Source organism: Colwellia sp. KU-HH00111 (assembly GCF_040362745.1).
GTDB lineage: Bacteria > Pseudomonadota > Gammaproteobacteria > Enterobacterales > Alteromonadaceae > Colwellia.
Genome location: NZ_BAABWO010000009.1, coordinates 115,343 through 165,607 on the forward strand (window position 1 = coordinate 115,343; position 50,265 = coordinate 165,607).

Sequence of the window (50,265 nt, forward strand, 5' to 3'; positions counted from 1 at the left end):
GCACAACATTTCTCCAAAAAGAGTTAGAAATAAAATAAGCTTATTTAGTACATTCTACACTGCCAACTATTGAAACTAAAAGTGAAAATGAAATAAAACTTATACGTTTTCATTTTGTTTGGTATAACATGGGTATAACAACAATATAAGGATTTTACATGCGCACTGCGTTTTATATTTCTGATGGTACCGCGATTACTTCTGAAGTGTTTGGCCATGCTTTACTGTCACTATTTCCAACTGAATTTGAGCATGAAACTATTTCATTTGTCGAAACAATTGAAAAAGCACATGAAGCAAAAGAAAAAATCAATAAAGTATGTGCTCGCTCTAATGAGCCTGCATTGGTCTTTCATACCTTTGTTAACAACGACATTCGGGAAATAATTGATAGTTGTGACGGCGTTATTTATAACTTTCTAGAGCACTTTATTGCCCCTTTAGAAAATCAATTGAACATGAAAGCCAAGCCAACTGCGCATCGAACACATAGCATTCATGAAAACAGTTATGATTATCGAATTGATGCGGTAAATTATGCCCTTAATAATGATGACGGCTCTAATGTGACCAACTATGAAGACGCCGATGTAATATTGGTTGGTGTATCACGTTCAGGAAAAACGCCTAGTTCACTATACCTAGCTTTACAATATGGCATTAAAGCGGCTAATTACCCCTTTACTGATGATGATATGGACGAACTTCAAATTCCGGCTTTTTTAAAACCGCATAAGAAGAAGCTATTTGGTTTAACCATTGATGCACAAAGGTTAATGGATATTCGTGAAGGCAGAATGTCAAATTCTAAATACGCCTCGGCTCGTCAATGTCGCATGGAGGTACGTGAAGTAGAAAAACTTTACAAAAAAGAGCGAATTCCTTTCATCAATACCACTAAATTTTCAGTGGAAGAAATTACTGCAAAAATATTAAGTGAAACCGGACTGCAAAGATATAAGTACTAATCACGCTAAAACATAACAAGTTGACATTATTTATATCGTTAAAATAGTTCACATTCGCCATAAATTTAGCTATGTTAGCGCCCATAAATTATATAATGTGCGCTGATAATAGCTATTGATGCTCGCACCGTTTAAAAGCATACAAATTCCATGACCATTAAAACCGATGAATTACGCACAAGTTTGATAGAAAACTTAGTGTCGCCTGCGCAATTAGCAGAGCAAATCCCATTAAGCCAAAATACCGCTGACTTTATCATGCACAGCCGCCGAGAAATTGAAGCGATAATCAAGGGTGATGATAAACGCCTATTAGTGATTATAGGCCCCTGCTCTATTCATGATACCAGTGCTGCAATTGATTACGCAAAACGACTTAAAAAACTACGAGATAAATACGCCAATGAATTACTTATTGTAATGCGCGTTTATTTTGAAAAACCGCGTACTACTGTAGGCTGGAAAGGTTTAATTAGCGACCCTGATTTAGATAAATCATTTAAAGTGGCTAAAGGCTTGAATTTAGCGCGTCAATTATTGGTTGATATTAATGAAATGGGATTACCTGCTGGTACCGAATTTTTAGATATGGTTACCGGTCAGTATATTTCTGATTTAATCAGTTGGGGCGCTATCGGTGCAAGAACAACAGAAAGTCAGGTGCACCGAGAATTAGCATCGGCCCTTTCTTGCCCAGTAGGTTTTAAAAATGGTACTGATGGTAATGTAAAAATAGCGCTTGACGCTATTAAAGCGTCAAGCGTTCCACATGTATTATATTCTCCTGATAAAAGTGGTCAAATGTGTATTTACCGCACACATGGTAACCCATTTGCCCATGTAATTTTACGCGGTGGTAAAGTGCCTAACTATCATCACGATGATATTAAACATACTTGTGAACAGCTCAACCAAGCAGCCCTTAAACCTTGTATTATGGTTGATTGTAGTCATGGCAATAGTTACAAGGATCATAACAAACAAGTCGATGTTGCCCGCTCGCTTGCACAGCAAATAACACAAGGTGAACAAAGCATTTTTGGCGTGATGATCGAAAGCTTCATTGAAGCAGGTAATCAAGCAGTTAAAGCTGATACTCCCCTTGTATATGGTCAGAGTATTACCGATGCCTGTGTTGATTTAGACGTCAGTGAGGAAATGTTAGTGATATTGGCTGAGGCAGTGAAACAGCGTCTTTGACTTTCATGCTGCTGACAATCACGTTAAATAATGTGAAGCTATTAAAGAAAAAAGATAGCACAGACTATGTTATCTTTTTCTCAGTCTCGTCATACCATATATAGTATTACTAGCAATATTTACTCGCTATGCCTTAGCTTTAAGACGATAAGAGCTAAAAGTTGGTGCACATTATCGCATTTGTGCTAATAATCCATCGCTGGCATCTTCTACTAAATCCAAAACATAACGAAAGCCGTTGGCACCGCCATAATAGGGATCTGGCACTTCTGTTTCTTCATGATTTTTAGCAAAATCTAAAAACAACATAATTTTTCCTTGAAGATGGTCAGGGGCAAGGTTTTGTAGATCTTCAAGATTAGCATTATCCATCGCTAAAATAAGATCAAAGTCTTCAAAATCTTGTACTGTGACTTTACGCGCTTTAATACCATTAAAGGTGTAGCCCCGCTCTGCCCCCATTTTTTGGGCGCGATGATCAGGCTTTTCTCTAACATGTGCGCCCACTGTACCAGCAGAATCTATGTTCAATGATATGCCCTGGGCTTTAGCTTTGTGTCTAAACACAGCTTCAGCACTAGGTGACCGGCAAATATTACCCATACAAACAAATAAAACGCTGTTTACTTCCTTTAAATTCATATCGTTACCATAAGCGTAGAGTTAATAATAGTTACCAAACCATTTTGAGGTTTTTTTCACCAAAGGTAAAGGATAAATAGCATTTTGATTGACTATATCATGAGTCCCTCAGTCGTCATAAAGCCAACGGTATAATTTGACTGTTCTGCTTAAATAAAAAATGCCTGTTAGTGAAAGACTGACAGGCATTACATGTTACAACTTGGGTTTTATCGTTAGTGATGGTATTAGCTTTGTTTACTCATAATGTATTCATCAACCAATTGCGCTAAAACGTTCAAAGGCACAGGACCATTTTTTAGCACCACATCATGAAATTCGCGAATATCAAACGTAGCGCCTAACTCACTTCGTGCATGCTCACGCAGCTCAATTATTTTATTCATACCAATTTTATAAGCCGTTGCTTGTGATGGCATAACAATATGGCGTTCAACCATTTTTACCGCATCTGAAATTGCATTGGGGGTATTGTCGGCATAATAAGCTATCCCTTGTTCGCGCGTCCATTGTTTACTGTGAATGCCTGTATCTACAACTAAGCGACAAGCGCGCCACAACTCCATAGCTAGACGACCAAAATCTGAATATGGGTCTTGATATAAACCAATTTCTTTTGGAATGAATTCAGAATAAAGCCCCCAACCTTCGGTATGTGCGGTATAACCACCAAATTTGCGGAACATGGGCATATCAGTTAACTCTTGCTTGATCGCTATTTGCATATGGTGGCCTGGAATGCCCTCATGATAGGCTAACGCAGCCATTTGATAGGTAGGCATAGCCTCCATGTCGTACAAATTTGCATAATAAACCCCTGGTCGAGAGCCATCAGGTGCTGGGGCTTGGTAAAATGCCTTACCCGCAGATTTTTCGCGGAACGACTCTACTGCTTTTACTTTTAGCGCAGCCTTAGGTTTGGTTAAAAATAATGTATCTAGTCGCCCTTCCATATCGGTAATTAAAGCAACAGCTTCATCAAGGTAGCGCTGCTTTCCTTGGGCGGTATCACTATAGTAAAACTGTTTATCAGTGCGCATAAAGGTTAAAAAAGCCTTTAAATCGCCGTTAAAATTTACTTTTTCCATGATGTCACGCATTTCATTATGAATACGTGCAACTTCGTTTAACCCTAGGCTATGAATTTGATCAGCCGTTAGCTCAGTAGTCGTTGTGCGTTTTAGTGCATTGGTATAAAAAGCATCGCCATTAGGTAATTTCCATACACCGTCTCGGGTGTCAGCTTGCTGTTCAAGCTGATTTAAATAGCTGATAAGCGACTGATAACCCGGTTTTAGATGGTTAACCAGTGCCTTGCTAACCTCTTGTATTAAGGTGGTTTTTTCTGATGATGTGATCGCTAATTTATTGGCCTTTTTAGTGAAGTCAGACAACAAGGTACTGTCAGCACCTTGCTCAAACGGTGCTCCAACTAAGATATTTTTCGAATCACGAATCACATGTTCGAAGACAAATTTTGGTGCGATAATACCCTTTGCTTCACGTAATTTAAGTTGTTCAATTAATTGAACCATCAATTTTTCTGCGCCCTTAACCCGTGAGATATAATCCCGTGCTTCTTTTACATTGCTAATAGAGTGCTGGTTGATTAAAAATGCTGGTACTTGAGAGTGAACTCCACGCATTTGGTTAACAGGGTAATTATGAAAACGCCATTTATCATCAGCAATGCTGTTTTCAAGACGCTGAATTAATAGACGTAGGCTTAATTGTGTTTGAGTATCTAAGGTGTTTTTGTTAATACGCTGAAGTTGCGCTAAATTGGTTTTAGCTATTGCTAATTCTTTATCGAGGTTTGCTTGCGAATAATCATACCATTTGTCGTAATCTTTTTTTATGCCTAAATAGGTTTGTCTTACCGGGTTACGATCAACCCCTGCCATAAACATAGTATCAAACAATTGGTTTGCCTGAGCTGAAGCCAATTTGATTTGCTCAGCTTGTAATGTTTGTTGATTTTTACTTACGTCGGTTGAAATTGATTGCTTCGCACAACCTGCAATTAACGCTGATGTGACTGCTAGTACGAGTAAAGATTTTTTAAATGTCATGTCATTCTCTATTAACTAATGATAATTATCTAAGACATTCTCTACTATAGTGGTTTGTTTATACAATACATGCTCGGTAAAGCGCATAGTTTTCGAGATTAACAACTGTATTTTAACTTTTCTGTAAATACAGTTGATAAAAATGCTAGAGTTTAGCTTTGATGTTATGAACGGCCTCACTGCCATGATATTTATGGCAAGTAGTGCAACTTTGTGACACATTGGTGCTGTTATGACAATCACCGCATACGGCTTTAGCTAGTGGTTTAAAGTTTACCTTGTCTTCTTTCTTTTCTACTTGATGGCAAACAGCACACTCTTGGTCGCCCATAAGTTTAAAATGAGGTTGATGATTAAACTGAGTTAACACATTGTCAAAATCACCAATGTTTGCAGTCCATTGGATCTTTCGTTTATTGTTTTGATCTCGGCTAATGCTATGACATTTTAAACATCCCCCAGGCGATTTTTTATCTGATAACGCATAAAGCACTTTTTCTACGGCTAACGACATGCCCATCGGATGATTAACAGTAAAATCTAACCACGCTTTAACAAAACTATCATTATGTCCGGTTAGTTTGTAATACAGGGTATATTCGCTTCTATACCAACCTTCTATTCGTGGCATGTCATTGTCATCTTGCAGGAGTTGAATTTGTTGCTCTACCGTGGTTTGGGCGATATTGCCTAAATTATATTCCTCTATTTCATTTACTATATTGGGCAACCAAGCTTGTAAGGATATTTTTAATGAGTCAGCCGATAACATAGCGCTTAAATTGGCTCTTTCTTGAACAGACAAGGAGCGATTGAACACTTGTTCAAATTGTGTAGCCATACCTAGAACACCTTCTTTAAAGGCTAAATTATGGAGTAGGCGTTTAACAGACCATGCTAATTCAGCAACGACTGCTATCACTGTATCGTCTTCGTCTGATAAATCTAATAGATCAACATCGCTAAGCTGATCACTTATTTGTTGATAACGGGGATCTGACAATAACAGCAAATGCATAAAGGGGGTGAGCTCTGCTTCAGCGTATTCAGGCCAATAACCAATGTCAATATTCGCATCAAGCAAGGTTTCAATATCAAGCCCAGGCAGTGCAATAAATGCCACACTGTTTTTATCGCCATTACCTCCCTGGATTCGTTTGCTGTGACAATCGACACAGGTGGCGTCAAAACTTGCCAGCTTTACGTTTTCATTTTGTCGCATAATATGGCAATCATTACAGCTTTGCTTCGCATTTTTTTGATACTTATCATCGGTGAAATGTTTTACAAAGTGTTCACCATGACTGAATTTAAAGTTAGGCGTTTTTTGATAGGGGTAATGGGAGAATTCAGGATGCCCTTGTACAAACGTCTCAAACGGCGCATTGTGACAAGATTGGCAAAATTCATCTCCTGCTATTTTGACCGCTTGAGCTGTGCTCTCCTCTTTATGCTCTTTATGACAAGCGGTGCATGGCAGCTGTTTGTCTTTTTTATATGCATTCATATAGTTTGCAGCGTGTATTGTTAATGGCGCTTGTGTGCTTGCTACTGTGTCTTTATTATGTGCTGCTTTTTTAGTTGCTAAGTTATTCATAGTTGCTAAGTTATTCAATATTTTCGGCGAAAGTCCATGGGGATCAAATGCAGAATCACCAAACGCATGACACTTAATACACAGCTGGCTATTTCGAATCGGCGTGTCGCTATCAATAAGCGTAGAGACCATACTTTCAAAACCATTTTCCATACTCGCATGGCATTGACCGCAACTTTGTACGGTTGAATGCGCACTTGAAACTTTTCCAGGTGAGATAGCTTCATCACCAACAATGCCAGACATCATGAGTACTGCCACACCTAAGGTTAAGAGTATTACCGCTAAATAACACCTTTTAGCGTTAAATGACGGTTCTAGCACCTTACTGGTAAGGTTTTTGAGTTTTGTTTCTTGCATAATCTACAACGCTAACCCTGTAAAAGAAATGGCCAACAAGCTATGAACTAAAACTAAAATAATTAAACACCAGGCTATTTTCTGATGAAACAACCGCCAAAAATCATTCGCCTGCGCTAAAGTATATTGTTTATCTAAATTAAACTTGCGTTGTGCCAGTTCAGCAAGTTGCACAATAAATGTTTGCTCTGCTGTTGTTGCTTTATTGAGCGCCATTTCAATAAAAGTAAATGGATATAAATGGATTTGTGAAACCCCAAAGAGATGAGCTGACGAATTTGTTCTCGTCCAAAAGTAATCATGTAAGTGGTCAATATAGAGTTGTTCGATTAGCTCAGAGTGGGTCGACTTTATTGCTTTTAACAACACTGCTTCTGACTGTTTTCGTATAATTTCTCTTTGCTTCACAATATCATCACACACTTGCGATGCGGGTAAGTGGCTCAAACGTTTAGTTAACGTGGTCGCTATAAAAGCCCCAAAAATGCCACTAACCGCTAATAAAACAAACATCAGCGTAAGGAATAACTCAAGCTTACCATCAGGCCAGTTAAAGTCTGTATGAAGCAAAAAAAGAGCTATCGAAAGTAGCCCTATTTGGGTATGGATTACTCGGTTACTTTTAGCAAAGCGATCCCAATAAAAACAGATAAACACGCATAAGGTAAGAAAAATGCCTGAATAGAGACCCGCATGCTTTAATGCTACCTTAAAAGTCTGATCGACATTTACCAATAGCGTAAATATTATCATAGAGATCGCATAAGGATACAGTGCGCGTAATCGTGTCAATATATTCACTTTTCTATACGCTTATAGTTTTTTGCCTTGGGTAGCAAATCGTCAATGGCGGCGAGGTTTTTACCGTCATATTTCATCTCAATATGCTTACTAAGCTTAGCCACAGCATCAGCAGAACGCAATAAGTATGAAGCGTTGACACCTTCTATCGTTATTTGGTCTATTGCTTTTATTTCTATCGGCCCCCCCTTATTGACTATATTGCTTAATGCTTGTTTTACTTTCGCAATATGTTGCATCAGCAGATCTGTGTATAAGCCTTTTTCCGCACTGTTAGCTAACGCGCTTAAATATATTTCTAACGACACTGTTTTACTCAGGATATAATAAATCCGCTGTTTTTCGAGTGATGCCAACACATTTTCTTTACCATCACTGAACCATAAATTATGACGCATATCGCCTTGTGACCAAGCCACCATATCGAAATCTTTACTGACAAAAGGGTGTTGCTTGGAGTTAACAATTTTTTCATCATCGGTAATATGACAAGATAAACAACGCTTGGTCATGGCATACAAATGATTGCGACCAACAATATCGAACGCTTTCATTTTTTCTAGGCGTTGCTGACGATGCTCGTCTGTTTCCATTTTTTTAGTGATTTTTTTCCCACCATAATCACCATGGACAGGCCCCCATTCTTTTGCTTCACCATGACAAGACTCACACGACACTGCTTCAATCGTTTTTAATCTCGCTTTTGCTGGCTTAGCACCTGGTAAGGTTCTTTTTTTGCTTATATAGGCATTAGTGAAATGGCAACGTACGCAATTTTCTTCGCGCGTCACTCGTTTTGTGCCTAACAGTTTTTTTAGTGCTTTAGATTTTTTATGCCTGCTAATTTCTTTAAGGCCGGTAGCATGTTTGGTTTTTGCCCAGACCTCGTTTTCTTTCTCATGGCATTCGGCACAATTCTCAACCCCCAATATCTGATTAGGGTCCATAACCTTACCATCACTTTTAGCCGCCAATAACAAGGGTAAAAGCCCTAGTAGTAATAAACGACATAAAAATTTTGCACTCATAAATACTTCATCCTCTAGATATCAAGTGTTACTTCTTGACTGTTAGGTACAGCCACACAAGGCAGACATGTTCCTTTCACTTTCATGGTTTCTTCATTTGCTACAAGGTGCAAAACTTCACCACTCTTTATTTTTGTCCGACACATGCCACATTCACCTGACCGGCATGAGTTGCGAATAAATATACCGTTGAATTCAGCCAAACTCAGTATTGAAGTACCTTCATCACTGTCATGCCATTTCAAGCTTTTACCAGAACGTGCACAGCAAATGATTGAATTCTCGGTGGTTACACTCGTTTGTATCGTCTTGCGTAGCGTTCCTGCAGTTAAATGAACCACTTCAAAATGTATGTTTTCTTGGTTGACCTGCCAAAGCAGTAAGTTTTCTTGCATTTGCGCCATCATTTGTTTGGTGCCGCAAACAAAAAACTCTCCTTCATTAGAAGGCAAATATTGTTTCAATAATGCAAGGGTGATGCGGCCAGAATGGCTACTCAGTCGTGAATCTGTTGGTTGTTGTTCGTTTTCATCAAGCCACTTTGACGTTGCCGCGCTGTAACACATAACCACATGTAAGTTTTTATAGCGTTTACAGCTGTGTTGAAGGTGTTCAAACATGACTCTAGTGTGAGGCGTTTGTGTACTATAAAACAACCATATAGTCCGCTCACTATTCGCATTGATCACCGCATTAATCATACTAATAAATGGGGTAATCCCAATACCGCCGGCAATCAGCACCAAGGGGTGATGTTGATTGACATTCAAACAAAAGTGTCCTGATGGTGCGCTTAGCTTTAATTGTTGTCCAACTTCAACTTGATCAACAAGATAAGTTGACATTATGCCTGATGGTACATCAGGTTTTCGGCTCGGCGCTAACTGCTTTTTTACCGTAATACGATAATGTTCTAATTTTTCAGGTGAATCAGACAGCGAATAAGCTCTCGATATGGTCTGACATTGGCCTTCTATATCAGCTTGCACCATAACATGTTGTCCTGGGAAAAAACTGGCAAGTATCTGTTGGTCATTTGGTTGCAATAAAAAAGAATAGACTCCGTCAGACTCTTTGACTTTGCCAATTACTGTAAAGCTTTTAAACCCATCCCAGCGTGAGCCCGTTTTCGTGATGGCATACTTATCAATGAGTATCCCTCGGGCTAAACCAACCTTGTATAATAATTGGGTAATGTTAGCTTTTTTTTGCTCACTATTGAGGGTTTTAACGCGATGAAACAACCACATTTCTTTTATGGCAAGAAAGAGACCAAACGAAAAAAAAACGCCTCCTACACTAGCAAGCAAATACATAGTTATCATAAGGTTAGAACATAATCGAGAATTCGCTACGTAATCCGAGCACATTCCCAATGATTTGTTGATCAACCACATAGACATCCACAGAAACGAAAGAGCCTTGACCAACACTTTGGCTGAGCCTAGCTGCTAGTCCAATCGAGGTATTGCTTTTGTCTCCACCATGCTCCTCTTTCGCTGCCACTTCCATAACTAAACTTCTTGAATGACCATCAAAAAACATTTGGTAGCCAAGAGCTGCACCATACATATCATCCGCTTGGTTACTAATTGCGGGGCCAAATGAGGCTAATCTGTTGCCAGCAAACAACAAACCACCACGAGCTAGTGGCCCACCCGTACCTGCTGTACGAGAGATAGGCGCATAGTTATCCATACCAACAAAAGCACTTAGGTAAGCAATATTGTCAGTCTTTTTTGGTGCCCATGAAAAATTTGAAAACAATAAAGTACCTGATGATGCCCACATGGTTTCCTGATCAGCATCTGAATGCACAATACGCAATGTGGTATCAATATGGTGATCAAACAGTATAGTTGAACCAACAGCACTAATACCGACATTAAATTGATCACCACCATATTCTTCAATACTGTCTAAATAAATCAAATCAATATTAAACGTGGTATGCGCGTAATCAAACGAAGTGAGCAAACCAAATAGCTCAGCTTCTTTATCTTCTTGGTTATTACTTCTATGGATAGAACCCCAGCCATACAACAAAGAATATCTTGCGTATGAGGTACCCGGCAAAGGAATAGTATTACGGGTAATTGCAATAGAATCCATAATATCAGTAACTAAAAAACCATCTTGAACCAAGATAGGTTGCTTGCCTACAGCAATAGCATAATCGAGCGCTTTATTTCCAGCCATATCGAGTACTGGAAACATTTCACTTAATTCCCCTTCAAAGAAAAGCGTGACCATTTCCTTGTTTATATGATTATCAAATTCTTGTTCTGGCTGAAAGCTATACTTGGTAAATTCAGCACCTTGATGCAATGGAAAAATTCCTAAAGAAAATCGCTCTGTACCTGTCAGTCGAAAATCAAAATATACATCAAGCATGTTTGCCCATTCTGAGACACTATTTTCACTACCCTGCTTACGCATTTGTAGACCTGTTCTAAAATTGCCATAAAAAATTAGATTAGGTGAAATTACCATGCCGGTGGGTAATTCTAGCTCGTTGGCAAGTGGACCATCGGTATGATAACCCTGCCAAAGCTCAAGAATTGGGGCTGGTCTTTTAGGAATATTTTGTTCTAATGCTAATTTTTTATCTGAGTAACGAGAAATACTGCGCTCAGCTTGAGCGTTTATTTTTTCAGACGGCGCTTTTTCAGACACTTGTGCCGCGTTAGTTTCGCCGAGCGCATTGGTACAGACAACATTGGACAGTAAGGCGATGAAAATCGGAAAAAATAATTTGTTAGTCACGATTATTCTCCAAATTTTGCACCGTTATGGTTTTATTGGTTTCCCACAAAACAATGCTAGTATCAACAATTCTGTCTACTAATTCACGCAAACTTAGGTTGTAATCTAAACCTGCTAAATCAGCAATGCCCTTAAGAAAGTAGCCTGGCATAGGTTGTGATATCAACCTGATTTGTACATCGTAACCGCCACCTATAGTCAAATCACTTGGGTCTATATCATAATTTGCCCATCGATGACCACCCGGCTCAATACTATGTTTATCTATACGTTGCACATTGGGATGACTAGTGATGTTGGTCGGGTTAATTGGTGGTCTAACAAACGGGGTTGGCATTGCCGATACAGGAATGAAGTGCACCTGCTGGCGTTCACCTGCAATTGAATTTTTTATGATAAATTTACTTTGTAAGTTAAACAGTTGTTTATCATGAGTTAGCTCTCCATTTCTTACATAATTTGAGAATAAATCGCGTAAGTCACCATTGGGGTCGCGATCACCAGATAAAAATACTACATTGCCTTGTGGATCTTTCACGATAACTTCAAAAAACACCATGCGCTCATGAATAAACCCAGTAGGTACATTATGTCCATCAATTAGGTTTTTCAGCTTCAATTTAAATTGCAAGCCTTGCGCTAAAGAGGCTTCCTCGATGATAAGATCTTCAACGCCATAACCTGCTTTCATAATGGCATCACGCTGTTTTAAAGCCCAACTAAGTGAATTAAATTGTTCCTCTAAGATGGTACTGGCTTCATAACGTAAATCAACATCAGCCCAAAATTCTGGAAATTCATACTCGTCTTCCACATTATCTTCAAACTCATCTGTGCCCCAACCTGCTTTATAATCAAAAGCTAGCCACTGCCGGTAGTTTGCAAGCTTCACTGCATCTGGATTATGTGGAAAAATACCGGGATGGAGAACAGAGAAATCTGGGCCGCCCATATAATGATTAGATATGCGGCGGTGTTTGGTTTCATGTTCACCAATAACCGCAGCAGGTCCTTTATCAAAGCCTTTATTTTCCCCTGGTACCTTACCATTATGACAATCAGTACAACTGACCCCGTCTTTTGCCGATTGTGATGTTTTATATTCATCGTATGTTTCTTCGGTATGTAAGCCGGTAGGTAATCTCACAGAATGACAAATCCCACAAAACGCAGGATCTCTTTGGGTAAAAAATTCACCAATATCGTTATGTATTGCACGTCCTTTTTTGTCTGGTGTTGTGGTCAGTAAAAAGCGCGAATCTTCAAGCGTTTCTTTTTGAACTTCATTGCCGCTAGGGCCGAAAACAGGTGAAAAAATATCACCTTGTTGTACAACTAATTGCCCACCTTTACCATAACGTTTGTTTTGGCGATGACAGACAATGCAAGTAACCCCTTCACGAGTATGTTGCTCTCTATCCATATTCGATCGGTTGACAGGAATGCTTAACGCCGAACCAACCGGATCATGACACCTAGCACAAAATGCGCCAGCAGTTCCATTGGTTTCTTTAATAGTAGCAATATGTTGAGCAGTAAAAGCTGGACTTAATTGTGCGTAAGAATGGGGTGATAACGACCACTGACGAAACTGCAGTTCATGACAGGTTTTACATTCGAATGCGGAAGGGTATTTTTGTTCATTGAATAATGGTTCGTGGACATTACTGGGTTGATTGTTTGTTAAATCGTCGCTAGTGCTAACAGTTGCAGCAATTGCAGTAGAAAAACATACAGAAATTATGACGAGTAAGGCTGAAATAAAACTTAACTTAGTTGTTATTGTTATTGAACGGTGCATTTGTCTAAACCATTTAAAATTATTATGAGATTAACAGATTTAAGCTTAAATCACTGTTATAATTACAGTTTTACTCAAGCATTTTATGGTGATTTCCTGAAATAGAACGTATACCCACTGACGTAAACAATTAAACACTATATGAATACAACACTTGTACAAACAATAAGAGTTACTGACACCAAACCAACGTGATCTCAATCACATTATTGGATAGTATTTTTGATCTCAATCACAAAAAAGTAAAGTTTTTTCACACCCTACCCAATATGTTTCAATAACAAAATCTACATTTACTGCGTTAGATCAAGGTTTTTGTGTTGTTATGCTTTTTGTCCCTAATTCTTCAATATCATTACACTTGTTTAAATACAAAATTCAAAAATACCTAGTCACTATTCAACAAACAGTCAATTCGATAGTAGGATGAAGTTTTCTAAAGGCATTAGCTATATTTTGAATGACTAAGTGTTACTAATGGTTAAGTTAGAACCTTTAACGCCAGTGCTAGTTTAAAAGCTTGCAAGTCTGGGCGCTTAATTTGAATAATGAAATTCTTCATGTCATCTTAGTGCCAAGAAAAACGCTAAGCTTCTGTTGTTATCCAAATCAACCATATATTTGGGGTACTAATGTTTGGAATGAGTTTTAAGCTTAACTAACCAATTTACTCAACCAATGATTACAAGCACATGTTGTTATTTATAATTAGATCTAATAAATACCTAAAAACAGATCTAAGTTGCTAATCATAAAAATTTGACTAGAATAACGTATGGAACTAGTGTGAATATTGCTATTTAAAAACCCCATTGGATTATCAATTTACATGTTTAAATCTCTGATCAAAAAACTTTTCTCCAAAAGCACTAAACATCAACCTAATTACTTTTATTTTGAAGATGAAAGAAATGCAAATCAAGATTGTCAAGACGAAAATATTGCTAAAACTCAATACACAACGGCATCAGAAAAGTTGCAATTGACCTCAAGTGAAGAAATACACCAACAGGCATTTTACGACTTTTTATTTGGGTGCGCTTCAACTAACGAACAACAAGACGAGTTATCCGGTTATGTGTCAAAACAAATAGAACAATGTATCTTACAGCCAAAACTAATACTCGAATCCTTACCTTTGTTACCTGTTTCTTTGACCACGATTATTGAACAATTAAATGATAATGAATTCGATACTGACGTTTTAATATCGTTGATCCAAAAAGAGCCGCTCATCGCAGTAAAAGTAATAGAATTAGCAAACTCGTCCTATTACAACAAAAGTCATAAAGAAATAACAAATCTTAAATCAGCATTTTTGCTACTTGGGTCAAATGGTTTAATTGAGGGTATCATTAATGGGTTTATTGCTAAACTAACTCCTCAATCTCCCATATATTTCAAACAGTACGGTAACAAAATATGGCAACATTGTTTTACTACGGGGATGATTGCTAAACAATTAATAAATAACTCCCCCCACAAACAAGAATCTGCGCAAGGCTATTTAATAGGTTTACTTTGCAACATGGGCGATATGATAATTTATCAGCTTTTAATAGAAGCCTTTAATTATGTGCACCCTGACTGTCAACCTAGCTCGAAAGCTTTTAAAGCACTATTGTCTAAAAACTCTAAAAGAATGACGTACCACATTGCGAAATACTGGAACTTACCCCCTTCAATTTTGGATGCGCTGGCATTGCAGGCACAATTAACGCATTCTACAATGTTGCCTGCAATACATAGTAAACGACCTATTGCTTGTTATGTCTATGAAGCAAATATTATCAGTGAACTAGAGTTGAGGTTTGAACATCAAGAGATCAGTAGCGAAACCTTAGATGAAGTAAAGTCATCAATGGTTTTCAGTGATGAAGCTAAGCGTTATTTGGAAAATCTAAATAGCATGGCATGCTAATTATTATTAACCACTTGGATAGATATTATTTCATTTAACGCTAAAGAACTCATTTACCATTAGCATTTTTGCCTTTATATGACGACACCTCCGCCTGTTATTAATATTAGAGCTAAAGCCAATCAACACGCGGTTTTTTTAATACTACTCGCTGGCGTAATATTTCTTATCGCCTTCTTCCTCAGCCAATATTATTGGCGAAGCCACCGTCTGATTTTGATTTTTTTCTATCTATTAACTTTGGTGATATCATTTACTGGTATATTAAAGCGTTCAGAGCCAAGCGTTAGTATTGCGTTAACCCCACAACGTATTCAATACTACCACCGTCATGGCCATTGGACACTCGCATGGCAACAAATACAAAGCATTAATACGATTAAAGAAACTGTTGGTCTATCTACCATAGTTTTACCTTACGTAGGTATTAAACTCAAGAGTCTGGACATTTTAGCAGAGCAAATATCACCTCGTTTAGCTAATAGACTCATTCATGAACAGCGGCCTTTAATACGTTTTGCAGTAATGCAAAATTTACTATTATTAGAAGAGGTACAACTTAATTTTACGCCTTATAGCTTAGAATCTGGCAAAAAAATAAAAGGACCACTTGCCGCTTTTTTATATCACTGCCAAGTTCTGCAAAAGGGATTGGGCTATCACTTATATCTACCTGAAACGAGTACAGACCGAGAGTTGGAAGATTTTTGCCAACTGTTAAAACAGTGCCAGCGCTACGCTAAAAATTATCAATAACAACGGGGTTTAATCTATTTTGTGGTTAGGTAATTCATCTTTAATGCGTCAGTTGTTAACAAAGCTACTTGTTTTTTTTCTTCATCCGTTAACGCTTGATACCATCTAGGGTATGACCAACCATATCCCCATCTAAACGACGTAGGAAAATAAGGGCTTCCTCCCACACGAACCCCCGCTAACATCAGCTTTGCTATTTGCGGCTCGCCAACATTAGTAACACATTGCTGAAGTGCTTTATCCGCTATTAGCCTTTCATCATAGGTACCACCTTGCCAATAAGCGTAATCATGTGCGGTGCAACAAGATAACCAAAGCTCATTGTGTTCAAGCGTGCCATCAGGAAAAGAGCTACATCCATCAGAAGTAAAAGGCTTAATATTTTCAGCAATTACAAAAGTAGAAATAAAGAATGATAGAACAATAAATATACGCATAAGGTTAATTCACAGACTTAAAAGGTCCTAATAAGAAAGAAAACTAAGAAAACACCAATCTCATACGGTAAGGCACTAAAAACTCGCAAAGCTATTCTTCTAAAATAGCGTCGAAACCACCATATATTAGTCGTTTACCATCAAATGGCATCGGGTTTTGATCTGGGTGCATTCTTGGATCTGCCATAATGGCATCCCAGCCCGCGTCACGAACATCCTTTGACGGCCAGATAACGGTTGAAAAAACAACCGTTTCATCTTCACCACACTTCACAGCCATAGGAAATGATGTGACATCACCATCAGGGACACTTTCCCCCCAAGACTCAATGATTTTTAGGGCTCCATGCTCCTTAAAAACTACCGCTGATATTTTTGCATGCTCAATATACTTTTCTTTATTTACAGTTGGTACAGCGGCTACAAAGCCATCAATGTATGACATATGAATTCTCCTTAAATGCTACTCGTTTAAGTTCAAAACAGGCTTAAATAGATTTTAGGTCAACAACCATCGCTTTACCACCAAAGCCATGTTTATTGCATTTTGCTCTTACCACTACCTTAGATATATCTGCAGGAATTGAAATCTCACACTGGTTGCGGGTAAATGGTTGTTCGTTATCATGTGGATGACCAAGTTTTCGGTAACCTAGTTGCTTGCCTTCAAAATCTATAACTTCCCAGCCATCAGCGTAATGCTCCCAGCCTTGGTCATTATGTCGAACTGATGTGGCAAAACACCAACTACCATTGGTGTTTTTTGTTACTTGAACATTGGTTACCTGCGCAAATTGCAATGACTCAGAATAAGTGGTCACGTCAATTGTTGACGCACATAACGATGACGCGAACATCGATAGTATTAATAATTGTTTCATAATATTGTCCTGATGTTTTCATGGTGATAACTAAACCTATCAATCACACTTTAAGTTATACAGCCTCAAATAGTATCAAGAAACTACAAAAGACAAGGCTAAACAAAAACTGCATCAAACTAGCATTTATGCTAAATAAATAACCTATTCAAGACAATAGGTTATCGATTAGGACCATGTTTCTTTTTCATACTAACAACTTTTCTCGCGATGGCTAACAGCTCAGGTGAAATATCTTCTGCACCTGCTTTTATCAACTTACTGACATCTCCGGATGAAAATAAAGAACCACGTTCAGATTTTATCCCTAACGATCTCACAAAGTCTTTTGTTTTACCGGTACTTCCCGTATCTATAAATTTGAAGATAATTTGTTCATTTAAGCTTTGTGGCTCTTGTTTTAATGTGGATATTTCGTCAGAGAGTGCTATTATTTCTGCTTCTAATGCTGCAATTAATTCGGCAATGTTGGTATATGATTTCATTAAGTTTTTAGCTCTTATAAGGATAACTGATACGTGTAAAGTGGCTGCCATTGTAACGTTAAAAGCGATCAGTAAATAGTTTAGATTTTATTAAGTGAAGCTAAGTTGTATTAAAAATACGAATAGTTACTTATAAGGATTATTCATTGGTTTAATTAAATAACGCGATATAGCATGGATATATTATAAAAACACACATTAAACACAAAAAATATATGTTTTTAATTCAACTGCCTTAAGAGTCTGATATATGAAAATTGAATCAATCTTGGAGGAACGCGCTTCAGTTCGAGCGTTTCTTGATAAACCTGTATCCAAAGCATTGTTAACACGCATTTTTGAAAACGCTCAACTTTCCCCTTCCAATTGTAATGTCCAGCCATGGCAAGCATGCGTTGTTTCAGGTACAACTAAAGATAAATTAAAAGAAAAATTCATTGCCACCTTAATGAGTGGTACTAAACCAAATCCTGATTTTAATTGGTTAGCGCAATACAGCGGTATCCATCGTGATCGCCAGTTTGGCTCAGCAAATGCGCTATATAGTTCGGTAGGCATTGCCAGAGAAGATAAAAAAGCACGACAAATGGCCATGGTACGCAACTGGCAATTTTTTGATGCCCCACATGCGGTCTTTTTCACCATGGATAGGTACCTAGACATTATGGGTGCGGTAGATTTAGGGATTTATGCACAAACATTGTCATTAGTTCTGGCAGAGAATGGTTTGTCAAATTGTATGCAAGGGGCATTAGGACAATTTCCTGATCCCGTGAGAGAAGTATTAAATCTGCCAGAGGAACGCGGTATTTTATTTGGCATGTCATTTGGTTATGCCGATGACAGTGCTGCGGTAAATAAAACTCGAACAGATCGCGCATCGATTGAGGATGCGGTTAGTTTTTTTGATTAAGAACAAGATTAAACATTAACGCCCCAGTGGCACTATATTTACAGGAAAAAATTATGATCACAGTACACCATTTAAATAAGTCACGTTCAAAAAGAGTAATTTGGTTACTCGAAGAGTTATCCATGGCGTATACTCTCGTTACACACCAACGCGATCCTATCACCAATTTAGCCCCTGAAAGCTTACGATTAATTCATCCGTTAGCCAAAGCACCCATCATTGTTGATGGTGAAACCACCTTGTGTGAATCGGGCGCTATTTTGGAATATATTCTGAATAAAGCCCCCTCAAATCAGCTAAAACCCGCACCTAATACTACACAATATGTTCAGTATTTAGAGTGGTTACATTTTGCTGAAGGCTCTTTAGCTCTGCCAGTGATATCCACTTTATTAATGAGTATGGAAACCCGATCAGGAGACAAGCCGCTTGATGGTTATATTGCTAAAGAAATTGCGCTAGACTTTTCATATATAGACCAAACATTGGCCAAGCAACCCTACTTTGCTGGCGATGAATTTTCTGCAGCAGATATTATGATGACAATAACATTAGAAATAGCAAATAATTTAAAATTAATAGAGGCTTGTAGCAATATACAACGCTATCTTGAGAAAGTTCAACAGCGACCAGCCTATCAAGTGGCCAATAGCCATGGCTAATTAATTCAAAGATTTCCTTTGTACTGCTAATTATTAACTGGTATAACCAGTAAAGATTAAAGAAATGATCATCGTTAATGGTCATTTCAACTTAACATACATTAATAGAAACAGAGCTAAATACCCATGGAACTAATCACCGTAGACATCGACAATAACGTACATACAATTACTTTAAACAACGGCAAAGTGAATGCTATTTCTCATCAGGTTATCAATGAGATTAATCTAGCATTAGACCACGCAGAACAAGAAAAGGCAGTGGTTATTTTGACCGGACAAGCGGGCATATTCTCTGGTGGTTTTGATCTTAACACCATGAAAACCAGCTCTGAATCAGCTATAGGTCTGGTCACTGAAGGATCTAAATTAGCACGCAGAATGCTAGCTTTTCCTACGCCGATTGTTGGTCTTTGTACTGGACATGCCATTGCAAAAGGCGCCTTCTTATTGCTGTGTTGCGACTATCGAATTGGCAGTGCTGGTAGCTTCAAAATAGGACTAAACGAAGTACTTATCGGTATGACAATGCATAATGCTGGTATTGAAATAGCTCGTAATCGTATTCCTCGTAACTACTTAACCCGCTCAGTGATTAACGCGGAATTATTTAACCCTGAAACAGCCGTGTTAGCAGGTTTTCTCGATCAGGTTGTTGAAGAAGACAAACTTGTGAGTACCGCGCAAGCAGTCGCTAAGCAAATGCAATCACTCAATATGGCTGCTCATCATGGTACAAAATTAAAAGAGCGACAGCTGATACTTGCAGCTTTAGATGCAGCTATTGAGATTGACGCGCAAAGTGTATTGAAATTCTAGGATTTATATTATGAGTAACATAAGCAACTATAAAAGTTTAACGGTAGAAGTAAGCAATAAAATTGCCCATATCAAGCTTAATCGTCCTGATGCATTTAATTCAATGAATCTCGATTTTTGGCAAGAATTCCCAACTGTTATTCATGATATTAATAATGAGTCTGCCGCACGAGTTATCGTTATTTCTTCTACTGGCAAGCATTTTTGTGCAGGTATGGATTTATCGGTATTCACACAAAGTGAACAAGACACCACAATGGAACTTGGCCGTAAACATGAACAACTTCGTAGAACAGTACTGCGACTACAAGAGTGCTTCAACGTATTAGAAAAAGCTCGCATGCCCATATTAATGGCTATTCAAGGTGGTTGTATTGGTGGTGCAGTTGATTTAGTGAGTGCTGCTGATTGTCGCTATTGTACCAGTGATGCATTTTTTAGCATTGAAGAAACAAAACTGGCGATGACCGCAGACTTAGGTACCTTACAACGTTTGCCTAAATTAATTTCGATGGGTTTAGTAAAAGAATTAGCCTATACCGGTCGCAGAATGCCCGCGCAAGAGGCAAAAGATGCGGGTTTGGTCAATAGCGTTTATGACGTTCAAGAAAGCATGTTAACTGCCGTGATGGCTATTGCCACTGATATTGCTGCCCGTTCACCACTAGCGGTAACTGGTTGTAAGGAGATGATCAATTATGCTCGGGATCATAGCGTTGCTGATAGCTTGAATTATATGTCTGTTTGGCAAAGTGGTATGTTTCAGCCGCAAAACGATATGATGGAAACCTTTAAGGCTAAAGCAAAAAATCGTCCCCCTGAATTTGATGATTTAGCCCCAATTGACAATTCAAAGGTTTTATAATTAATCTCTATTGATAGGCAATAACGAAATGATAAAAAAAACAATAATTTCTATTAGCTTAGTGTTTAGTGTTCTTTTGTGCGCTGCTGGCTGGCATTTTTCATCAGTAATATTGCATTTAGGTATTAATGAGTGTGACCAAGAACATTATGTTTTTTGTGGTGATCCAAGCACACAAAATATTGAATTTGAGAATGTTAGCTTTACCAGTTCAGATGGCTTAACTCTGCCCGGTTGGTATATGGCATCGAGTGATACTCATTTGGCAACTAATGTCACAAATAATGTCTCAAATAATGATAAAGCTATTTTGCTTGTCCACGGACGCGGCGCAAATCGCACTGAAGGCATGCGCTATGCAAAACCATTATTAGCCGCTGGTTACCATGTGTTAGCTTTTGATATGCGTCACCCGCGTCAAGATCCAAACATCCTATCCACCATGAGTTTTCATGAGAGAAAAGATGTAACCGCCGCTTTAGATTTTTTAGAAAATAAAAAAAATATCAAGCAAATCGGGCTGATGGGTTTTTCAATGGGGGCTGCTACCGGCATTATTGTGATGGCAAAAGATCCACGCGTAAAAGTAGGTGTTTTCAGTGGAGGTTATGCCAATGGCATGGACGTATTAGCCGAGCAAGGTAAAAAATTGCACGGCCTACCACGTTACCCATTAATGCCCGTTGTTGAAAAACTATTTGAATGGCGTGGCGATGCCGATGCCGATGAAATAAACCCTGAGTCATACATTGGTCAAATATCTCCTCGCCCTATTTACATTATGCATGGCACCGCAGATCAAACCGTCGACTTTAGTCACGGACAACGTTTATTTGCCGCCGCTAACGAGCCTAAACAGTTCTGGCAAGCTGAAGGTGGCCGTCATACACGTTTATGGCAACACGACAAAGATAAAGCTGAGTCGAGTGTGGTTGAGTTTTTTAATCGTTATTTATAACAGTAATTGAAAGCAATACCAGTAAACATTTAACTAACTTACAGGTATTGCTGGATGTTTAGCGCTTAGTTAACTTATTTCTTTTATTGCACGCCCAATTCCATCTACCGTTAATGGGTACATTTTGTTGTTGAGCAACTGTTGAATAATTGAGATTGAATGATGATAAGGCCAATGACTTTCAGGTTGTGGGTTTAACCATGCAACCTTATTAAAATGGCTTAACAGACGATTCATATATTCAGCACCGGGCTTTTCATTCCAGTGCTCAACGCTACCACCGGGGGCAACAATTTCATAAGGTCCCATGGTCGCATCACCAACAAAAATGACTTTATAATCACTACCAAATGTTCTTATTATCTCTTCAAGATCTATAGTTTCGTGATAACGCCTGGTGTTATCTTGCCAAACTTTCTCATATAAACAATTGTGAAAATAAAAGAACTTTAAGTGTTTGAATTCAGTATGCGCTGCTGAAAACAACTCTTCGCAGGTATGAATGTAATCATCCATAGAGCCACCAATATCAAAAAACATCAACACTTTGACTGCATTGTGTCGCTCTGGCTCCATATGAACGTCGAGTAAGCCACCATTTTTTGCGGTAGAGCTAATAGTGTTCTGTATATCAAGTTTTTCGCTGGCTCCGGTACGGGCAAATTTTCGCAATTTTTTTAATGCTAACTTAATGTTACGAGTGCCTAATTCTCTGTCTTGATCAAAGTTTTTAAATTCCCTTTTATCCCACACTTTCACCGCACTTTTGTTGCGATTTTTATCTTGCCCTACCCTGATCCCTTCAGGGTTATAGCCGTAGGCACCAAAGGGGGATGTACCACCTGTACCAATCCACTTATTACCACCGGCATGACGTTTTTTTTGCTCTTCAAGGCGCTCTTTTAAGGTTTTCATTAATTGCTCAAGCCCACCTAACGACTTGAGTTGGTCTTTTTCTTCTTGAGATAAATGTTTCTCAAACTCCTTCCTTAACCAGTCTTCAGGTAAAATCTGATCAAATACATCAATACTTTCTATGCCTTTGAAATATTCTGCAAAAGCATTATCGTATTTATCATAGTGGATCTCATCTTTAACCATGACAATTTTGGCAAGGTTATAAAAGTCATCAACATTCGCAAAAACAACACCCGCTTTTAATAACGCAATTAAATCTAATAACTCTCGTAAACTGCAGGGAACTTTGTGCTTTTTTAACGTCAGGAAAAAATCAATAAACACTGTTACATCACCCGTTTCTACGGCTCATAAAAGCAAGCTTTTCAATTAAAGATACATCTTGCTCATTTTTTAACAACGCGCCAAACAAGGGAATAATGTCTGATTTCTTATCAAGTAAAACATCTTGAGCGATGTCGTCTGATATCAACAGCTTTAACCAATCAATTAATTCAGACGTAGATGGTTTTTTCTTGATACCGTTTATTTCTCGTAAATCAAAAAAAACTTCCAACGTTTGCTTAAGTAAATCTCGCTTAACATTGGGGTGATGCACATCAATTATTTGTGCCATTTCAACTTTGGTTGGAAATTTAATGTAATGGAAAAAACAACGTCTTAAAAAAGCATCAGGTAGTTCTTTTTCATTATTAGAGGTGATAATAATGATAGGTCTTTGCTTTGCTTTGATCACTTGTTGGGTTTCATAAACAAAAAACTCCATTTTGTCGAGTTCTTGCAGTAAATCATTTGGAAACTCGATATCAGCTTTATCTATTTCATCAATTAATAAAATGGGTCTTTGCTCTTCTTCAAACGCCTGCCATAGCTTACCTTTAACAATGTAATTTGAAATATCATGAACACGTTCGTCACCTAATTGACTATCGCGTAATCGTGATACAGCATCATATTCATACAAACCTTGTTGTGCTTTGGTGGTCGATTTTATGTGCCATTGAAACAATTTACAGTTTAGTGATTTAGCTAATTCTTCAGCTAATTGTGTTTTACCTGTGCCGGGCTCACCTTTAATCAATAATGGTTTTTCTAAGGCGATGGCGGCATTTACCGCTAAGGTAAGATCGCTCGAAGCGATATAATTATCTGTACTTTTAAACATGGTTTTCCTATTAATCTATTTCTTTAGCTGCTTATTTTATCATAAGCAGCTTTCTACTTTTTGGCTCAACAAACGTTTAATACGCTTCTACAATCTACTTGCTGGTCATTCGACTTCAAGACGAAAACTATTTTACGCTATTTGAATGAGAGAATGAATTAGAACAGATCTTCTAACCATTTTTTAGCACTACCGATAACAACCATAGTTTTAAGTTTAATCAATGCCATGGTATCACCATCTTGAAGTACCTCTTCACCACAGCGTGGATCAGAGCGCTGCAGAGCACCCGTCATTTTATGATCAATAGGGATGGGCTCACAGCCATGGTTTGATTCACAGATAAAGTCCCATTTTTCACGTGCAGGCGCATGACATGAGAAGCAGTTTCCGCCAAAACGATTATTGACATCAACAAAACCGCGCTTGGCAATTTTTGTCCCTTTATCATCGACTTCTAGTTCAAAGAACTCCCAATCGCCGGTTGCTGGAAATGTGCCTGATTCGCGTTTGACCATCACTTCCGTTGGTACAAGTTGTACCACTGAACCCGGCGGATAAATAGCACCTTCAGGATTATTAGCAACCTCTAGTGTACTTTCAATATCACCTAACAAATTATCAACGTAAAAGTGACGAACAGGTGTCATTTCTCTGATACAACTGAAGCTGTTTTCATCTACAATAACATCTTCAGTACCTGTGATAGATTTAAATACAGATACCGCTTTATCAATAACAAGGTCTAGATCATTTTTCTCATCGGTTTGAGCGCTGACCGATAATGAACTAATAGTAACAAGCGTCGCTAATGTTGCAGTTGCAGCTGTTTTTTTTAATTTAGAATACGTTTTCATCTTTATGCCTATCGTAAAAATGGTTGAATATTTATGCTTATAACTTAACGATTAGCTTGCCTTTATTTTTTCCGGTAAAAAATAAATTCAAACCTGTCATTGCTGATTCAAGTCCATTTAGTACATGCGCCCGATGTTTAATTTGTCCTTTCATAACATAAGGCGTTAATTTTTCTAACAGTGCAGGTATTTTGTCGAAGTGATCTGGCATAGTGAAGCCTTGGATGGTCAACCGTTTTTTAATGATTGGGATCCAATTTGGTGCTAAGTCAGGCTCTGCTTTTGGGTAATCAGCAATTAAACCACAAACCGCAATTCGGCCATGGGCATTCATTCGCTCAAAGACATGATGTTGAATTGGGCCACCGGTATTTTCAAAATAAACATCAATTCCATTTGGCGTTAATTGAGCAAGCTTGGCTGATAAGTCATCAGTTTTGTAATTAACCGCACCATCAAACCCTAACTCATTTACGATCCAATCTGCTTTTTCATCACTGCCTACTACACCAACCACCGTTAAGCCATCTGCTTTCGCTAATTGCCCAACAATAGAGCCCACTGAGCCTGCAGCACCAGAAACAACAAGAGTTTCACCTTGTTGCGGTTTACCTATGCTGTAAAGTCCTTGGGTAGCGGTTAAGCCCGGCAGCGCAAAAACAGAGAGTATGGCTTCATCTGGTAATGGGGCGGTCACTTTATTTAATCCAGTACCATCACTTAAAAAGTATTCTTGCCAGCCCATCATACCCATAACGCGATCGCCCACATTAAAATCAGGGTGATTGCTTTCAACAATTTCGCCAACACCTGAGCTACGCATCACAGTGCCTAATTCAACAGGAGGAATATAACTTTCAGTATCTGGGCTCATCCAACCAAACATTGCCGGATCAAGTGACATATGGTTTTGTTTTACTAAAAACTGCCCTTCGCCTACGCTTGGCATGTCTTTTTGAACAACTTCAAATAAGTCAGGGCCTACAGGGCCAGCAGAAGGACGAGCGATTAAGTTTATTGCGGTATAAGTTGTCATGTCAGTTCTCTATTTATTGTTTTAATAAGTTAGCTTGCTAGTTGCTTAATTTGATTTTTCTATCAAATTAATGATGCTAAGCCAATAATGATTCGATGTTCTTTATTCGGTTTATATCCTGCGTTTGGTAAAACTGTGCAAACTCTTGTGCTAATTGTTCACTTGCGATAAAAACCCGTTGCCAGTAGGCTTGCCTTTCTTTTGGTGTCATGGTGGTAAAATCAGTCCGATCTGGAATTTTTCCATACGGCAGTGATTTAATAAACTGTACAGACGGGCAAATAAGTACCGTTTTATCGTAATGTTTTTGTTTAACTTTCCGAGACAAATTTTTATCAAACCAACCCGCTTTTAGGGTTGAGCTAAAATGTGGGTATAGGGTTAATCCATCATTTTTAACTTCAATATCAAAATGATAATCAACAATCCCTCCGTCTCGATACATACCGTTTGGACAACCAGCAATATCTCTGATCCCTTGCATCACCATAGGTATAGAACCAGAAGCAAGTAATGCCTCTTTAATGTTGTCTTCAGTAAAAGCTACACCTGTGGTTGCTATATTGTCAGGATCATAAAAGCTGAGTTGGCTTGAGTTCTGTTGAAAAACAAAACGCTGATATTGACGACTTATTAATGAGCGACTAATGCTATTTCTAACAAAGCTCATTAATAGCCCTACCCCTTGTAAAAATTTATTTTCACAGGCAACTAAGCCGTTGCACTTAGCCACAATAAAATGCGCCTTAAATACGGGGTTATTTTTTATTTCTGTAGCCCCATCAGCACCAAAGACAGTATTTAACAACACTCTAGCTTTAGTGGTTATTTCTTCAGGTTGAGCTTTGTCAGAATAAACTGTCTCACTATAGTTTTTAGCTAAACGTTCAATTGCTGCCACAGGATTTTTTTGGGCAAAGCAAGCGGCTCTAAACGCACCAGCACTCGAGCCAATAATATTAAGTGGTTGAGTTCTATCTTTAAAAAACTCACCAAATATATACTTGTCTAAACCGTATAAAGTAAACCATTTAGGACCACCACTCGCACCAAGAAATGAGCTAAACAGCTCAGGCGAAAATCCATTTTCGTTTATCGCTTTTAAGGCATTATTGCCTGCATAAATTTCTAACATATTGCTCTTTTTAAAATTAAACCTAAATCAATTATACAGTGCTAATAGCCTAGGTACGTAGCTCTTTACGTAATACTTTACCGACATTGGTTTTAGGTAACTCGGTTAGAAACTCAACGAGTTTAGGGCGTTTATAATTAGTGAGCATTTCATGACAATGATCGAATATGGTTTGTTCGTCTATATTAGGGTCTTTCTTAACAATAAAGACTTTAACCATTTCGCCGGTGCTATCACAAGGCACACCAATAGCTGCAGCTTCAAGTACCCCGTCATGCATCACAATAACTTCTTCAATCTCATTAGGGAAAACATTAAAACCAGACACAATAATCATGTCTTTTTTACGATCCACTATTCTAAAGTAGCCATTGTCATCCATGGTAGCAATGTCACCTGTCGCTAACCAGCCATCTTTTAATACTTCATCCGTGGCATCTTGGCGGTTGTGATAACCTTTCATCACTTGTGGCCCTTTAACCCACATCTCGCCCGGCTCACCGATAGCGACTTCTTCACCATCGTCACCAATTAGACGAATATCAGTAGACGAAGCTGGAAGTCCAATTGTCCCATTATATGCTTTTTGATTGTATGGACTCATGGTAACCAAGGGACAACACTCGGTTAAACCGTAACCTTCTAAAAGTCTGGTTTTGGTTACTTTCTCCCAAAGCTCTGCTACGGGACGTTGTACTGCCATCCCCCCGGCAAAGCCAAGTTTTAGCGCACTAAAATCAAGTTTATCAAAGCCTGGTGTATGTAATAAGGCATTAAATAAGGTATTTACCCCAGTAATTGCGGTGAACTTATATTTGCTGATCTCTTTTACAAATCCCGGCATATCTCTAGGATTAGTGATCAACAGATTGGCACCGCCAAAAGGGATAAAACATAAGCAGTTTGAGGTCAGCGCAAACACATGATAAAGCGGTAAGGCCGTTATCATTATCTCTTTACCTACTTCGTAAACATTTTTAGTTGCCGCATTTGATTGTTCTAGGTTTGATACCATATTTCGATGCGTTAACATTGCACCTTTTGATGGACCTGTGGTGCCGCCAGTATACTGTAAAAAAGCTAGATCAGAGCCAACAATTTCTACGGGGGTAAAACTACGCTTGCCGCCCGTAGCCATTGCGGTATTAAATTTAACCTTATTAGGCAAGTTATATGCAGGCACCTGTTTTTTAACATGTTTTAAAACAGTATTTATTACTGCACCCTTAAGTTTACCTAAACGGTCACCAACACCTGTAATGATAACATGGTTAATATCTGTTTTATCAATGACTGCTTCTAGCACATGGGCAAAGTTTTCAAGAATAAGAATGCCTTTTGCACCCGAGTCTTTTAACTGATGTTGTAACTCACGTGCAGTATAGAGTGGGTTAACATTAACCACCGTTAATCCAGAAATTAACGCTGCAAACAGTGCAATGGGGTATTGCAACAGGTTAGGGATCATTATCGCGAATTTATCGCCTTTCACTAAGCCTAAATCCTGCTGTAAGTAGGCGGCAAAATCAGTGGCTTGTTCAGCTAGTTCTTGATAACTAATACTGGCACCCATATTAATGAACGCCGTATTATTTTCATATAACTTGGTATATTTAAAAAACAAGTCTGCCAATGAGTTATACTTTTCAGGGTCAATTTCAAACTCAACCCCTGGCGGATAACTTTTTTCAAGCCAAATTTTTTCCACGATACTTTCCTCTATTTTAATGGTAAAGCAAAAACTAATAGCCTTGTGCTTTACACTTTTACATTTTTATAGTTTTTATAGTTTTTATTTAATCAAACATTCAGAATTACATTACTTCAAATAAGCCTGCCGCACCCTGACCACCACCAATACACATGCTGATCACAACATATTTAACACCACGGCGCTTACCTTCAATTAACGCATGCATCACCATACGGGTACCACTCATACCGTAAGGGTGACCAATTGAAATAGCGCCACCATTTACATTTAAGCGATCTTCTGGAATACCAAGTTTTTCAGCACAATAAAGTACTTGTACAGCAAAAGCTTCATTGATTTCCCATAAGCCGATATCGTCAATTGTTAAACCGTTTCGCTCAAGTAATTTTGGGATAGCGTAGATTGGACCAATACCCATTTCATCAGGTTCACAACCCGCAACTACCATACCACGATATACGCCTAAAGGAGATAAACCGCGTTGCTCTGCAAGGGCACGCTCCATAACCACAACGGCTGCCGCACCATCAGATAATTGTGACGCGTTACCACCGGTAATTGAGCCATTATCTTTTACAGCTTTTAAGCCCGCTAAACCTGCTAAATTTGTTGATGGACGATTACCTTCATCTTGAGTTAAGGTGACTTGTTCTTTATTTATTTCACCTGTTGCTTTGTCCATCACTAGCTTAGTACAAGTCACAGGCACAATTTCATCATCAAATTTACCCGCAGCTTGTGCTGCTGCAGTACGTTGCTGAGATTTTAATGCGTAAGCATCTTGCGCTTCGCGTGAAATTTCATAACGATTAGCAACTATCTCAGCAGTATCAAGCATCGGCATATAGGTTGCAGGACGGTATGCTTTGACACTTGGGTCAACAGCTCTGTGCATATTCATATGCTCGTTTTGTACTAAGCTTATTGAATCACAACCACCCGCTACAACAACTTTTGCACCATCACAAACAATATGATTGGCAGCACTCACAATAGACATTAGCCCAGATGAACATTGCCGATCAATGGTCATGCCGGGTACTGACACGGGCAACTGTGCCGCCATTGCTACTTGACGGCCAAAGTTCATGCCTTGGTTGCCTTGTGTAAGTGCGGCACCAAAAATACAATCTTCAATTTCGTTGACATCAATACCGGCACGCTCTAAGGCTGTTTTTACAGCAACCGCTGCTAACGTTGGCGCTGACAAGTCATTAAATGCCCCTCGATATGCTTTACCAATGGGGGTACGGGCGGCTGATACTATTACGGCTTCTCTCATGATAATTCCTAATTTTCAATGCGTTAACTATAGTTATTATTGACGGTATAACGATTATTTTTGCTGCGATTTCATAAAAGCCATGGCTTTCATAACAAATTTTTCACCTTGTTTTGACCCAGATGACATAGTTGCTTGATTATCTTGAGCAGTTAATGTGTCCCAATGTTCACGTACGGTTTCTGGATTTTGTGATGGCTGAGGAATAAAGCAACCTTCTGTCTCAAAAATGTTAGCACTAGAATATCCCCCTGCACCGGCGCATAAAATGAACCGATTGGGCGCATTCTCATCACATAAGGTGAGCATACCTGCGGTTACCGCTTCTGGAGAAAATGCTTTTATGATTTCTTCTGGCATTAAATCTTCTGTCATGCGTGTCCCTGCTGTAGGGGCAAGTGCATTCACAAAAACATTATTTTTAGCACCTTCAAGTACCAAAGTATTCATTAATCCTAGTACCGCCATTTTAGCAGCGCCATAGTTTGACTGACCAAAATTACCATACATACCACTGGAAGAGGTTGTCATAACAATACGGCCGTAGTTTTGCTCACGCATGATATCCCAAACCGCTTTGGTACAATTAACAGAGCCCATTACGTGAACATCCAACACTAACTTAAAATCATCAATGGACATTTTTGAGAATGATTTATCACGCAAAATACCTGCGTTATTAATCAGAATATCGACGCGTCCCCATTTATCCATAGTTTGCTGAACCATGTCTTGAACTTCATCAAAATTTGCTACATTCGCGCCATGGCTTATTGCCTCACCGCCCATTGCTTCAATTAAACCAACCACTTCTTGTGATGCTTCACTTGATGCACCGCTACCATCACGCGCACCACCTAAATCATTAACCACAACTTTTGCGCCTCGTCTTGCTAATTCTAAGGCATGTGAACGACCCAAACCATTGCCAGCACCAGTTACAATAGCAACCTTACCTTCAAAATTGATTGTCATATTTATTTCCTTCATTGCATTAATTATTTAATTTTCTATTTGACCATTTGAACTGACACCCACTCAGCGACTAACGCTGGCGTATCACAGCCTTCAATTTCAATAGTTACTTCAGTACATAAACGGAACTGACCTGGCTTTTTCTCTTCAATGGCGAGTATTTTCGCATGTGCTCTTATACGGCTATTGACGGTTACTGGCTGTAAAAATCTAATTTTATCGAATCCGGCATTAAGCCCCATATAAAAGCCATCTATAATGACACTAAAGTCTTCAGCAAAGTGTGACAACATCGACAAAGATAAAAACCCATGGGCGATGGTTGAACCAAAGGGAGTAGCTTTCGCTTTTTCTTCATCAACATGAATGAACTGATGATCAAGGGTGCAGTCGGCGAATTGATTAATTTGCGCTTGAGTGATCTTATGCCATGGTGTTGGCTTTGCTTGAAAACCGACATAATCAGCAATATTATTGCTATTAATTATTTTAGCCATTATTTCCTCTTTTATTATTGTTTTGCACATTAGTAGTACGAATAAATTTTGTCGATAAGCCATGCTAAGCTGACCTTTACAATAAAACAAATGAATAGTTTTAATACCTATTTATTCGACAAAGGAATAGTAATCACTAGCGACAACTTATTTAGTACTCTTTATTAAACAGGTGGAATCAATATCATCGAGGAAAGCGATATGGCTTAGCGATTAAAGCTAATTTAAAAATCAAGACAAGGGGCAATAAATTACCCCCTACAATTGTACATGCAATAGCTTATCTAGGTTGGATTTCAGTCCGATAATTCAAACGTGGAAAAGGGCCAATAAATTACCCCCTACATTTAAACATGCAATATCTTATCTGGTTGGATTTCAGTCCGATAATTCAAACGTGGAAAAGGGGCAATAAATTACCCCCTACATTTGTACATGCAATAGCTTATCTAGGTTGGATTTCAGTCAGACAATACGCAGATCAATCAGGAGATTAAAACCACTGTGCTTGCATATCAAAACTGGTGCTATCACCACTGGTTAGCACTTTTGACCAAACATTAATATGAGGTAGTTCAAATCGATAGAAATATTGCAATGCTTGCAGTTTACCACGGTAAAAGAATTCATCGGCTTCATGGGGCTGATCTGTTAATGCTTTTGTTGCTACGATACCTTGCTTTAACCATAACCACGCAATAATAACATGGCCGAATAACTCCAAATACTTCACTGAGTTAGCCAAGGCTAAATCGATATTTTTAGTCGACATTGCCGTTAAAACTGCTTGTGTTGTTAATTGTAATGTTGCTACTGCTTCAGCTAATTGATCAACAAATTCACTTAAGCTTTGATATTGTTTAGCCACTTCGATTGTTTTGAGTATTTCATTGATAGTGGCGCTGTAACCTTTACCATTATTCATCGGCACTTTACGGGTGATCAGATCAAGTGATTGAATGCCCGTCGTTCCTTCATGTATTGGGTTTAAACGATTGTCACGATAGAACATTTCAACAGGGTGTTCATTAATATAGCCATGACCACCCATGACTTGAATAGCATATGAATTAGCTTTAGGCCCATATTCAGACGGCCATGTTTTAATAATCGGCGTTAAAAAATCTAATAATACCTGTGCGGTTTCACGCTGCTCTTTTGTTTCAGCTGTTTTCTCATCATCACTGAGTTGTGTACCGTAAAGTACCAACGCCAGTGCGCCTTCAGCATATGCTTTTTGTGCTAACAACATACGGCGAACATCAGCATGTTCGATAATATTGACCATAGAAGAAAGTGGATCTTTACAAGAAGGCAAACGACCTTGAGGACGATTTTTAGCATAATCGAGTGAATATTGATAGCCGGCAACCGCTAGCACAGCCCCGCTAGTCCCTACCATAATACGTGCTTCATTCATCATGTGGAACATATATTTTAAGCCACAATGTTCTTTGCCAACTAGGTAGCCAACAGAGCCGTTTTTCTCACCAAAACTCAAGGCTGTTGAGGTTTGTGCTCGGCCGCCCATTTTGTGAAATAACCCGGCAAGTGCAACTTCATTATCCGCACCCACGGTTCCGTCATCATTGAGTAAAAATTTTGGTACTACAAACAACGAAATACCTTTAACGCCTTTGGGTGCCCCTTCTAAACGTGCTAGCACCAAATGAACAATGTTTTCACTTAGATCGTGATCACCGCCCGAGATAAATATTTTATTACCTGAAATGCGATAACTGCCATCTTCTGCTTTTACCGCTTTAGTGGTTAAATCACCCAAACCAGAGCCACTACTTGGTTCAGTCATGGCCATGGTGCCCATAAACCGACCTGCACGCATCGGTTTTACCCATGTTTCGATTATCTCATCACTAGCATGAGCTTCTAATAAATTAGCATTTGCAGTCGTTAACATGTTGTAACCTAGACCTACCCCACCTGCCACGCTGAGGTATGCGCCTGCTGCGCTCGCAATAATAGGCGGTAATTGCATACCGTCTAAGTCATAGTCTGCCGTTGCCGAGCCAATACCTGACTCATTAACAGCGTCAATAGCCGGTTTAAGCTCAGGAATTAAATGTACTTTTTTTCCATCAAACGTAGGTTGATGAGTATCGAGTTTTTGACGAATAGGTAAAAAATGTTTTTCGGCTATAGCTTTGGCCGTATTAATTACTTCATTAAATGTGAGGCGATCATGGTCTTGATAACGCGCCCTATTGATAAGTGATTCACTATCAAATAGTTCATAAAGCATAAATTCTAGGTCACGATCGTTCATCATAGCTACAGCCATACGTTTCTCTTTTATTCGTCTAATTGGTTTCTAAAAAACTACAAGTTTCTATCTAAGATTAATTAACCCGCAGCAACACCACCATCTATGGCGATACATTGTCCTGTCATATAGGTATTCCCTGGTGATAACATCATCAGCATCACAGCAACAATTTCTTTCGGCTCACCTAATCGTCTCAGTGGAACACCTCGGCTCATTTTATCTTGCATACCTTGATCAGCCATATCGGTTACCATTTGCGTTAAGGTAAAAAACGGACAAATGGCATTAATTCTGATGTTATTTTTTCCATATTCAACCGCGCCGGTTTTGGTTAAGCCGATCACTGCATGTTTCGCCATTGAATAAGCACCAACACTTGCCGCACCACCTAGTCCTGCCATTGAACTAACATTAAGTATTGCGCCACCTTCTTGTTTTAGCATTTGCTCAATTTGATGACGCATGCCAAATTGTACACCTTTCACATTGATTGAAAATTGGCTATCCATTAAGGTTTCGTCTATTTCATGAAGCGCATGAAAGTCATGAGCAATACCCGCATTATTTACACCGATATCAACACGGCCAAATTTTTCAATGGCAGTATCAACCATGGCTTTGCATTCCACATTTTTAGATACATCACATTTCAATGCAATAACATCTGCTCCTGTTGACGCAATATCGTCAGCGACTTTACGAACGGCTGATTCTTTAATATCGCTGATTACTAACTTCGCGCCTCGACTAGCCAGTTCTTCAGCTAACAATTTACCAAAGCCCTGTGCCGCACCTGTTATAACAGCAACTTTGCCAGTAAAATCTAATAATGGATCCATGGGGTAACTCCTTAAAATTATTTGTTTTTTTAATATTTAAATACGATTTTCATCTTAGATGACTACGATTCATCATCAGCAATAATCTGTAACGCCATTTGTGCTAGTGGCTCTACATACGAGCCAACGGTATTAGCATTTTCATTTGACGCATTTCCTTGGCTAGCCCGTTTTGCTATCCCTTGTGCAATGGCAGCTAAACGAAAGAAACTAAAAGCCAAATAAAACGTCCAATTTTCAATATGTTTAATACCCATTCTTTGACAATACTTTGCAACATATTCTGCTTCGTTAGGGATTCCTAAACTGGCACGGTCAACACCTTTCAAACCATCAATACTACCTAACCCTTGAGGCATACGCAGACCCATACACTGGTAGGCTAAATCAGCAAAAGGGTGACCTAAGGTGGAAAGCTCCCAATCTAAAATAGCAATAATTTCAGGAGCATCTTTTTTAAACATCACATTGTCTAAACGATAATCACCATGAACTAAACATACACGTCCATCGTCTTGTGGCACATTTTTATCTAACCATTGCCCTAACTGATCCATCGCTGCAATTTTTTGCAATTCAGTGACTTGGTATTGTGATGTCCAACGCGCTAATTGCCGTTCAAAATAGTTACCCCCTTTTGAGTAATCACTTAAACCAACCGCATCAACATCGACTTTATGTAAAGCAACCAGTGCTTTATTCATGGCATCGTACATGGCTGCACGTCGTTCATTTGAATCAATTTCTGTCAGTGCGGAACGCCAATAAATGGTGCCATCGCAAAATTCCATTAAATAGAACATTGAACCAATGATGCGCTTGTCTTCACATAAGTGAAATACTTTTGCTACGGGTACCGGCGTATTTTTAAGCGCATTTAGCACATTATATTCACGGTCAACTGCATGAGCTGACTTTAACAATTGTCCAGAGGGTTGTTTACGAAGCACATAAGTACCTGATTGAGTGGTGACTTTATACGTTGGATTTGATTGCCCACCAGAAAACTTTTCAAGGGTTATCGGCCCTTGAAAACCTTCAACTTGCTGTTCTAAATAATTCGTTAATTTATTGATATCCATTGGTAAAGCATCTGACATTTTATGGTTACTCATGATTGAATTAGTTTACCGCGCAACAGCATGCTTTACTAAGTCACGTCCCAATTGCATCATGTGTACTTGATCTGGGCCATCTGCTAATCGCAATGTCCTTTGGCCTGCATAAGCATGGGCTAAGAAAGTATCTTGACTGACACCAACAGCGCCATGACATTGAATAGCACGATCTAGTACATCGAGTGACATACTTGGAGCAACTATTTTGATCATCGCGATCAAATCTTTTGCGGCTTTATTGCCGTCAGTATCCATTTTTTGCGCCGCCTTTAATGTCATCAACCGTGCTTGTTCGATTTGACAGGCAGATTTTGCAATATCTTCACGGATAGATTGCTGTTTGATCATCGGGCGTCCAAACACAATGCGTTCGTTAACACGTTTACACATTAGATCTAAAGCACGTTGTGCAACACCAATTGAGCGCATGCAATGATGAATACGTCCTGGACCTAATCGGCCTTGGGCGATTTCGAAGCCTTTACCTTCTGCGACAATAATATTTTCAACGGGTACACGGACATTTTCAAATGTAATTTCCGCATGCCCTTCAGGCGCATCGTCATAACCAAATACTTTCATTGGACGAACTATAGTCACGCCAGGGGTCTTCATAGGAACAAGTACTTGAGATTGTTGTATATAACGATTGGTATTGTCTGGATCAGTTTTGCCCATCACAATCATAATTTCACATTGTTTACGACAGGCACCACTAATATAAAATTTGCGGCCGTTGATAACATATTCATCGCCGTCTCGCTCGATGCGCAATTCAATGTTTGTCGCATCACTAGAAGCAACTTCTGGCTCTGTCATTGCAAATGCAGAACGAATTTTTCCTGCTAACAAGGGCTCTAACCATTGTTTCTTTTGTGCTTCGTTGCCGTATTTTGCTAAGACTTCCATATTACCAGTATCAGGAGCTGCACAGTTAAATACTTCTGGGCCCCACATAACTTTACCCATAATTTCAGCTAATGGGGCATACTCTAAATTTGTTAGACCAGCACTATATTTTCCGTAGGCAACGGGCAAAAATAAATTCCACAAACCTGCAGCTTTAGCCTTTGCTTTTAATTCGTCCATTAAAGGGGGCGTTGACCATGGGTTTTGTGCTACTAGATCATGCATCTCTTGCTCTACTGGGAAAACATGAGTATCCATAAACTCAGAAACTTGTTGGATAAGCTGCTGGACTTTTTCGCTATATTCAAAATTCATAGGGTGATCCTTACTTGATGTGTTTGTTGTTAGCTTAATGACATTAATGATTTTTTGTTAAAGGGTTTAATGTCATCTATGGCGTTAACACTTATTTTATTGACCCAATCAGCATCTACTAGCAACGCACGACCGATAGCAACAAGATCAAATTCATCTTTGTTTAATCGCTCAAGTAATTCATCTATACCTGTTGGATTAGATGTGCCTGATAAGTCTGCATTCCCTTCACCAATAAAGTCAGCATCTAAACCAATATTTCCAACTGTAATCGTCGGCTTGTTGGTGAGCTTTTTGGTCCATCCGGCAAGATTTAAGTCAGATCCTTCAAACTCAGGCAGCCAAAAACGACGTGTACTAGCATGAAACACATCCACACCGGCATCACTTAATAACGTCAAAAATATTGATAATTCTTCTGGGGTTTGACATAGCTTAGCGCTGTAATCTTGCTGTTTCCACTGAGAAAATCTGAAAATTATTGTAAAGTCTTTACCAACTGCTGCACGAATTGCTTCAACAATCTCAACACCAAAACGCGTACGATTTTCTAGTGAACCCCCATATTTATCATCGCGTTGGTTAGTGCCTTCCCAAAAGAATTGATCGACTAAGTATCCATGTGCTCCATGAACTTCTATCGCGTCAAAGCCAACGTTTTTAGCGTCTAACGCAGCTTGAGCAAACGAAGCAATGACTTCATCTATATCTGCCTGCGTCATTGCAACACCATTTGGAGCGCCCGGTTTGAATAAACCTGAAGGGCTGTATGCTGGTATCGTTTTATCCGGTCCTGTCCCTAACTTTCTTACTGAGCCTACATGCCATAACTGCGGAGCAATTTTGCCACCAGCGGCATGTACTTCATCAACGACGTGCTTCCAGCCAGCAAGTGCAGCCTCACCATGAATCGCAGGCACATTTTCATAACCATTCGATCCTTTGTGTGAAATGAAAGTACCTTCGGTAATTATAAGACCGACATTACCTTCTGCACGACGACGGTAATAAGCAGCGACCTCTTTTGTTGGTACGTTATTGGGTGAAAAAGCTCGCGTCATTGGTGCCATTACGGTTTTATTTTTTAACGTTAATGAATTAACTGAGAATGGTTGAAATAATTTGTCTGTGTTGTTGCTCATATCTGTTTCCTATCTTGTTTATTAGTCAGTTTGATCTGATGCTTTTGTGCTATCTAAACGTTACCCAGTCAGCCCCAGCCTGCGTTAAGTGGCTATAATTATTTAAATAATCGACACTTAACATGTTTTCTGAAAATAACAGCTTAGTGACACTGGTATTTCTTGATTGTTGGTTAATCTGCAAAGCCTGCTGATCACTTAATTCTAAAATATGCTGAACGATCACCGAAATAGTGCCACCCGAAGTAAAAACTAAAATGTCTTGAGGTTGTTTTAATGGGTTTGCACCACCCGTATATTTCCGTCTATTTGCTAATTCTTGTCTGATAATATCTTGTAATGCACGAATACAACGGGTTTTAAACTGCGGCCAGCTTTCTTTATAATTATGGTCGTTATCACCTGATACCCAACGATTTAGCGCTTGGGCAAATTCTTTTTGAAAGGTTTTATTCGGCTCTTTTAATCGATTGATTTCTTTACTCATTTTTACATAATTTTGCCACTGAGCATTATAATTAGTGAGAATATCTATATGGTCAAATTCATTAAAGCCTGAATGAATAATCATCGGTGTGTCTTTACCTTGATAGCCTTGAGTAAAACATTTTAATGTTTGGCCATGACGTAATAAATCACCCGAATAAAATTTGCTCGGCACGACATTTGGTTGCCAATATTTACCTAAAATGACACCCTGCTCACGACCTTTTTCAGATAGCTGATCATAATCAGTACTACCGAAAGATGCTTGTCCATGTCGAATTAAATAAATTGCCGCCATTGTATTGCTCTACCTTAACAAAAAAATTTGTTAACTAAGGAATGTAAACGTAATCAAATAGTCGTTTAATGATTTCTTAATTGTGCTGCTGCCAAATACCTACATAATTGTGTACAAAGTAGGCTTACCTGTCGAAGATACTTGACTATGCTAAGCTCAGTCTCTAAATTAAACAAATGAATAGTTCTAATGACCCACTATTCATATATAGAATAATAATCACTGAGTGTATTATTCATTATGTAACACCCAAGCTAAAAGAGGACTAGGCTATCTATGAAAATTGATTTAAATTTATTTGTTGTGTTCAACGCAATATATTGCGAGGGTAATATAACGAAAGCAGCTTCTGTATTAAATTTATCACAACCTGCGGTTAGTCATTCATTGGGCAAGTTACGCACTTATTTTGACGATGAGTTATTTGTGCGCCAAGGGAATGTAATGCGACCTACACCTGTGGCTAAAAATGTGATTGCAGACGTTCGAGAATCCTTACATCAATTGCAAGTATGTTTGGTGCAATCACGTCAATTTGAACCTATGACGTCAAGAAAGCACTTTAACTTATCGTTACTCGGTTCATTAGAGGCCACCTATGTGCCGCTACTAATGCAAAAATTACAAAAAGACTCACCACATATTAGCTTGAAAAGCAGCAGAAGGGTTCGTCGAAGTGAATTAGAGAATAAATTAGCCAGCGGTGATATTGATTTAGCCATTGATACACTTGTGCCGGTAAGTAATAATATTTGTCATACACAACTAGAGCATGATCAACTTGTGGTGGTGACCCGTAAAAACCACCCTGCTACTGCTCAAGGTTTAGATTTAGACACCTACCTTAGTCTTGAACATATTTTAGTCTCGTCTCGCTCTACTGGGCCGGGTTTAGAAGATTTTGAATTATCTCGATTGGGGTTGCATCGTAAAATCGTTTTAAGATGTCAACATGCATTAGCCGCGTGCCGCGTGATAATTAGTAGCGATAAGATACTTACCATACCGAAAACAGCCGCTAAGATGTACAGTGAAATGCTCGATATCGAGATGTTTGAGATGCCCGTTGAGTTACCTAGCCTTGATGTTCATATGTATTGGCATAGTAATGTAGACAAAGATCCGGCCAATAAATGGTTACGCAATCAAATGATAATAGCAACATCAAACCGCGAAAAATATTGAGGGTAGCTTTAATAAATTATAGTTGATAAGCCTAGTAAACATTCATTGTTTTTAAACAATGAATGTTTACTTCTCAAAGCTATTTGCCGAGACTATTTAGTTAGTACAATACCTTCTCTGCGCGGGTCTGCGCCGCCAATATATCCTGATGTTGTTACTTCAATTGCATGAATGCCACTATTTAAATCACGAATTTGTACTTGGTGACCTTTTGCTTCTAATAATGGTTTGAGTGCTTCAGCTGCGGTGCCTCGTTCTAGCGTAGTGCCATGATTACGATTGGTAATTTTTGGTAAATTAATCGCTTCTTGAGGATCAAGCTTCCAATCAAGAATCCCTATAATTGTTTGTGCTACATAGTTAATTATACGACTACCGCCGGGAGAGCCAATCAATAGTTTTAATGAGTTATCTTGATTAAAAATCATCATAGGTGCCATAGAGCTTCGAGGACGTTTATTCGCTTGAACTCGATTGGCAACCCATTGACCCTCTTTCTTGGGCGCTAAAGAAAAATCGGTTAATTGATTGTTTAGAATAAAACCTTCAACCATCAAGGCTGAGCCAAAGCCATTTTCAATACTGCTGGTCATTGATACCGCATTACCTTGGCCGTCAATAATAGATAAATGTGAGGTAGAAGGCCGTTCAATTGCTGAGTCGTCGGCTAACGCTATAGCTTTGGTTGGTTTACCCGCACTCGCTTTACCCATGTCTTTATTCGGATCAATCAATAACGACCGTTTAGCTAAATAGCTTGGCTCGATAAGCCCAGAGGTTGGCACAGGAACAAAATCAGCATCTGCTATATAGCGGTTTCTGTCAGCAAACGCTAACCGAGCACTTTGAGTATATAGATGCAATGCCTCTACAGAGTTTGGTTGATATTTTGCTAAATCAAACCGTTGTAACTGCGCTAAAATTTGAATAACCGCGACCCCACCAGAGCTTGGCGGCGCCATACCACAGACATTATAATCACGGTATTTACCACAAACTGCTTGGCGTTCTTTAGCTTGGTATGCAGCCATATCATCTAAGCTAAGCAACCCCGGTGAAATACTAGCACCTTGGACTTTTTCAACAATTTTTTTAGCAATCCATCCTTGATAAAAAACGTCAATGCCCTTTTTAGCTATACTGCGGTATACCCTAGCTAGCTTTTTGTTGACTAACACATCACCGGCTTTGACCGATTTACCATTAGGGAAAAAATATTGATTAATCTCTGGCAGTGAATGAATACCGGGATTGAAGTTCATACTTAGCAGCTTTTCTAAACGTGGCGAAACGATAAAGCCATTTTCAGCTAGCGTGATAGCTTGCTCAAACAAAACAGACCAAGGCAATTTGCCATATTGGTCATGCGCTTTTTTAAATGTTGCCAACAACCCTGGCACACCCACTGAGCGACCACCAACTACAGTATCTCTCCAGCGCAATGGTTTTCCTTTCGGGTCTAAAAATAAAGAACTAGATGCTGCTGATGGCGCTGTTTCCCGACCATCAAAGGTGGTCATTTTGTTATTTTTATTATCCCAGTGCAGCATAAAGGTACCCCCACCAATGCCTGATGATTGCGGCTCAACCAGTGTTAATACTAATTGTACCGCAATTGCTGCATCAACAGCGCTGCCACCTTGCGCTAAAATAGCCAAGCCAGCTTCACTGGCGTAGGGGTTTGCACTAGCAACCATAAACTTTGAGCCATGCACAGCTTTTTTAACCGTTATACCGGTAGCGGCTTCAGGCTCTCGGGTTTCTCGTTTAGTGTCTGTACTAGCATAAGCACTGAGCAAGCTACTACTTAGCAATATTGCGGAGATCGAGGATAAGGTAAAAAGAGTTTTCAAGGTCATTAGGATCACATTGTATTAATGGTTAAAAGGGCTAGAACTATTTTCTAAACGATAACTGAAAATGATTAAACTGTGCAAATTTATCGAGTAACACTTGATAATGGCCACAATGAATTTTATCGGGATTTTTAACATCACCTTCATGCATACTTTCTTCAATCGAATCATGCAATTCGCCATCAAGCAAGGCAAGAGCATAACAGGTTGCTTCTAGGCTGGACAGCGCATTTTTTTTAGCTACTTTTCGTATCAAATACTGACCATTATTTGCAAGATGCTCTGGCAAACATATTTGAGTCAGTGCTTGTATATTTGGCGACAACATCAACATACGGTAAGCTTTACGCCACGTACCATCGAGTATGATTAACAATTTAGGTTTATGAGCAGCGCAATCGCTGATGAAATTTTCACTTCGACCTTGCAGGCGTTGCAATACTTGGGCTTGCTCGCTCGGATAAAGCAACAGGCCTTGATAATGTGTGAGTAGCTCATTAAGTTCAGTATGCTCTGAAAAGTTTTCACCCACGAACACCTGACAAGCGCTTAACGAGCGCTGTAACAACGCCACAGTACCTTTACTGTGCTTCACTTCATTCGGGTGCTGTAGCACTAACACAGGGGTTGTATTATCTATATCACAAATAAAATCACAGATACAAGCGTTGGTTGGTCGTTGGCAGTGTAAGCACAAATTTCTAGCCATAAAAGAAAAATACCAAGAAAGTTAAAATTACAGAGACGACATTGTATACTTAATTGTCTTTTAACGAATTACTTTATCATAATAAAAAATGAAATTAAGCGCCTTCCCTATTGCTCGCCAACATTCCTTAATCATTTTGATGATTACTTTATTGTCAATTGTCGTTTTTGTTGTTGAGCATTTCATAGCTAACAGCATCACCGACCTTTTGGTTTATCAAAGACAATTAATTACTCAAGGAGAAGTTTGGCGTCTGTTAACAGGTCATTTTTTGCACACCAATGGTTTTCATTTATTATTAAACTTAGCCGCCCTTTTAATGTTGTGGGCATTGCATGGCCATTTTTACAGTATTAAAAACTATTGTGCGTTATTTCTGTTTTGTGCACTTGCCACGAGTGTTGGCATTTTTTATTTCAACCCGTCATTAATACAGTATGTTGGTTTATCAGGCGTTTTACATGGTATTTTTGTGTTTGGTGCTACCATGGACATTATCGCCAAAGATAAAACTGGCATTTTATTGTTCATTGGCGTTTGGTTCAAAATAGCGCATGAGCAAGTATATGGAGCAAGCACCGATGTAAGTGATTTAATCGAAGCAAGTGTTGCGGTTGATGCTCATTTATGGGGTGCCATTGGGGGGTTAGTCTTTACGGTTATTTATATAACCCTACTTAGGAATACCAAGCAAACGGTTGTATAACCCGAGAATTGGTGTCGCTCAACACGGGCAGTTATGCTTATTCATTAACACACAGGTTATCGCTGTTTCATAAACGCCACTGCTAGCCCAGAAGAAATAAATGTAATACCTGCCCCAACATTTAACCCTGATACTAACGTAGGTTTTTTCCTAAACCACTGAGAAAGTTTGGAAGAGAAAACGCCCATTAAACTAAAACTAATAGCCGTCAATAAAGCAAACCAAACGCCATAGCCTATCATTTGGGTTGTCACGGGCCCTAAATTTGGATCAACAAATTGAGGTACAAAAGCTAGCACAAACATACCTGGTTTTGGATTAAGCGCAGCTGATAGAAAACCAGTAGAGAAAATAACTTTAAAAGACTGTTTTTTTGCTGGCTCCAATGTTAATAAATTTTTCGTACGTAGGACTTTTATACCTAACCAAATTAAGTAAGCAGCACCCACTAATTTTACAACATAAAATGCTAATTCAGAAGTTTGAATAAGCAGAGTCAGCCCCGCAGTTGCTGCAGCAACATGAAACAAAATACCTACTCCGGAAGACATTCCTGATATTACCGCTGCCAATCGACCTTGGCTCAAACCTCGCCCTATAGCGAGCAAGTTATCAGGTCCTGGCGAAATAACCAACAACAAACAAGCCAGCGTATAAGTAATTAATACCTCAAATGGAAACATAAGACCTTCTTCTATTATGGTTAAGTTAACGCCTTAAACGAGGTATTTCAATTGCAGGGCAGCTATTTACTATCATGGGGATATTATATTTAAGCGCTAATAATTCAGCCTGTGTATCACTAACACCTTGTTGTGCCCAAATAAATTTAACATGACTCTTTTTTGCTGCGACAACGATATCGTATAAATATTTTGATTGACGAAAAACATCAACCATATCAATGGCCACAGGGATATCTTCTAAACCACCATACACTTCGCAACCTTGTATTTTTTGCCCTTTTAATTGCGGATTTACAGGGAATACTTTGTACCCTTGTTCGATAAGATATGCCATGACCTTATAACTATCACGTTCAGGTTTGGCGCTAGCACCAATTAATGCGATGGTTTCGGTGTTTTTCAAAATATGAGACATTTCTGTATCGCGATAGTTAGTGTTAATCTGCTTCCTCATCACTTAAGGCCTTTCCAAACAGGAGGCCTTCTATCAAAAAATGCTGAAATTCCTTCTTCACACTCTTCAGAAAGCATAGCGTGTAACATTGCATGACTGGCTGTATGATAAGCTTGTTCAATTGATTCTTCAATTTGTTGATAATAGGCAAGTTTCCCGGAATATATACCTACAGCTGATTTTTTTGCAATTTTCTCTGCTAGTTTTTCAGTTTCTTCGATTAGAACTTCTTGACCGACCACTTTGTTAATCAAGCCAAAACGCATGGCATCTTCTGCAGAAAACAAATCACCGGTTAATGCTAACTCCATTGCATGCTTACGATGCATGTTTCTGCCTATACCGACGAGTGGTGTTGTACAAAATGTGCCAATGTTGACTCCTGGCGCACAAAATAATGCCTGATCTTGTGCAATAGCTAAATCACACATTGATACTAATTGGCAACCTGCAGCACTTGCTGTACCTTGAACACACGCAATAATGGCCTTAGGTGACTGAATTAACGACATCATAAATTGTGTACAATCATCTAAAATGCCTTTAATGCGTTTTTCATTATCTGGCTCACAATTAGCTTTTTTGCCTGACATTTCTTTTAAATCATGACCTGCGGAAAAAACCTTACCTTCACCTTTGATAACGATTACACGGACTTCATCATTCTCATTAGCTTGTTTAATATGCTGATGTAAGGTTTGCAACATAGTAGATGATAAAGGATTTCTTTGTGTTGGTCGGTTCATTGACAACCAAAGTACATGGTTTTTAATGTGAGTTAGTACATAAGGTTGTTCTTTTTCGTCATTGTGCATATATACGTCCTTGCTTGGTTTTATAAACGCTATTGGGGTCGCAAAGCAGATTAACTTAGAAAATAATTAATCAGCAGATTTTCAGTGTAAGCACAAACATAATTTGGTGTTATTAGACCTTGGTGCTAAAACTTTGGTGCCAGTTGCACGCCTATTTTAACTACCTTTATCTGAGATGGTGGCACGCATTTACCTATAATTCACACTAGCGTCATCACAAGCAAGAAATTAAGACAACTAAGCCGATAACTGCGTCATTGCTTCACTCTTTTTAGTCTAAAGTCTCTTGCTTCATTATGGTATTACTATGAATTTTTATCGATGCCTGGATTGAACCACGGTTAATATGTTTGATCTAGCTAATTTGTTGTTTAGCTGATTTATAAAGAATACACCTCAAAAACGGGCTTGCTCAACGACAGAATTAAGTTGCTTCATGTGCAACCTATCCTTTATGTATTATATGCACGTACTGCTAATAAGTGCATTTTGTTTTTTAATTTCAATATCATTTTTATCTGTTTCTGCAATCGCTAAATCAATTTTAGCTTTTGTGCATTTATCGGATAACGCTTTGCTAACTAGGTAGCTCTGATCTTTTTGATACTGTGCCATACCTTGTGCACCATTATATTGATCTCTATCTTCAACTTTTCTATCTTTTTGGTATGGTGGTGGTTGTGTGGCACTACAAGCTGATAGCAGAACGATCAGCGAAACTGGAATTAATTTATTGAACAATGCTTGATACTCCTTGTGCATATAACAAGCCTTTAAAATAACTCGTTTTGATATCTAATTTTGATTTAAAAATAAGCTAGCTGAGTTCGTTAGTTTTGCTTAGTCGATATTGCCTCGCAATTGTGACGTTATAGAGTCTTGAATCGACTTTTCATATTCATCATCGCTAACTAAATCGAGGCATACTTCCTTGGTGCAATATGATACAAACTTTATTGGTTTTTCGTCTGAATTTTTAGCCGTTAATTCATAAAGTGTATAAGACTTAAATTGACTTTTATTGACTACCAAATCAGTCGAAATATCCTTAAAATCAGCGACCAAATCAACATTATTTAAACGAAAATTATAAAAATACATTGTATTTTTTGAGTCTTTACAAGCGTATATAATTGAAAACTCTTTAGACTGTAAGTCAGCCTTTGCTACACAACTGCTTGATAAAGTTAATTCATCTGGAAGAATATGTACAACAACACCATCTTTGCTATATGCAAATACTTGAAAAGAAAAAAATAGAGCTAATACGCTTAAAAGTTTCATTTACCATCCTTTGAATTTCCAACAAGCTTCTTGAATTGCTCGTTTTTATATTATTTTTGAATGAAATTACTCTAGCTGGATTATTTTCTTTTAACAATAAAAAATCTTTACATTTTTCAGCTTATTTACCGTTATATTCTATTAGTTACTATAGTTATTAAAGCGTACATGACCCTATACCTGATGCGACGAGCGCAGCGCGTGATTATTTGTTGCCTTGGGTTAATCTCGGTGCTAACATTTGTGAGTACACCACTTATTTAAGGTAACTTATAATGGATACTCGCATTCAATTTAGAGTTGATGAAGAAACAAAACGTTTAGCGCAGCTAATGGCTGAAAGCCAAGGCCGTACTCTTAGCGACGCATGCAGAGAACTTGCAGAAGGTTTAGCTGAAGAACAGCGAAAAGCCATGAGCCATGATGCATGGTTATCGGAACAAATAAATGCAGCATTTGATAAGTTTGATAACGGAAATGCTAATTTTATTGTACACGATGAAGCGAAAGCATTAATGGAAGCAAGAAAGCAGAAAATCCGCAATAGAAATAAGTCATGATATTGTGGGAAGAAGAATCACTAAATGATCGTGAAAAAATATTTGAATTTCTTTTTGGTTTTAATCCAAGTGCAGCAGAAAAAACTGATCAAATTATTGAAGCTAAAGTTGAGAACTTACTAGAACAGCCACTAATGGGTGTTAAAAAAGACATTTTTCGTGGAAGAGTACTAATTATTCCAGAAATATCAATGATTGTTTCTTATTCGGTCGATGTTGAAACGATTAGAATAATGCGAGTTTTGCACCAAAAGCAGAATTTTCCACCAGAATAAAGGCAACTAACGCGGTTTTAAGCGGCAAATTATAGTTGGCTAAAATGTGTGAGGTACGAACAACAGCCAACTGTTATTTGTCCTTTTGAGTGCCTTGTTCAAGTACCTGTTTAACGCCGATAACCTGGCCAAGGTGTTTCGTGGTAAATTTATCGCACTGTTGTGCGACTCGGGGTATTATCTACCGCCTAACACCCCAACCTCATGGGTGGCTGACTGTCATCATGTGGGCAAAGGTGACAGTGCATTAACCTACCTTGCGCGCTATCTTTATCGTGGGGTGATTAATGAAAACAATATCTTATCAATACACCACGACCAAGTAACGTTTCAATACCAATACAGTCAAACCAAGCAGTATAAAACCATCACTGAGCACGCTACCGCCTTTTTATGGCGCGTACTGCAACATGTACTGCCTAAAGGGTTTCGACGAGCGCGCAATTATGGGTTTTTACACGGGAATGCTAAACGTACATTAAAGCGGTTACAGCTAATGCTTCACGTGGTATTGCCGCCCATAGCTCCAGCCCCCAAACAAGGGGTTTGCTGCCCTCAATGTAAAGCGTACATGACCCTATACCTGATGCGACGAGCGCAGCGCGTGATTATTGGTTACCCGGTTTAGAACAAGGATGTGCCTAAGCAAATGGAATTGTTGCGCCCAGCATATTCACTGAGTGAGGATTTTATTTATAAGCGAAAAATAAGTGACAAAAAAGAGTTACGTGACGATATTGCTCAACTAAACTGGGTGATAGTAGACAGACTCGGCTTGAAAACAACCGCTAGAAAGTTCCGCAAAGAGACAACCCACCTCAGTTTTATTTATTTACTTATAAAGAGTACACATCAACAACGGGCTTGTTCAACAACAGGATTAAGTTGCGGCAAGCGCAACCTATCCTTTATTTATTATATTTATTTTTTATTTACATCACTAATATGTTTTTTTAAAGACTCTACTTTCGCTTCACAAGACTTTCTTTGTGTCTCTGGCATATCAGAACACTTTTGATACTGGCTATTAGATTTACTCATAGCAACAGCAATTGAAAGGCAGAGTGGATCTGTACACTTTCTAGGATCTTCTTCATATGCTTTATTAACACAACCAGTCAAGTTAAGAGTTAAAATTAAAATAATCCATTTCATCATATATCCTTTTTGAAACCACAATAAATATAGACACAATGACTCCCCACGAGGTGCTAGCCTCTGAACGTGGGTTAGTTTTACAAACCAGAGCCATAATATATGTGTCAACAATATAAAACAGAGGCTAGCATGATAAAACATAACATACTTTTCATTGGTTTAGATACTCACAAAACATTTACCGAAATCGCTTACATTGAAGATCAACGCGGCGCTAAAGCAATTCATTTAGGTAAAATTCTCAGCAACAAAGCCGCTTTCAAAAAACTTGCTCGACAATTGGAATCAAAATATCCTGATGCCACACTGCATTTTGTTTATGAAGCAGGACCTTGCGGCTACTGGATTTACCGCTTGCTCACCAGCCTTCATCATTGTTGTTATGTCATTGCACCTTCCCTTATTCCTAAAAAGCCTGGTGAGCGCATTAAAACTGATAAACGTGATGCGCTCAAACTCGCTAAATTACTTAAATCCGAAGACCTAACCCCCATTTATGTCCCTGAGCCTGAAGATGAAGCCGTGCGAGATTTATCACGTGCTCGTGAAACCGCCATGAAAGATTTAAAAGATGCAAAATACCCACTCAAAGCATTACTATTACGAAACAACATTAACTGCAAAGTAAAAGATAATTGGTCATTACAACATTTGCGGTGGCTCGCTGAATTAGTATTACCTCACCCATGCCAACAAATTGTATTACAAGAAGTTGTTTCTACGATTACCGAGCGACTAAAACGCTTAAAAAGATTGGATAATGAATTAACACATCAAGTAAAAAACTGGCGCTACTATCGTGTTGTTAAAGCCATTCAAGCCATGCGTGGTGTCAGGTTATTAGTCGCAACAGGGGTTATTGCTGAATTAGGTGATTTAACACGCTTTGACCACCCCAGAAAATTAATGAGTTACCTTGGTCTTGTGCCAAGTGAGCAGTCGAGTGGCGGAAAACGCCGCTTAGGTGCTATTACCAAGTGTGGTAATAGCCGTGCAAGACGACTACTGGTCGAAGGTGCACACGCGTATAAACACAACGCCAATATTTCAAAAGAAATGCTACTCAGGCAGGAAGGTTTAAGCAAAGAAGTTATCGATATGGCATGGCAAGCGCAATTAAGGCTATGTCGTCGATACAATCGTCTGAGGCATAAAGGTAAGCATCGTAATATCGTTGTAACCGCAATTGCTAGAGAAATGATAGCGTATATTTGGGCTATCTCACGTGAAGTTATACTGCCTGTTGTTGATGTGAAATTACGTTTAGCAAGGATGCCTGCATGAATAGGTTTTTAAGAAAAAGTTTTGAGTTAGCGCATGGGATCAAGCATCGGGTGTGGCACAACCACCGACGGCGTTAGGATGGCAATAGCCTAGCGGCTATTGAACCACGAACATAGACTGAAGACAGGTGCCACGACGAAATGAGTAAGGTAGGCGCTGTTAACCAACAGGTTAATAATCCACGAATATCAGTATGATAACCGACGAAATTACTTGCTTCATTCTATGCGTTAACTCACTTAATTTACAAAGTGAATATTATGGTTCTTAGATTAATGAACAAGGATCGGTGTATTTAACTTGACGTGGGGAGTCATACCAACGCCTAAATAACAGGCTTAAAATTGTTGGCTATAATAACGAGCGCAGCGAAGGAAGCCAACTGTTTTAA

At 38.8% G+C, this 50,265-nt stretch carries 50 protein-coding genes and 1 pseudogene (1 of these 51 running past the window's edge); 15 read left to right on the forward strand and 36 right to left on the reverse strand.

Annotated features, from left to right (window positions below; all coding sequences use genetic code 11):
* Nucleotides 1-4 carry the beginning of a phosphoenolpyruvate synthase gene (gene ppsA / locus ABXG98_RS15800; RefSeq protein ID WP_353539653.1) on the reverse strand. It extends 2,387 nt beyond the left edge of the window, so only the first 4 of its 2,391 coding nucleotides appear in the window; its start codon is at nt 2-4; its stop codon lies beyond the left edge, outside the window.
* 154 nt (nt 5-158) lie between these two features.
* Here ppsA and ppsR point away from each other — a divergent pair, with 154 nt between their 5' ends.
* Nucleotides 159-968: a posphoenolpyruvate synthetase regulatory kinase/phosphorylase PpsR gene (gene ppsR / locus ABXG98_RS15805; protein ID WP_353539654.1), complete on the forward strand. Its 810-nt coding sequence runs from the start codon at nt 159-161 to the stop codon at nt 966-968.
* A 150-nt stretch (nt 969-1,118) separates the two neighbouring features.
* Nucleotides 1,119-2,168: a 3-deoxy-7-phosphoheptulonate synthase gene (locus ABXG98_RS15810; protein WP_353539655.1), complete on the forward strand. Its 1,050-nt coding sequence runs from the start codon at nt 1,119-1,121 to the stop codon at nt 2,166-2,168.
* Between the two features lie 171 nt (nt 2,169-2,339).
* Here ABXG98_RS15810 and ABXG98_RS15815 read toward each other — a convergent pair whose 3' ends face one another.
* From ABXG98_RS15815 to ABXG98_RS15850, 8 genes are all read right to left on the reverse strand, one after another.
* Entirely contained in the window at nt 2,340-2,810 is a 471-nt protein-coding gene (locus ABXG98_RS15815; protein ID WP_353539656.1) for a low molecular weight protein-tyrosine-phosphatase, read from the reverse strand.
* Between the two features lie 227 nt (nt 2,811-3,037).
* Nucleotides 3,038-4,882 (reverse strand): DUF885 domain-containing protein, encoded by a 1,845-nt coding sequence (locus tag ABXG98_RS15820; protein ID WP_353539657.1) that lies wholly within the window; start codon nt 4,880-4,882, stop codon nt 3,038-3,040.
* A gap of 145 nt (nt 4,883-5,027) precedes the next feature.
* Nucleotides 5,028-6,839, reverse strand: coding sequence for a cytochrome c3 family protein (locus tag ABXG98_RS15825; protein WP_353539658.1), 1,812 nt, complete (start codon nt 6,837-6,839; stop codon nt 5,028-5,030).
* A 3-nt stretch (nt 6,840-6,842) separates the two neighbouring features.
* Nucleotides 6,843-7,592: a hypothetical protein gene (locus ABXG98_RS15830; protein ID WP_353539659.1), complete on the reverse strand. Its 750-nt coding sequence runs from the start codon at nt 7,590-7,592 to the stop codon at nt 6,843-6,845.
* Between the two features lie 44 nt (nt 7,593-7,636).
* Nucleotides 7,637-8,668, reverse strand: coding sequence for a multiheme c-type cytochrome (locus tag ABXG98_RS15835; RefSeq protein ID WP_353539660.1), 1,032 nt, complete (start codon nt 8,666-8,668; stop codon nt 7,637-7,639).
* Between the two features lie 14 nt (nt 8,669-8,682).
* Complete coding sequence (locus ABXG98_RS15840; protein ID WP_353539661.1) at nt 8,683-9,993, reverse strand: 2Fe-2S iron-sulfur cluster-binding protein; 1,311 nt, start codon at nt 9,991-9,993, stop codon at nt 8,683-8,685.
* Between the two features lie 4 nt (nt 9,994-9,997).
* A complete protein-coding gene (locus ABXG98_RS15845) occupies nt 9,998-11,434 on the reverse strand; it encodes a hypothetical protein (protein WP_353539662.1) in 1,437 nt (478 codons plus the stop codon).
* Nucleotides 11,427-13,235: a multiheme c-type cytochrome gene (locus tag ABXG98_RS15850; protein ID WP_353539663.1), complete on the reverse strand. Its 1,809-nt coding sequence runs from the start codon at nt 13,233-13,235 to the stop codon at nt 11,427-11,429. The genes ABXG98_RS15845 and ABXG98_RS15850 overlap by 8 nt, the downstream gene beginning before the upstream one ends.
* Nucleotides 13,236-14,064: 829 nt before the next feature.
* On the opposite strand from ABXG98_RS15850, the gene ABXG98_RS15855 reads away from it, so the two are divergent.
* Both ABXG98_RS15855 and ABXG98_RS15860 read left to right on the forward strand, forming a co-directional pair.
* Nucleotides 14,065-15,156 carry an HDOD domain-containing protein gene (locus ABXG98_RS15855; protein ID WP_353539664.1) on the forward strand — a complete coding sequence of 364 codons (1,092 nt, stop codon included), beginning with the start codon at nt 14,065-14,067 and terminating at the stop codon, nt 15,154-15,156.
* A 78-nt stretch (nt 15,157-15,234) separates the two neighbouring features.
* Nucleotides 15,235-15,912 carry a DUF2982 domain-containing protein gene (locus tag ABXG98_RS15860; protein WP_353539665.1) on the forward strand — a complete coding sequence of 226 codons (678 nt, stop codon included), beginning with the start codon at nt 15,235-15,237 and terminating at the stop codon, nt 15,910-15,912.
* 14 nt (nt 15,913-15,926) lie between these two features.
* On the opposite strand, the gene ABXG98_RS15865 is transcribed toward ABXG98_RS15860, so the two are convergent.
* The 4 genes from ABXG98_RS15865 to ABXG98_RS15880 form a co-directional block, all read right to left on the reverse strand.
* Nucleotides 15,927-16,349, reverse strand: a complete 423-nt coding sequence (locus ABXG98_RS15865; protein ID WP_353539666.1) for a hypothetical protein — start codon at nt 16,347-16,349, stop codon at nt 15,927-15,929.
* 91 nt (nt 16,350-16,440) lie between these two features.
* Nucleotides 16,441-16,794, reverse strand: a complete 354-nt coding sequence (locus ABXG98_RS15870; RefSeq protein ID WP_353539667.1) for a DUF1428 domain-containing protein — start codon at nt 16,792-16,794, stop codon at nt 16,441-16,443.
* A gap of 43 nt (nt 16,795-16,837) precedes the next feature.
* On the reverse strand, nt 16,838-17,230 hold the full coding sequence (locus ABXG98_RS15875) for a hypothetical protein (RefSeq protein WP_353539668.1): 393 nt from the start codon (nt 17,228-17,230) through the stop codon (nt 16,838-16,840).
* Nucleotides 17,231-17,391: 161 nt separating this feature from the next.
* Nucleotides 17,392-17,715: a hypothetical protein gene (locus tag ABXG98_RS15880; protein ID WP_353539669.1), complete on the reverse strand. Its 324-nt coding sequence runs from the start codon at nt 17,713-17,715 to the stop codon at nt 17,392-17,394.
* A gap of 250 nt (nt 17,716-17,965) precedes the next feature.
* On the opposite strand from ABXG98_RS15880, the gene ABXG98_RS15885 reads away from it, so the two are divergent.
* From ABXG98_RS15885 to ABXG98_RS15905, 5 genes are all read left to right on the forward strand, one after another.
* Nucleotides 17,966-18,628, forward strand: coding sequence for a nitroreductase (locus ABXG98_RS15885; protein ID WP_353539670.1), 663 nt, complete (start codon nt 17,966-17,968; stop codon nt 18,626-18,628).
* A 53-nt stretch (nt 18,629-18,681) separates the two neighbouring features.
* A complete protein-coding gene (locus ABXG98_RS15890) occupies nt 18,682-19,290 on the forward strand; it encodes a glutathione S-transferase family protein (protein ID WP_353539671.1) in 609 nt (202 codons plus the stop codon).
* A gap of 126 nt (nt 19,291-19,416) precedes the next feature.
* Nucleotides 19,417-20,109, forward strand: coding sequence for a crotonase/enoyl-CoA hydratase family protein (locus ABXG98_RS15895; RefSeq protein ID WP_353539672.1), 693 nt, complete (start codon nt 19,417-19,419; stop codon nt 20,107-20,109).
* Nucleotides 20,110-20,119: 10 nt separating this feature from the next.
* Nucleotides 20,120-20,974 (forward strand): crotonase/enoyl-CoA hydratase family protein, encoded by an 855-nt coding sequence (locus ABXG98_RS15900; protein ID WP_353539673.1) that lies wholly within the window; start codon nt 20,120-20,122, stop codon nt 20,972-20,974.
* Nucleotides 20,975-21,002: 28 nt separating this feature from the next.
* Complete coding sequence (locus tag ABXG98_RS15905; protein ID WP_353539674.1) at nt 21,003-21,932, forward strand: alpha/beta hydrolase; 930 nt, start codon at nt 21,003-21,005, stop codon at nt 21,930-21,932.
* A gap of 69 nt (nt 21,933-22,001) precedes the next feature.
* Here the strand turns inward: ABXG98_RS15905 and ABXG98_RS15910 are convergent, their stop codons facing one another.
* The 15 genes from ABXG98_RS15910 to ABXG98_RS15980 all read right to left on the reverse strand — a co-directional run bounded on the left by ABXG98_RS15910 (nt 22,002) and on the right by ABXG98_RS15980 (nt 38,902).
* A complete protein-coding gene (locus ABXG98_RS15910; protein WP_353539675.1) occupies nt 22,002-23,174 on the reverse strand; it encodes a vWA domain-containing protein in 1,173 nt (390 codons plus the stop codon).
* A gap of 7 nt (nt 23,175-23,181) precedes the next feature.
* Nucleotides 23,182-24,015 (reverse strand): AAA family ATPase, encoded by an 834-nt coding sequence (locus ABXG98_RS15915; RefSeq protein ID WP_353539676.1) that lies wholly within the window; start codon nt 24,013-24,015, stop codon nt 23,182-23,184.
* Between the two features lie 158 nt (nt 24,016-24,173).
* Nucleotides 24,174-24,872, reverse strand: a complete 699-nt coding sequence (locus tag ABXG98_RS15920) for a cytochrome P460 family protein (RefSeq protein WP_353539677.1) — start codon at nt 24,870-24,872, stop codon at nt 24,174-24,176.
* A 37-nt stretch (nt 24,873-24,909) separates the two neighbouring features.
* Nucleotides 24,910-25,908, reverse strand: a complete 999-nt coding sequence (locus tag ABXG98_RS15925; protein ID WP_353539678.1) for an NADP-dependent oxidoreductase — start codon at nt 25,906-25,908, stop codon at nt 24,910-24,912.
* A 76-nt stretch (nt 25,909-25,984) separates the two neighbouring features.
* Nucleotides 25,985-27,043, reverse strand: a complete 1,059-nt coding sequence (locus tag ABXG98_RS15930) for a patatin-like phospholipase family protein (protein WP_353539679.1) — start codon at nt 27,041-27,043, stop codon at nt 25,985-25,987.
* Nucleotides 27,044-27,092: 49 nt separating this feature from the next.
* The gene (locus ABXG98_RS15935) at nt 27,093-28,751 is read right to left on the reverse strand and encodes an AMP-binding protein (protein WP_353539680.1); all 1,659 of its coding nucleotides are present in this window, start codon (nt 28,749-28,751) and stop codon (nt 27,093-27,095) included.
* Between the two features lie 106 nt (nt 28,752-28,857).
* Nucleotides 28,858-30,039, reverse strand: coding sequence for an acetyl-CoA C-acyltransferase (locus ABXG98_RS15940; protein WP_353539681.1), 1,182 nt, complete (start codon nt 30,037-30,039; stop codon nt 28,858-28,860).
* 54 nt (nt 30,040-30,093) lie between these two features.
* Nucleotides 30,094-31,014, reverse strand: a complete 921-nt coding sequence (locus ABXG98_RS15945; RefSeq protein ID WP_353539682.1) for an SDR family NAD(P)-dependent oxidoreductase — start codon at nt 31,012-31,014, stop codon at nt 30,094-30,096.
* A 35-nt stretch (nt 31,015-31,049) separates the two neighbouring features.
* Nucleotides 31,050-31,511 (reverse strand): MaoC family dehydratase, encoded by a 462-nt coding sequence (locus ABXG98_RS15950; RefSeq protein ID WP_353539683.1) that lies wholly within the window; start codon nt 31,509-31,511, stop codon nt 31,050-31,052.
* A gap of 493 nt (nt 31,512-32,004) precedes the next feature.
* Nucleotides 32,005-33,810, reverse strand: a complete 1,806-nt coding sequence (locus tag ABXG98_RS15955; protein WP_353539684.1) for an acyl-CoA dehydrogenase — start codon at nt 33,808-33,810, stop codon at nt 32,005-32,007.
* 62 nt (nt 33,811-33,872) lie between these two features.
* Nucleotides 33,873-34,634: an SDR family NAD(P)-dependent oxidoreductase gene (locus tag ABXG98_RS15960; RefSeq protein WP_353539685.1), complete on the reverse strand. Its 762-nt coding sequence runs from the start codon at nt 34,632-34,634 to the stop codon at nt 33,873-33,875.
* Between the two features lie 62 nt (nt 34,635-34,696).
* Nucleotides 34,697-35,749 (reverse strand): phosphotransferase family protein, encoded by a 1,053-nt coding sequence (locus ABXG98_RS15965; RefSeq protein ID WP_353539686.1) that lies wholly within the window; start codon nt 35,747-35,749, stop codon nt 34,697-34,699.
* A gap of 12 nt (nt 35,750-35,761) precedes the next feature.
* Nucleotides 35,762-36,976, reverse strand: a complete 1,215-nt coding sequence (locus ABXG98_RS15970) for an acyl-CoA dehydrogenase family protein (RefSeq protein ID WP_353539687.1) — start codon at nt 36,974-36,976, stop codon at nt 35,762-35,764.
* 29 nt (nt 36,977-37,005) lie between these two features.
* Entirely contained in the window at nt 37,006-38,118 is a 1,113-nt protein-coding gene (locus tag ABXG98_RS15975) for an NADH:flavin oxidoreductase (protein ID WP_353539688.1), read from the reverse strand.
* Between the two features lie 49 nt (nt 38,119-38,167).
* The gene (locus ABXG98_RS15980; protein WP_353539689.1) at nt 38,168-38,902 is read right to left on the reverse strand and encodes a histidine phosphatase family protein; all 735 of its coding nucleotides are present in this window, start codon (nt 38,900-38,902) and stop codon (nt 38,168-38,170) included.
* A gap of 276 nt (nt 38,903-39,178) precedes the next feature.
* Between ABXG98_RS15980 and ABXG98_RS15985 the strand changes: the two genes are divergently transcribed.
* A complete protein-coding gene (locus ABXG98_RS15985; protein WP_353539690.1) occupies nt 39,179-40,087 on the forward strand; it encodes a LysR family transcriptional regulator in 909 nt (302 codons plus the stop codon).
* 92 nt (nt 40,088-40,179) lie between these two features.
* Here ABXG98_RS15985 and ggt read toward each other — a convergent pair whose 3' ends face one another.
* Nucleotides 40,180-41,946 (reverse strand): gamma-glutamyltransferase, encoded by a 1,767-nt coding sequence (gene ggt, locus ABXG98_RS15990; protein WP_353539691.1) that lies wholly within the window; start codon nt 41,944-41,946, stop codon nt 40,180-40,182.
* Between the two features lie 37 nt (nt 41,947-41,983).
* Nucleotides 41,984-42,652, reverse strand: coding sequence for a tRNA-uridine aminocarboxypropyltransferase (locus ABXG98_RS15995; RefSeq protein ID WP_353539692.1), 669 nt, complete (start codon nt 42,650-42,652; stop codon nt 41,984-41,986).
* 88 nt (nt 42,653-42,740) lie between these two features.
* Here ABXG98_RS15995 and rrtA point away from each other — a divergent pair, with 88 nt between their 5' ends.
* On the forward strand, nt 42,741-43,358 hold the full coding sequence (gene rrtA / locus ABXG98_RS16000) for a rhombosortase (protein ID WP_353539693.1): 618 nt from the start codon (nt 42,741-42,743) through the stop codon (nt 43,356-43,358).
* A 56-nt stretch (nt 43,359-43,414) separates the two neighbouring features.
* Here the strand turns inward: rrtA and ABXG98_RS16005 are convergent, their stop codons facing one another.
* From ABXG98_RS16005 to ABXG98_RS16025, 5 genes are all read right to left on the reverse strand, one after another.
* Nucleotides 43,415-44,041 (reverse strand): LysE family translocator, encoded by a 627-nt coding sequence (locus tag ABXG98_RS16005; RefSeq protein ID WP_353539694.1) that lies wholly within the window; start codon nt 44,039-44,041, stop codon nt 43,415-43,417.
* 25 nt (nt 44,042-44,066) lie between these two features.
* Nucleotides 44,067-44,498: a CoA-binding protein gene (locus tag ABXG98_RS16010; RefSeq protein ID WP_353539695.1), complete on the reverse strand. Its 432-nt coding sequence runs from the start codon at nt 44,496-44,498 to the stop codon at nt 44,067-44,069.
* Complete coding sequence (locus ABXG98_RS16015) at nt 44,498-45,313, reverse strand: enoyl-CoA hydratase (protein ID WP_353539696.1); 816 nt, start codon at nt 45,311-45,313, stop codon at nt 44,498-44,500. Before ABXG98_RS16015 ends, ABXG98_RS16010 begins: the two co-directional genes overlap by 1 nt.
* Nucleotides 45,314-45,772: 459 nt before the next feature.
* Nucleotides 45,773-46,054 (reverse strand): hypothetical protein, encoded by a 282-nt coding sequence (locus ABXG98_RS16020; protein WP_353539697.1) that lies wholly within the window; start codon nt 46,052-46,054, stop codon nt 45,773-45,775.
* Between the two features lie 99 nt (nt 46,055-46,153).
* The gene (locus ABXG98_RS16025; protein ID WP_353539698.1) at nt 46,154-46,597 is read right to left on the reverse strand and encodes a hypothetical protein; all 444 of its coding nucleotides are present in this window, start codon (nt 46,595-46,597) and stop codon (nt 46,154-46,156) included.
* Nucleotides 46,598-46,872: 275 nt separating this feature from the next.
* Here ABXG98_RS16025 and ABXG98_RS16030 point away from each other — a divergent pair, with 275 nt between their 5' ends.
* The 3 genes and pseudogenes from ABXG98_RS16030 to ABXG98_RS16040 all read left to right on the forward strand — a co-directional run.
* A complete protein-coding gene (locus ABXG98_RS16030; protein WP_353539699.1) occupies nt 46,873-47,157 on the forward strand; it encodes a type II toxin-antitoxin system TacA family antitoxin in 285 nt (94 codons plus the stop codon).
* Nucleotides 47,154-47,432, forward strand: coding sequence for a type II toxin-antitoxin system RelE/ParE family toxin (locus tag ABXG98_RS16035; protein ID WP_353539700.1), 279 nt, complete (start codon nt 47,154-47,156; stop codon nt 47,430-47,432). Before ABXG98_RS16030 ends, ABXG98_RS16035 begins: the two co-directional genes overlap by 4 nt.
* Before the next feature lie 100 nt (nt 47,433-47,532).
* Nucleotides 47,533-48,060 (forward strand): annotated as a pseudogene (locus ABXG98_RS16040) (IS91 family transposase); the annotation flags it as partial.
* Nucleotides 48,061-48,353: 293 nt separating this feature from the next.
* On the opposite strand, the gene ABXG98_RS16045 reads toward ABXG98_RS16040, so the two are convergent.
* Nucleotides 48,354-48,587 carry a hypothetical protein gene (locus tag ABXG98_RS16045; RefSeq protein WP_353539702.1) on the reverse strand — a complete coding sequence of 78 codons (234 nt, stop codon included), beginning with the start codon at nt 48,585-48,587 and terminating at the stop codon, nt 48,354-48,356.
* Nucleotides 48,588-48,719: 132 nt separating this feature from the next.
* Between ABXG98_RS16045 and ABXG98_RS16050 the strand changes: the two genes are divergently transcribed.
* Nucleotides 48,720-49,874, forward strand: coding sequence for an IS110 family RNA-guided transposase (locus tag ABXG98_RS16050; RefSeq protein WP_353539703.1), 1,155 nt, complete (start codon nt 48,720-48,722; stop codon nt 49,872-49,874).
* Nucleotides 49,875-50,265: the final 391 nt, after the last annotated feature.

Excerpts from the sequence above, each read along its gene's own strand:
- ABXG98_RS15830 (WP_353539659.1), bottom strand. The coding sequence starts at position 7,592 with ATGATAATATTTACGCTATTGGTAAATGTCGATCAGACTTTTAAGGTA.
- ABXG98_RS15915 (WP_353539676.1), bottom strand. The coding sequence starts at position 24,015 with ATGTTTAAAAGTACAGATAATTATATCGCTTCGAGCGATCTTACCTTA.
- ABXG98_RS15965 (WP_353539686.1), bottom strand. The coding sequence starts at position 35,749 with ATGAGTAACCATAAAATGTCAGATGCTTTACCAATGGATATCAATAAA.
- ABXG98_RS15900 (WP_353539673.1), top strand. The coding sequence starts at position 20,120 with ATGAGTAACATAAGCAACTATAAAAGTTTAACGGTAGAAGTAAGCAAT.
- ABXG98_RS15890 (WP_353539671.1), top strand. The coding sequence starts at position 18,682 with ATGATCACAGTACACCATTTAAATAAGTCACGTTCAAAAAGAGTAATT.
- ABXG98_RS16035 (WP_353539700.1), top strand. The coding sequence starts at position 47,154 with ATGATATTGTGGGAAGAAGAATCACTAAATGATCGTGAAAAAATATTT.
- ABXG98_RS15975 (WP_353539688.1), bottom strand. The coding sequence starts at position 38,118 with ATGAGCAACAACACAGACAAATTATTTCAACCATTCTCAGTTAATTCA.
- ABXG98_RS15980 (WP_353539689.1), bottom strand. The coding sequence starts at position 38,902 with ATGGCGGCAATTTATTTAATTCGACATGGACAAGCATCTTTCGGTAGT.
- ABXG98_RS15835 (WP_353539660.1), bottom strand. The coding sequence starts at position 8,668 with ATGAGTGCAAAATTTTTATGTCGTTTATTACTACTAGGGCTTTTACCC.
- ABXG98_RS15905 (WP_353539674.1), top strand. The coding sequence starts at position 21,003 with ATGATAAAAAAAACAATAATTTCTATTAGCTTAGTGTTTAGTGTTCTT.
- ABXG98_RS15940 (WP_353539681.1), bottom strand. The coding sequence starts at position 30,039 with ATGAGAGAAGCCGTAATAGTATCAGCCGCCCGTACCCCCATTGGTAAA.
- ABXG98_RS15815 (WP_353539656.1), bottom strand. The coding sequence starts at position 2,810 with ATGAATTTAAAGGAAGTAAACAGCGTTTTATTTGTTTGTATGGGTAAT.
- ABXG98_RS15945 (WP_353539682.1), bottom strand. The coding sequence starts at position 31,014 with ATGACAATCAATTTTGAAGGTAAGGTTGCTATTGTAACTGGTGCTGGC.
- ABXG98_RS15875 (WP_353539668.1), bottom strand. The coding sequence starts at position 17,230 with ATGAAACAATTATTAATACTATCGATGTTCGCGTCATCGTTATGTGCG.
- ABXG98_RS15930 (WP_353539679.1), bottom strand. The coding sequence starts at position 27,043 with ATGTTAGAAATTTATGCAGGCAATAATGCCTTAAAAGCGATAAACGAA.
- ABXG98_RS16005 (WP_353539694.1), bottom strand. The coding sequence starts at position 44,041 with ATGTTTCCATTTGAGGTATTAATTACTTATACGCTGGCTTGTTTGTTG.
- ABXG98_RS15855 (WP_353539664.1), top strand. The coding sequence starts at position 14,065 with ATGTTTAAATCTCTGATCAAAAAACTTTTCTCCAAAAGCACTAAACAT.
- ABXG98_RS15895 (WP_353539672.1), top strand. The coding sequence starts at position 19,417 with ATGGAACTAATCACCGTAGACATCGACAATAACGTACATACAATTACT.
- ABXG98_RS15825 (WP_353539658.1), bottom strand. The coding sequence starts at position 6,839 with ATGCAAGAAACAAAACTCAAAAACCTTACCAGTAAGGTGCTAGAACCG.
- ABXG98_RS15995 (WP_353539692.1), bottom strand. The coding sequence starts at position 42,652 with ATGGCTAGAAATTTGTGCTTACACTGCCAACGACCAACCAACGCTTGT.
- ABXG98_RS15970 (WP_353539687.1), bottom strand. The coding sequence starts at position 36,976 with ATGAATTTTGAATATAGCGAAAAAGTCCAGCAGCTTATCCAACAAGTT.
- ABXG98_RS15820 (WP_353539657.1), bottom strand. The coding sequence starts at position 4,882 with ATGACATTTAAAAAATCTTTACTCGTACTAGCAGTCACATCAGCGTTA.
- ABXG98_RS16030 (WP_353539699.1), top strand. The coding sequence starts at position 46,873 with ATGGATACTCGCATTCAATTTAGAGTTGATGAAGAAACAAAACGTTTA.
- ppsR (WP_353539654.1), top strand. The coding sequence starts at position 159 with ATGCGCACTGCGTTTTATATTTCTGATGGTACCGCGATTACTTCTGAA.
- ABXG98_RS15985 (WP_353539690.1), top strand. The coding sequence starts at position 39,179 with ATGAAAATTGATTTAAATTTATTTGTTGTGTTCAACGCAATATATTGC.
- ABXG98_RS15880 (WP_353539669.1), bottom strand. The coding sequence starts at position 17,715 with ATGAAATCATATACCAACATTGCCGAATTAATTGCAGCATTAGAAGCA.
- ABXG98_RS15885 (WP_353539670.1), top strand. The coding sequence starts at position 17,966 with ATGAAAATTGAATCAATCTTGGAGGAACGCGCTTCAGTTCGAGCGTTT.
- ABXG98_RS16025 (WP_353539698.1), bottom strand. The coding sequence starts at position 46,597 with ATGAAACTTTTAAGCGTATTAGCTCTATTTTTTTCTTTTCAAGTATTT.
- ABXG98_RS16010 (WP_353539695.1), bottom strand. The coding sequence starts at position 44,498 with ATGAGGAAGCAGATTAACACTAACTATCGCGATACAGAAATGTCTCAT.
- ABXG98_RS15920 (WP_353539677.1), bottom strand. The coding sequence starts at position 24,872 with ATGAAAACGTATTCTAAATTAAAAAAAACAGCTGCAACTGCAACATTA.
- ABXG98_RS15955 (WP_353539684.1), bottom strand. The coding sequence starts at position 33,810 with ATGGCTGTAGCTATGATGAACGATCGTGACCTAGAATTTATGCTTTAT.
- ABXG98_RS15960 (WP_353539685.1), bottom strand. The coding sequence starts at position 34,634 with ATGGATCCATTATTAGATTTTACTGGCAAAGTTGCTGTTATAACAGGT.
- ggt (WP_353539691.1), bottom strand. The coding sequence starts at position 41,946 with ATGACCTTGAAAACTCTTTTTACCTTATCCTCGATCTCCGCAATATTG.
- ABXG98_RS15950 (WP_353539683.1), bottom strand. The coding sequence starts at position 31,511 with ATGGCTAAAATAATTAATAGCAATAATATTGCTGATTATGTCGGTTTT.
- ABXG98_RS16015 (WP_353539696.1), bottom strand. The coding sequence starts at position 45,313 with ATGCACAATGACGAAAAAGAACAACCTTATGTACTAACTCACATTAAA.
- ABXG98_RS15810 (WP_353539655.1), top strand. The coding sequence starts at position 1,119 with ATGACCATTAAAACCGATGAATTACGCACAAGTTTGATAGAAAACTTA.
- ABXG98_RS15870 (WP_353539667.1), bottom strand. The coding sequence starts at position 16,794 with ATGTCATACATTGATGGCTTTGTAGCCGCTGTACCAACTGTAAATAAA.
- ABXG98_RS15850 (WP_353539663.1), bottom strand. The coding sequence starts at position 13,235 with ATGCACCGTTCAATAACAATAACAACTAAGTTAAGTTTTATTTCAGCC.
- ABXG98_RS15925 (WP_353539678.1), bottom strand. The coding sequence starts at position 25,908 with ATGACAACTTATACCGCAATAAACTTAATCGCTCGTCCTTCTGCTGGC.
- rrtA (WP_353539693.1), top strand. The coding sequence starts at position 42,741 with ATGAAATTAAGCGCCTTCCCTATTGCTCGCCAACATTCCTTAATCATT.
- ABXG98_RS16045 (WP_353539702.1), bottom strand. The coding sequence starts at position 48,587 with ATGAAATGGATTATTTTAATTTTAACTCTTAACTTGACTGGTTGTGTT.
- ABXG98_RS16050 (WP_353539703.1), top strand. The coding sequence starts at position 48,720 with ATGATAAAACATAACATACTTTTCATTGGTTTAGATACTCACAAAACA.
- ABXG98_RS15840 (WP_353539661.1), bottom strand. The coding sequence starts at position 9,993 with ATGATAACTATGTATTTGCTTGCTAGTGTAGGAGGCGTTTTTTTTTCG.
- ABXG98_RS15865 (WP_353539666.1), bottom strand. The coding sequence starts at position 16,349 with ATGCGTATATTTATTGTTCTATCATTCTTTATTTCTACTTTTGTAATT.
- ABXG98_RS15860 (WP_353539665.1), top strand. The coding sequence starts at position 15,235 with ATGACGACACCTCCGCCTGTTATTAATATTAGAGCTAAAGCCAATCAA.